General features: G+C 44.6%; 53 protein-coding genes (1 of these 53 running past the window's edge). 26 read left to right on the top strand and 27 right to left on the bottom strand.

Features of this window, described 5'->3' with window-relative positions; all coding sequences use genetic code 11:
- A protein-coding gene (locus Q0110_RS12615; RefSeq protein WP_297906789.1) for an anaerobic C4-dicarboxylate transporter crosses the window boundary here: on the bottom strand, window position 1 shows a 1-nt sliver of it. 1,310 nt of this gene lie to the left of the window's left edge; a 1-nt sliver of its 1,311-nt coding sequence is all that appears in the window; the start codon is cut by the window's left edge — 1 of its three bases falls inside, at window position 1; its stop codon lies off the left edge, out of view.
- Between the two features lie 87 nt (window positions 2-88).
- Between Q0110_RS12615 and galB the strand changes: the two genes are divergently transcribed.
- A complete protein-coding gene (gene galB, locus Q0110_RS12610; protein WP_297906786.1) occupies window positions 89-2,593 on the top strand; it encodes a beta-galactosidase GalB in 2,505 nt (834 codons plus the stop codon).
- A 116-nt stretch (window positions 2,594-2,709) separates the two neighbouring features.
- Here galB and Q0110_RS12605 read toward each other — a convergent pair whose 3' ends face one another.
- From Q0110_RS12605 to Q0110_RS12595, 3 genes are all read right to left on the bottom strand, one after another.
- The gene (locus Q0110_RS12605) at window positions 2,710-3,201 is read right to left on the bottom strand and encodes a PepSY-like domain-containing protein (RefSeq protein ID WP_297906783.1); all 492 of its coding nucleotides are present in this window, start codon (window positions 3,199-3,201) and stop codon (window positions 2,710-2,712) included.
- Window positions 3,202-3,333: 132 nt separating this feature from the next.
- A complete protein-coding gene (locus Q0110_RS12600; protein WP_297906780.1) occupies window positions 3,334-4,500 on the bottom strand; it encodes a hypothetical protein in 1,167 nt (388 codons plus the stop codon).
- Complete coding sequence (locus Q0110_RS12595; protein WP_297906778.1) at window positions 4,497-5,225, bottom strand: hypothetical protein; 729 nt, start codon at window positions 5,223-5,225, stop codon at window positions 4,497-4,499. The genes Q0110_RS12600 and Q0110_RS12595 overlap by 4 nt, the downstream gene beginning before the upstream one ends.
- A 278-nt stretch (window positions 5,226-5,503) precedes the next feature.
- Here Q0110_RS12595 and Q0110_RS12590 point away from each other — a divergent pair, with 278 nt between their 5' ends.
- The 8 genes from Q0110_RS12590 to Q0110_RS12555 all read left to right on the top strand — a co-directional run bounded on the left by Q0110_RS12590 (window position 5,504) and on the right by Q0110_RS12555 (window position 15,582).
- Entirely contained in the window at window positions 5,504-6,751 is a 1,248-nt protein-coding gene (locus Q0110_RS12590) for an efflux RND transporter periplasmic adaptor subunit (protein ID WP_297906775.1), read from the top strand.
- Between the two features lie 5 nt (window positions 6,752-6,756).
- A complete protein-coding gene (locus Q0110_RS12585) occupies window positions 6,757-8,028 on the top strand; it encodes an ABC transporter permease (RefSeq protein ID WP_297906770.1) in 1,272 nt (423 codons plus the stop codon).
- Window positions 8,029-8,083: 55 nt separating this feature from the next.
- Entirely contained in the window at window positions 8,084-9,352 is a 1,269-nt protein-coding gene (locus Q0110_RS12580; RefSeq protein ID WP_297906767.1) for an FtsX-like permease family protein, read from the top strand.
- A gap of 260 nt (window positions 9,353-9,612) precedes the next feature.
- Window positions 9,613-10,875, top strand: coding sequence for an ABC transporter permease (locus Q0110_RS12575; RefSeq protein WP_297906764.1), 1,263 nt, complete (start codon window positions 9,613-9,615; stop codon window positions 10,873-10,875).
- 4 nt (window positions 10,876-10,879) lie between these two features.
- Window positions 10,880-12,151 (top strand): FtsX-like permease family protein, encoded by a 1,272-nt coding sequence (locus Q0110_RS12570; RefSeq protein WP_297906761.1) that lies wholly within the window; start codon window positions 10,880-10,882, stop codon window positions 12,149-12,151.
- A 190-nt stretch (window positions 12,152-12,341) separates the two neighbouring features.
- Window positions 12,342-13,007 carry an ABC transporter ATP-binding protein gene (locus Q0110_RS12565; protein ID WP_297906758.1) on the top strand — a complete coding sequence of 222 codons (666 nt, stop codon included), beginning with the start codon at window positions 12,342-12,344 and terminating at the stop codon, window positions 13,005-13,007.
- Window positions 13,008-13,014: 7 nt separating this feature from the next.
- Window positions 13,015-14,292 (top strand): ABC transporter permease, encoded by a 1,278-nt coding sequence (locus Q0110_RS12560; protein WP_297906755.1) that lies wholly within the window; start codon window positions 13,015-13,017, stop codon window positions 14,290-14,292.
- Window positions 14,293-14,316: 24 nt separating this feature from the next.
- Window positions 14,317-15,582 carry an FtsX-like permease family protein gene (locus Q0110_RS12555; protein ID WP_297906752.1) on the top strand — a complete coding sequence of 422 codons (1,266 nt, stop codon included), beginning with the start codon at window positions 14,317-14,319 and terminating at the stop codon, window positions 15,580-15,582.
- A 97-nt stretch (window positions 15,583-15,679) separates the two neighbouring features.
- Here the strand turns inward: Q0110_RS12555 and Q0110_RS12550 are convergent, their stop codons facing one another.
- Both Q0110_RS12550 and Q0110_RS12545 read right to left on the bottom strand, forming a co-directional pair.
- The gene (locus Q0110_RS12550; protein WP_297906748.1) at window positions 15,680-16,237 is read right to left on the bottom strand and encodes a phosphatase PAP2 family protein; all 558 of its coding nucleotides are present in this window, start codon (window positions 16,235-16,237) and stop codon (window positions 15,680-15,682) included.
- Between the two features lie 6 nt (window positions 16,238-16,243).
- Complete coding sequence (locus tag Q0110_RS12545; RefSeq protein WP_297906745.1) at window positions 16,244-16,621, bottom strand: diacylglycerol kinase family protein; 378 nt, start codon at window positions 16,619-16,621, stop codon at window positions 16,244-16,246.
- A 170-nt stretch (window positions 16,622-16,791) separates the two neighbouring features.
- Between Q0110_RS12545 and Q0110_RS12540 the strand changes: the two genes are divergently transcribed.
- Genes Q0110_RS12540 through Q0110_RS12530 form a run of 3 tightly spaced genes read left to right on the top strand, consistent with a single transcriptional unit; the run spans window position 16,792 to window position 20,988 of the window.
- The gene (locus Q0110_RS12540; RefSeq protein WP_297906741.1) at window positions 16,792-18,279 is read left to right on the top strand and encodes a TolC family protein; all 1,488 of its coding nucleotides are present in this window, start codon (window positions 16,792-16,794) and stop codon (window positions 18,277-18,279) included.
- Between the two features lie 26 nt (window positions 18,280-18,305).
- On the top strand, window positions 18,306-19,676 hold the full coding sequence (locus Q0110_RS12535; protein ID WP_297906739.1) for a sigma-54 dependent transcriptional regulator: 1,371 nt from the start codon (window positions 18,306-18,308) through the stop codon (window positions 19,674-19,676).
- A gap of 10 nt (window positions 19,677-19,686) precedes the next feature.
- Entirely contained in the window at window positions 19,687-20,988 is a 1,302-nt protein-coding gene (locus Q0110_RS12530; protein ID WP_297906736.1) for an ATP-binding protein, read from the top strand.
- A 137-nt stretch (window positions 20,989-21,125) separates the two neighbouring features.
- On the opposite strand, the gene Q0110_RS12525 is transcribed toward Q0110_RS12530, so the two are convergent.
- Complete coding sequence (locus tag Q0110_RS12525) at window positions 21,126-22,223, bottom strand: aminoglycoside phosphotransferase family protein (protein ID WP_297906733.1); 1,098 nt, start codon at window positions 22,221-22,223, stop codon at window positions 21,126-21,128.
- Between the two features lie 90 nt (window positions 22,224-22,313).
- Window positions 22,314-22,568 carry a type B 50S ribosomal protein L31 gene (locus Q0110_RS12520; protein ID WP_007659112.1) on the bottom strand — a complete coding sequence of 85 codons (255 nt, stop codon included), beginning with the start codon at window positions 22,566-22,568 and terminating at the stop codon, window positions 22,314-22,316.
- A gap of 224 nt (window positions 22,569-22,792) precedes the next feature.
- On the opposite strand from Q0110_RS12520, the gene Q0110_RS12515 reads away from it, so the two are divergent.
- Together Q0110_RS12515 and Q0110_RS12510 are read left to right on the top strand one after the other, a co-directional pair.
- Entirely contained in the window at window positions 22,793-23,791 is a 999-nt protein-coding gene (locus Q0110_RS12515) for a class II fructose-bisphosphate aldolase (RefSeq protein ID WP_297906729.1), read from the top strand.
- A gap of 331 nt (window positions 23,792-24,122) precedes the next feature.
- On the top strand, window positions 24,123-24,746 hold the full coding sequence (locus Q0110_RS12510; protein ID WP_297906727.1) for a DUF4923 family protein: 624 nt from the start codon (window positions 24,123-24,125) through the stop codon (window positions 24,744-24,746).
- An 18-nt stretch (window positions 24,747-24,764) separates the two neighbouring features.
- On the opposite strand, the gene Q0110_RS12505 is transcribed toward Q0110_RS12510, so the two are convergent.
- Together Q0110_RS12505 and Q0110_RS12500 are read right to left on the bottom strand one after the other, a co-directional pair.
- A complete protein-coding gene (locus tag Q0110_RS12505) occupies window positions 24,765-26,906 on the bottom strand; it encodes an HRDC domain-containing protein (protein WP_297906724.1) in 2,142 nt (713 codons plus the stop codon).
- A gap of 152 nt (window positions 26,907-27,058) precedes the next feature.
- Window positions 27,059-29,026, bottom strand: a complete 1,968-nt coding sequence (locus Q0110_RS12500) for an alpha-L-arabinofuranosidase C-terminal domain-containing protein (protein ID WP_297906722.1) — start codon at window positions 29,024-29,026, stop codon at window positions 27,059-27,061.
- Window positions 29,027-29,115: 89 nt separating this feature from the next.
- Between Q0110_RS12500 and Q0110_RS12495 the strand changes: the two genes are divergently transcribed.
- The gene (locus tag Q0110_RS12495) at window positions 29,116-29,256 is read left to right on the top strand and encodes a hypothetical protein (protein ID WP_297906860.1); all 141 of its coding nucleotides are present in this window, start codon (window positions 29,116-29,118) and stop codon (window positions 29,254-29,256) included.
- A gap of 79 nt (window positions 29,257-29,335) precedes the next feature.
- Here Q0110_RS12495 and Q0110_RS12490 read toward each other — a convergent pair whose 3' ends face one another.
- Window positions 29,336-30,934, bottom strand: coding sequence for an aspartate:alanine exchanger family transporter (locus Q0110_RS12490; RefSeq protein ID WP_297906719.1), 1,599 nt, complete (start codon window positions 30,932-30,934; stop codon window positions 29,336-29,338).
- A 119-nt stretch (window positions 30,935-31,053) separates the two neighbouring features.
- Here Q0110_RS12490 and truA point away from each other — a divergent pair, with 119 nt between their 5' ends.
- From truA to Q0110_RS12475, 3 genes are all read left to right on the top strand, one after another.
- The gene (gene truA, locus Q0110_RS12485) at window positions 31,054-31,812 is read left to right on the top strand and encodes a tRNA pseudouridine(38-40) synthase TruA (protein WP_297906716.1); all 759 of its coding nucleotides are present in this window, start codon (window positions 31,054-31,056) and stop codon (window positions 31,810-31,812) included.
- A gap of 85 nt (window positions 31,813-31,897) precedes the next feature.
- Complete coding sequence (locus Q0110_RS12480) at window positions 31,898-32,794, top strand: DMT family transporter (RefSeq protein WP_297906713.1); 897 nt, start codon at window positions 31,898-31,900, stop codon at window positions 32,792-32,794.
- A gap of 11 nt (window positions 32,795-32,805) precedes the next feature.
- On the top strand, window positions 32,806-33,435 hold the full coding sequence (locus tag Q0110_RS12475) for a DUF3256 family protein (RefSeq protein ID WP_297906710.1): 630 nt from the start codon (window positions 32,806-32,808) through the stop codon (window positions 33,433-33,435).
- Window positions 33,436-33,589: 154 nt separating this feature from the next.
- On the opposite strand, the gene Q0110_RS12470 is transcribed toward Q0110_RS12475, so the two are convergent.
- From Q0110_RS12470 to Q0110_RS12450, 5 genes are all read right to left on the bottom strand, one after another.
- On the bottom strand, window positions 33,590-34,432 hold the full coding sequence (locus Q0110_RS12470) for a PepSY-like domain-containing protein (protein ID WP_297906707.1): 843 nt from the start codon (window positions 34,430-34,432) through the stop codon (window positions 33,590-33,592).
- Window positions 34,433-34,480: 48 nt separating this feature from the next.
- A complete protein-coding gene (locus Q0110_RS12465; RefSeq protein ID WP_297906704.1) occupies window positions 34,481-34,924 on the bottom strand; it encodes a PepSY-like domain-containing protein in 444 nt (147 codons plus the stop codon).
- A 67-nt stretch (window positions 34,925-34,991) separates the two neighbouring features.
- Window positions 34,992-36,263: a HAMP domain-containing sensor histidine kinase gene (locus Q0110_RS12460; protein WP_297906702.1), complete on the bottom strand. Its 1,272-nt coding sequence runs from the start codon at window positions 36,261-36,263 to the stop codon at window positions 34,992-34,994.
- 2 nt (window positions 36,264-36,265) lie between these two features.
- On the bottom strand, window positions 36,266-36,946 hold the full coding sequence (locus Q0110_RS12455) for a response regulator transcription factor (RefSeq protein ID WP_297906699.1): 681 nt from the start codon (window positions 36,944-36,946) through the stop codon (window positions 36,266-36,268).
- A 77-nt stretch (window positions 36,947-37,023) separates the two neighbouring features.
- Window positions 37,024-37,476, bottom strand: a complete 453-nt coding sequence (locus Q0110_RS12450; RefSeq protein ID WP_297906697.1) for a PepSY-like domain-containing protein — start codon at window positions 37,474-37,476, stop codon at window positions 37,024-37,026.
- Between the two features lie 69 nt (window positions 37,477-37,545).
- Here Q0110_RS12450 and Q0110_RS12445 point away from each other — a divergent pair, with 69 nt between their 5' ends.
- The 8 genes from Q0110_RS12445 (at window position 37,546) to Q0110_RS12410 (ending at window position 42,990) form a co-directional block, all read left to right on the top strand.
- Complete coding sequence (locus tag Q0110_RS12445) at window positions 37,546-38,091, top strand: RNA polymerase sigma factor (protein WP_297906694.1); 546 nt, start codon at window positions 37,546-37,548, stop codon at window positions 38,089-38,091.
- Window positions 38,088-38,639: a hypothetical protein gene (locus Q0110_RS12440; protein WP_297906691.1), complete on the top strand. Its 552-nt coding sequence runs from the start codon at window positions 38,088-38,090 to the stop codon at window positions 38,637-38,639. The genes Q0110_RS12445 and Q0110_RS12440 overlap by 4 nt, the downstream gene beginning before the upstream one ends.
- Before the next feature lie 12 nt (window positions 38,640-38,651).
- Complete coding sequence (locus Q0110_RS12435; protein ID WP_297906688.1) at window positions 38,652-39,116, top strand: hypothetical protein; 465 nt, start codon at window positions 38,652-38,654, stop codon at window positions 39,114-39,116.
- Between the two features lie 21 nt (window positions 39,117-39,137).
- Complete coding sequence (locus Q0110_RS12430) at window positions 39,138-40,043, top strand: outer membrane beta-barrel protein (protein ID WP_297906685.1); 906 nt, start codon at window positions 39,138-39,140, stop codon at window positions 40,041-40,043.
- A 221-nt stretch (window positions 40,044-40,264) separates the two neighbouring features.
- Window positions 40,265-40,735 (top strand): thioredoxin, encoded by a 471-nt coding sequence (gene trxA, locus Q0110_RS12425; protein ID WP_297906682.1) that lies wholly within the window; start codon window positions 40,265-40,267, stop codon window positions 40,733-40,735.
- A 173-nt stretch (window positions 40,736-40,908) separates the two neighbouring features.
- Complete coding sequence (locus Q0110_RS12420) at window positions 40,909-41,745, top strand: helix-turn-helix domain-containing protein (RefSeq protein ID WP_297906680.1); 837 nt, start codon at window positions 40,909-40,911, stop codon at window positions 41,743-41,745.
- Between the two features lie 94 nt (window positions 41,746-41,839).
- The gene (locus Q0110_RS12415; RefSeq protein ID WP_297906677.1) at window positions 41,840-42,421 is read left to right on the top strand and encodes a DUF417 family protein; all 582 of its coding nucleotides are present in this window, start codon (window positions 41,840-41,842) and stop codon (window positions 42,419-42,421) included.
- Window positions 42,422-42,597: 176 nt separating this feature from the next.
- Window positions 42,598-42,990, top strand: a complete 393-nt coding sequence (locus Q0110_RS12410; protein WP_297906674.1) for a YkvA family protein — start codon at window positions 42,598-42,600, stop codon at window positions 42,988-42,990.
- A gap of 7 nt (window positions 42,991-42,997) precedes the next feature.
- Here Q0110_RS12410 and bioD read toward each other — a convergent pair whose 3' ends face one another.
- The 11 genes from bioD to Q0110_RS12355 form a co-directional block, all read right to left on the bottom strand.
- Window positions 42,998-43,666, bottom strand: a complete 669-nt coding sequence (bioD, locus tag Q0110_RS12405; RefSeq protein WP_297906671.1) for a dethiobiotin synthase — start codon at window positions 43,664-43,666, stop codon at window positions 42,998-43,000.
- Between the two features lie 252 nt (window positions 43,667-43,918).
- Window positions 43,919-44,680: a malonyl-ACP O-methyltransferase BioC gene (gene bioC / locus Q0110_RS12400; RefSeq protein WP_366139671.1), complete on the bottom strand. Its 762-nt coding sequence runs from the start codon at window positions 44,678-44,680 to the stop codon at window positions 43,919-43,921.
- Complete coding sequence (locus tag Q0110_RS12395) at window positions 44,671-45,336, bottom strand: pimeloyl-ACP methyl esterase BioG family protein (protein ID WP_297906666.1); 666 nt, start codon at window positions 45,334-45,336, stop codon at window positions 44,671-44,673. The genes bioC and Q0110_RS12395 overlap by 10 nt, the downstream gene beginning before the upstream one ends.
- Window positions 45,337-45,433: 97 nt before the next feature.
- Window positions 45,434-46,597, bottom strand: a complete 1,164-nt coding sequence (locus tag Q0110_RS12390; protein WP_297906663.1) for an 8-amino-7-oxononanoate synthase — start codon at window positions 46,595-46,597, stop codon at window positions 45,434-45,436.
- 125 nt (window positions 46,598-46,722) lie between these two features.
- Window positions 46,723-48,003, bottom strand: a complete 1,281-nt coding sequence (gene bioA / locus Q0110_RS12385; RefSeq protein WP_297906660.1) for an adenosylmethionine--8-amino-7-oxononanoate transaminase — start codon at window positions 48,001-48,003, stop codon at window positions 46,723-46,725.
- Window positions 48,000-48,983, bottom strand: a complete 984-nt coding sequence (bioB, locus tag Q0110_RS12380) for a biotin synthase BioB (protein ID WP_297906657.1) — start codon at window positions 48,981-48,983, stop codon at window positions 48,000-48,002. The genes bioA and bioB overlap by 4 nt, the downstream gene beginning before the upstream one ends.
- A 19-nt stretch (window positions 48,984-49,002) precedes the next feature.
- On the bottom strand, window positions 49,003-49,518 hold the full coding sequence (locus Q0110_RS12375; protein ID WP_297906654.1) for a hypothetical protein: 516 nt from the start codon (window positions 49,516-49,518) through the stop codon (window positions 49,003-49,005).
- 17 nt (window positions 49,519-49,535) lie between these two features.
- Complete coding sequence (locus Q0110_RS12370) at window positions 49,536-51,191, bottom strand: peptide MFS transporter (protein ID WP_297906650.1); 1,656 nt, start codon at window positions 51,189-51,191, stop codon at window positions 49,536-49,538.
- A 26-nt stretch (window positions 51,192-51,217) separates the two neighbouring features.
- The gene (locus tag Q0110_RS12365) at window positions 51,218-52,285 is read right to left on the bottom strand and encodes a DUF4831 family protein (RefSeq protein ID WP_297906646.1); all 1,068 of its coding nucleotides are present in this window, start codon (window positions 52,283-52,285) and stop codon (window positions 51,218-51,220) included.
- Window positions 52,286-52,553: 268 nt separating this feature from the next.
- Window positions 52,554-54,200, bottom strand: coding sequence for a RagB/SusD family nutrient uptake outer membrane protein (locus Q0110_RS12360; RefSeq protein ID WP_297906643.1), 1,647 nt, complete (start codon window positions 54,198-54,200; stop codon window positions 52,554-52,556).
- 18 nt (window positions 54,201-54,218) lie between these two features.
- Window positions 54,219-57,620, bottom strand: coding sequence for a TonB-dependent receptor (locus Q0110_RS12355; protein WP_366139670.1), 3,402 nt, complete (start codon window positions 57,618-57,620; stop codon window positions 54,219-54,221).
- Window positions 57,621-57,671: the final 51 nt, after the last annotated feature.

Below are 57,671 nucleotides of genomic sequence, written 5' to 3'. Positions count from 1 at the left end.
TGCTGTGCAATTCTTTTGATTTAGTTTGTAATGGAGGCAAAAATACTTATTTTTGTTCCGCTATGAACAACAAAAACACAAAAAACGCATGAAAAGAACAAGTTTCGTTATTTTGATCGGTCTATTTTGCCTTTTCCCAGCGCTTTTTTCTCAAGTCCGCAGTGAGTTCTTGTTAGAAAAGAATTGGAAGTTCACCCGGGAAGACAGCCCGGAGTTTGTTAATCCTGCTTTTAATGATAGTAAATGGCAGTCCGTGACCGTTCCGCATGATTGGGCGATTTACGGCCCTTTCAGCTCGCAGAATGATAAGCAAGAGGTCGCTATCGTACAAGACGGGCAGACAGAGGCCATGGAGCATGCCGGACGAACCGGAGGCTTGCCTTTTGTGGGAGTCGGCTGGTATCGGACTGAGTTTGAGGTTCCCCAATTTACGGAAGGGAAACGTGCCACGATCCTGTTTGATGGTGCGATGAGCCATGCTAAAGTCTATGTAAATGGGCAGGAGGTTGGATATTGGCCGTATGGTTATAACTCTTTCTATTTTGATATTACGAAACAATTGATCCCGGGGAAAAAGAACACCTTGGCGGTTCGCCTTGAGAACTTGCCGGAATCTTCCCGTTGGTATCCGGGAGCGGGGTTATATAGAAATGTACATGTGATCGTGACGGAAAACGCTCATATCCCGGTTTGGGGAACTTATGTTACGACCCCGACCGCTACTAAGGAATTTGCGAAAGTCAATGTACAGACGAAATTTGTATTGCCGGAAGGTGCCGATGCCGGCAAATATAGCGTGAAAACCAGTGTATGGAACCCGAATCAACAGAAGTTGACGGAACAGATCATGCCTCTCTCTCAAATAAAATATAATGATAATAGTCTTTCTCAAGAGTTTATTATCCAGACCCCGGTTTTATGGTCACCGGATATGCCGGCTCTGTATTCGGTGGAGACTCGTTTGTATGAGGGCGATCAATTGAGGGATATCTATACGACCCCGTTTGGTATCCGTTCGATCGAGATCATTCCGGATAAAGGCTTTTTCTTGAATGGCGAGAAGACCATGTTCAGGGGTGTTTGTAATCACCATGACCTAGGGCCGTTAGGCGCAGCCGTGAACGATGCCGCTATCCGTCGTCAGATCCGTATCTTGAAGGATATGGGATGCAACGCTATCCGTACTTCCCATAATATGCCGGCTCCAGAGCTGATAAAGGCTTGCGACGAGATGGGTATGATGTTGATGGTTGAAAGCTTTGACGAATGGAGCAAGGCGAAGTGTGCGAACGGGTATAACTTAATCTTCGACGAGTGGGTGGAGAAAGACCTCGTGAATCTGGTACGTCATTACCGGAACAACCCGAGCGTCGTGATGTGGTGTATCGGTAACGAGGTTCCTAACCAATGGGATGAGAGTGGTTGTAAGATCTCTAAGTTCTTACAGGATATCTGTCATCGAGAAGATCCGACTCGTCCGGTGACACAGGGTATGGATGCTCCGGATGCCGTCGTAAATAATAATATGGCGGCTGTAATGGATGTGGCGGGTTTCAATTACCGTCCGTTCCGTTATCAGGTGAATTATAAGAAATTGCCTCAGTTGATAATCTTAGGAAGTGAGACTGCGTCTACGGTTAGCTCGCGAGGGGTATATAAATTTCCGGTAGAGCGAAAGGCTATGGCTGTTTACGAGGATCATCAGAGTTCCTCGTACGACGTGGAGCATTGTAGCTGGTCTAATTTGCCGGAAGATGACTTTATCCAGCATGAGGACCTTCCGTATTGCATCGGGGAGTTCGTATGGACGGGCTTTGATTATTTGGGTGAACCTACTCCTTATTATACGAATTGGCCGAGCCATAGCTCCTTGTTTGGTATTGTCGATTTGGCGGGTATCCCTAAAGACCGTTATTATTTGTACCGCAGCCATTGGAACAAGAGTGCCGAGACATTGCATATCTTGCCGCATTGGACTTGGCCGGGCCGTGAGGGTGAGGTGACACCCGTATTCGTTTATACCAATTATCCGACTGCGGAATTATTTATCAACGGAAAGAGCCAAGGAAAACGTACGAAAGACTTAAGTGTCGGTATCGACAGCAGTTATACCGAAGCTGCCCAAAAGAGTTTCGAGCGCCAGAAACGATATCGCTTGATGTGGATGGATACCAAATATGAGCCGGGAACTTTGAGAGTGGTAGCTTATGATAAGGACGGTAATGCCGTGGCAGAGAAAGAAGTGCATACAGCCGGAAAGCCGCATCATATCGAGTTATCAGCAGATCGCAGCCAATTGACGGCTGATGGAAAGGATCTTTCCTTCATCAATGTTAGGGTCGTAGATAAGAATGGTAATCTTTGTCCGGATGACACTCGCCAGATCCGGTTTAAAGTACGTGGAACCGGTACTTACCGTGCGGCAGCGAATGGAAATAGCGCCAGTCTGGAGCTTTTCCATCTTCCGGAGATGAAATTGTTTAGCGGGCAACTTACCGCTATCGTACAGACAACCGAGGAACCGGGGATGATTTATTTCGAAGCATCCGCACCGGGAGTAAAGGGTGCGACTCTTGAATTGATCAGTAAATAATCGGGATTATTTAGATAAAACAAACCGCGCGACTTACAACCGTATCCGGATTTAAGTCGTGCGTTTTTTTGTATGATATTTCGAATACATCGAAAGTAATCGTTTCGTACTGTCCGTTATGCGTCACCTTGAATAGATAGAAGGCTCTCATCGTCCACAACCTTGATCAGGTCACCGTCTTGCGAATAATATAAATCTACTTTACTATTGGATTGCTCTACCTCGATCTTATAGACTATTTCCATGTTTAGGCGATTGATGGCGTAAGTATCATCCACAATCCAGTTTGAGTAAAAGCCTTGTTTAAAGGCGGTAGATACAGCATCCGGCAGTTGGGCGAAAGAGATGTCTATCTTCTCCATCATCCATACACCTTGATCCGTGAACCAAGCGGTTGTCTCGAAACCTTCATTATTGAAATCTACCACATAATAGTTGCCTTCGATCTCAAAAACCGGGTTCTTGGCATTGGGATATTTCTCTTGAAAAGCGTTCTCTACCGGAGGAAGAGGGATAATACCTTGATGATCATCATCATTCTTGCTACATCCGGAGAAAAAGAGAGTCAGACTAGATATACATGTGAATAGAATTAGTCTTGTATCCATACATTTTGCGTTTATGAGTTTTGGGCATAAAACAACAGGCCTATCGGAAAAGTTTTGAGCGAAAACGAGTTAGGTGTTTTGAATCAAGAACAAGGATTTTGTTGCGATGAGATCCTTGTTCTTGTAGAATTGCTACGGATTTACGTTCAAATAATAGGTTGCTGTGCCTATTAAAGAATTTCCATTATACATTGAGCAGGTAATACGAAGAGAGCCTCCGGGATGTTGGGAGTTTAGGTAGACACTGACATCTAAACGATTACCGGAAGGATAAGTGTACCATCTGTCGCATTCTCCATAAAATTCAGCGTTCCAGCTATACGAGGTCGGGGTACCTGTCTTTGTGTAAGCAAATAAGGTCGTTGTGGCATTACCCCCTGGCGCATTGATGGAGGAACTTCCGCTACTATAATCCTCCCGGCTCTTCCCTATATAAACAGTCGGTATATCATTTTTTTTAATATACTTTAAGTTTGATGCATCATAGGGACAATGAGTTTTAGGATGCCTCATAAGAGCGTATTCCCCCCATTTGGAGATGAGTATATTAGGTGTAGATGTCGTTACGGCAGAATGATTATCATTAAGATATGATACTTTAGTGGCGGCACCTGTTGTTGATATATAACTACCATCTAACCAATATACATTTGTTGGGTTAGTGCTCCATCCCATCCAAACAGCGGCACCTCCTTCTGTTATATGCCAAGCATAGGCATGACAATTGTAAGTGGTTGTTGAACTGCTTATTAGAGTTGCTTGTGAATAGGTTGTTGTACAATATTGATCATGGCTCGCTTTTTGTGAAGCTGATAATTCCTCGCTTCTGTAGTAAGTGTCACTAACTAGTGTTCCGTTAGGAGTGTAAACTGTAGCGGCTGCTCCTTGAGTTTTTGTTTCAACATTGAGATTCGGTTCCCAAATTATGTTTAAATTCTCCATAGTGATCCATTCATTAGGGAATTTTTCGATTCGTTCTCCGGAAAGAAAGAAAAGTAATTGTCCGCAAGAAGCACAGGAATTCACCCCGTCCCAAACGAGAATGTGTTCTTTCCCATCTCCTTGAATAGTAAATACCCAAGGGTATGGATAGTCTGCTCCCTTAACATGGGAATGAGCGACAGAGTCTACTACATTCACCAACCATTGGGGATATGTTATCTTTCCGTCTTTAATGACAATTTCTGAACTGGATGTCAAGATTTCTTTATCACATCCTTGCATATTATCTATCTCATTGTCACATGCATTCAGCATGAATGCCAGCATGATTATTAAATAGTATAGTACTTTTTTCATGATCTCAATTTGTTAAAAGTTACAATGTATTGTTTTAATAACTCTTCGATTACATTACTGCCTGTTAACTTTTCATCAGTGATGAATTGTTTAAATTCAGGCGTAATGGCTTCGTAGTCTATCTTTTCTAGACATCGACCTAGAAGATAGACTACAGTTTTTAGACCATATTGGCCATAAATATCTGGATTGTTTTGTTTGTAAAGGAGTTTCTTTACAGTTTCGGATGAGATCTCTTGCTGTAAAATGTTATCTGTATTAGACAATATTGCCTCATTAGATAGAAGAGCTTCGATTACCATTTGCCGACTAACTTCGTTACCTATTTCTATGAAAGTCAAGACTCCTGATTTCAGTAATTCTTGTTTTTTCATCTTCTCAAACAGCAAAGAAGCATTCTCTTTCCTTTTGAATAACTCTTGTAACCCGTTAAAACGTGCGGAAACCTTGCTCATGCCTTCTTGTATTCCATTGTAAGCGAATATATCACCTAACAATGGGTAAGCGAGACAAAGTTCTATCAGCTCTTCTGTTGATACTGTTTTTAATATCTCTACTGGTATTTGGCAGGCTTCTAGCATATCTTCGTGTGTGGATAAAGCTTGCCATGCCTCCGTTCCTGGCTTGACGGGGTAATCCCAACTTTTTGTTGATTGTGCGTTCATATCTATCGATATAAACACGAGGAGGAAAATGCTCCAAATGAAAGTTGCTGTTTTTTTCATTTCTCTTTAGGATTTAAGGTAAATAATATAAGACTGGTATTTTTTGATTGAGAATTTTTTAAAAATAATCCTTTTTGTAAAGATAATCAACTATTTATGTGTTAATTATATCAAATATCTGTAGATTCCTATTGCTGATGTCCTTATTTTCGTACAAAAGCGGACACAGTGTTCGATATCGGACATCTCTTTTGTTTTATTTTATCAGAAAATCAATTACTTACGTTTTTGGCACGAGGTTTGCTCTTTAGAGGGTGGAAAATAAAAACAAACTAAATATGGATAGAGAGATATCAAAAGAGGTTCGGCAGAAGGAACAGCGTAAACAGTTTATAAAACTAGGGGCGGGGATCGGTATTGCCGTTGTCTTGATAGGTGGGGTGATCGGTTTTATGCAAACCAGCCTGCAACGGAAAGACTTGGTTTTTTCGACGGTAGATAAAGGAGTGATCGAGGTTTCCGTTAGTGCGTCCGGTAAAGTGGTTCCTGCTTTTGAGGAAATCATCAACTCACCGATCAATTCCCGTATCGTCGAGATTTATAAGAAGGGAGGCGATTCCGTGGATGTAGGTACCCCGATCTTGAAACTGGATTTGCTGAGCGCCGAGACGGATTATAAGAAACAATTGGACGAGGAGCAAATGAAGCGTCTCCAATTGGATCAACTTCGTATCCAGAATCGTAATAAACTCTCTGAGATGGAGATGCAATTGAAAGTTTCTCGCATGGAGCTGAGTCGTAAGGAAGTAGAGCTACGTAATGAGCGTTATTTGGATAGCCTAGGTGCCGGAACGACCGATAAGGTCCGTCAAGTGGAACTAGACTATAACGTCAGCCTCTTGAAATTGAAAGAGGATGAGCAAAAATATGAGAACGAGAAATCCTTGACGGATGCCGATTATAAAGTGAAAGAACTTGATCTGAACATCTTCCGTAAGAGCCTAGCCGAGACGAAGCGTACCTTGGAAGACGCCCAGATCCGCTCTCCCCGCAAGGCGATCCTGACCTATGTGAACAATGAGGTCGGTGCCCAAGTCTCTCAAGGTAGTCGTGTCGCTATCGTCTCCGATTTATCCCATTTTAAGATAGAGGGAGAGATCGCCGATACGTATGGCGACCGGATCGCCGCCGGTAGCAAGGCTGTCGTAAAGATCGGCAATGATAAACTGGATGGGGTAGTTAGCGATGTTACTCCTCTATCGAAGAATGGCGTAATCTCCTTCACGGTACAGTTGGAAGAGGATAATCATCACCGCTTGCGCTCCGGTTTGAAGACCGATGTCTATGTGATGAATGCCATCAAGGATGATGTGTTGCGTATTTCTAACGCCTCGTTCTACGTCGGGAAAGGAGAGTATGAGTTGTTTGTGGTCAATGGAGACCAATTGATCAAGCGGAAGGTACAGCTGGGAGACAGCAATTTTGAGTATGTAGAGGTAGTCAATGGTTTGGAACCTGGCGAAGAGGTGGTTGTTTCCGACATGACAAGCTTCAAGGAAAAGAATAAACTGAAATTAAAAGAGTAAAAGCCATGTATAAACAATACATCAAACAAGCGGTTCAAATGCTGCGTGAAAATACGCTCGTAAGCGTAATCTCTATTTCGGGAACAGCCCTTGCGATCGCCATGGTCTTGGTGATGGTGTTGGTGTTCCAGATTAAATCCGCCGGATATGCCCCTGAATCCAATCGGTCTAGGTTTATGTATGTCTGGGGTACGGAAGTCGGCCCAAAGAGTCCCAATGGCCCAGAGTATAACCGTGGAGGTATGTCCAGCGAGGTCGTGAAGGAATGTTTCTATTCTTTGCGGAAACCGGAGGCGGTATCCGGCTATTATTGTGAAAGCCATTCCTTGTCATTACCTAATAGACGACTCTTCAAAGAGTATGAGATTTGTTATACGGATGCGGGCCATTGGAAGATATTCGATCATCCTTTCGTGGAAGGGGCTCCTTTTAGTGAGGCGGATTTCCAATCGGGCATTCCGAAGATGGTAGTGTCGGAACAAGTGGCTACTGATTTGTTTGGAATGGAGCAGGCCGTCGGGCGGCAGGTCGTGATGGATTTTATCACTTTCACCGTTTGCGGGGTGGTTCGTGACGTGCCATCTTCATTAATGAGTTCTTACGCTCAAGTATGGATACCCTATAGCAGCAATGAGGCCTTGACCCGTGTAAATGGGGAGTATGGGGAGAATATGGTGGGTTATTTCAGCGTGGCTTTATTAGCCCGTTCCTCTTCCGATTTCGATGCCATACGCTCGGAGCTAGACCAACAGGTCCGTCGCTATAATGACAGCAAGACCGATTGTAACGTAAATTTCCCTTCCGGGCTGCTTTCCCAATTGGATACGGCCATGGGAAGCGGCGCTTTTCAAAAGGTAGACTGGCCGACCTTCTTGGCCGGATCGGGTGCTTTTCTCTTCTTCTTGCTTTTGGTTCCGGCGCTGAACTTAACGGGTGTGATCCAATCGTCTGTGCAGAAGCGGAGGGAAGAGATTGGTTTACGTAAGGCTTTCGGGGCTACTGGACAAAATCTTTTAATACAGATCTTATCGGAGAATTTCGTGTTGACCTTGATCGGCGGCGTGATCGGCATCGGCCTCTCGATGGTCCTGTTGGTGGTAGGGAAACCTTTCTTGTTGAGCGAGAACGTGAGTCTTACGGCACCCATGCTCATTAAACCAGGCTTGTTTTTATCGGCTCTTATCTTTACCTTCTTGCTGAATATATTAAGCGCCGGAGTACCGGCATGGCGTACGACACGGCAACCTATCGTAGATGCATTAAAGGGGAACGAGTGAATTCAATGAATAATGAACAATGAGTTGTCAATAGTCAACTATCAACTATCAAATTATGATTAAGCATATATTTAAAATAATATGGGCCCAGCGTAAGAGTAACGGCTGGATATTGGGCGAGTTGGTGATCGTGATGTGCGCCCTTTGGTTTATGATGGATAAGCTATGGGTGGATGTGCGTTGCTATAATGCCCCGATGGGATATGATATCTCGAATACATGGCGTTTCAAGCTTTCCACGCTCTCGTCGAATGCTCCGGGCTATGTGCCCGACTCGCTTTACGATTCGGACGCGACACAGGATTTATTGAAACTAATGGAACGTATCCGTCAAGAACAGGAGATTGAGGAGGTATGTGTTACGTATTGGTCCATGCCTTATTCAAACGGAAGTTCGTGGGGTACACTCCTTCCTTTGGAGGCTGATACCTCGAGAGCGGTAGGACAGAACTATCACAAGCTGAAAGTATCTCCTTCTTATTTCGATGTATTCCGTATGAAAGATAAGGAAGGCCGTGCCATCACTCCCTTGGTGGAGAACGCTTACCGTCCGCTTGTTATAACGGCAGAAGCAGAGGATTTCTTTTTCGGGGGGCAATCCGCTATAAGTCGGCAGATCTCGGAGAATGATGACCTTTCCGAGCCTTTCACGATCGCCGCTGTCCTTCCTACCTTCCGTAGCAATGACTTCGACCGCCCGGAGAACTGCGCTTTCACGATATTGAAAGGTGAATCCTTACAAGAGGTCGTAAAAAGTTTCGGAGTGGGAAACGCAGAATTATCGGTACGTACGAAACGCCCGATGAGCGAGGATGAGATGTACGCTTTCTTGGAGAAAACGGCAGACCGGATGACGGTAAATAATACCTTCGTCCACGGTGTCACCCTCCTTGCCGACCAGCGTGACGACCAACTCCGGTTTACCAAGAACGAGAACAGCAAGAAACTCTCCATGATGGCCTTCCTGCTTGTGAATGTATTCTTCGGGATCGTTGGTACGTTCTGGTTACGTACGGAACGGCGGCGTAGCGAGATAGGTCTTCGTTTGGCGATTGGTTCCAGCCGGGGTAAATTGGGTGAGTATATGTATCTGGAAGGTTTGAGCCTCCTTGCGATTACCCTACCGATCCTGCTGGTTTTTGTCTTCAATATGGCGTTCTTGGATAAACTGGATTCCTACCGCGAGCCATTCTCCATCCTACGCTTTTTGGTAACCATTGGCGCTTCTTATCTTCTGATGGCTGGAATGATCTGCATGGGAATTTGGTTTCCCGTACGTAAGGCGGTAAAGATGGCTCCGGCAGAGGCGTTACATTACGAGTAAATACACATCCACCCAGTTGTAGAGACGCAGCGTGCTGCGTCTCATCCCCTCAGAATGATAACATAAAATCTGAAACCGTACATAATCGCTGTCCGATAACGAATCAAGTGTTCGTTATCGGACAGCTTTTTTTATGAGGTATGTTAGGTATCAGTCGATTACCTTTTTGGCACGTTATTTGCCCCTGTGTAGACGCAAAATAGGATGATGGAAAACACCTCTGTTTTTAATCAAGTAGATAATTTATAATACAAAAGCTTATGATAAAGCAATACATTAAACAAGCGTTGAGGATGATCGGGGAGAATAAACTATTGAGCGTGATTTCTATACTCGGTACTTCCTTGGCTATTTGCATGATAATGGTGATCGTCATCCTGTATGTCGTGAATACGGCGAGTTTCAAGCCGGAGGTGAACCGTGATCGTACCTGTTATATAGCGACCGTCATGAGCAATGGCAAAGATGATAACCGGCGTATCTCCTACTCATCGTTAGGGTTGCCTTTGGTGAAAGAGTGTTGTTATCCGCTGAAAGGGGCAGAGGTGGTTACCGCCATCAATATGGATCGGTATAGGCCGTTGACCGCCTCGTCTATGGATGGGCTTCGGAACCGGACAAGTTACATATCTTATACAGATACAGCTTTCTGGAAGATTTTCAGGTTCGATTTCTTGCAGGGGAGTCCCTTTAGCTCGGCGGCTTTCGCGAGTGGTATCCGTGATGCCGTGATCAGCGAGAGCGTGGCATTGGCTCTTTTCGGCTCGGATCAGGTGGTAGGACGGGAGATGAAGCTTGATTTTATCGTTTATAATATATGCGGGGTTGTGAAAGACGTGTCTCGGTTCGCCTCGAAAGCGTGGGCAGAGGTCTGGATTCCTTATACGGTACGGGATGACGGGGGATATCAAGAAGGTATCAACGGTTCGTATACTTGTTGCGTTTTATTGAAGCCGGGTGTCACGAGAGAGGAATTGAGGATAGAGGCATTACGGAAAGTCGAGGAGTTCAACGCCAAGACGAGAGATGTCAAAGCCGATATCCTCCATCAGCCCACCACTCAGATAGAAGAGTGGATCGGCGGTGGTAGCGAGTTCGGGGCAAACCTTTTTTATCTTTATGTTCGTTACGGTATTATTCTTTTCATCCTTCTGCTGGTTCCGGCTTTGAACCTGTCTGGCATCACTTTGTCGAGAATGCGCCGCCGGATGGGTGAGCTTGGCGTACGTCGGGCTTTTGGAGCTACCCGAGGTACTATCCTGTGGCAAGTACTGTTCGAGAATATGGTCTTGACCCTGTTCGGTGGATTGTTGGGATTGGTTATGTCGTATGGTGCCATGCTGTTGTTAAGAGATTGGTTGCTGGTTACCTCGCTGGGAAAGGCGGGTTTTTCCATCGGAATGTTTAATGGCGTGGTCTTTATCGCGGCCTTCCTGTTTTGCCTTGTGCTGAACCTGTTTTCTGCCGGCTTTCCGGCTTGGCGAATGTCGAGATTGAATATTACGGACTCTATAAATGGTTGACGCTATGTATAAGATGATTTTAAAGCAACTTTGGAACGAGCGCAAGGGAAACTTGTTTATCTGGTTGGAAATGCTCGTGGTTTCTATTTTTCTCTGGTATGCGGCAGATGCCTTGTTCGTGATGTATAAGCTCTACTCGCAATCATTGGGTTTCAATATCGAGCATACCTATCACGTAAGTTTTGGTGTGATCCCGGAAGAGAGCCCCGATTATGACACGACATCTGTGCATAGCGAGCGAGGAGGCGGGGATTATTTGGCCTTGGTGGATCGCATTCGCCGGTATCCCTCCGTGGAGTCGGTATGTTTTACTACTGGCGTACATTTCCATTACCGGGGCTCTAACCAATATGCTACGTTCCGGAAAGACTCGTTGCTTCGTAATGGCTTTGTACGTTTTGTCTCGCCTACCTATTTCGAGGTGTTCGATGTGAAGACTGCGCAAGGTGGTTCCCCTTCGGAGTTGGTAACTGCCCTGCGTGACAATCAAGTAGTGGTGACAGGTACGGTTGCTGATGACTTCTTTGGCGATCCGGCTGCTGCTGTGCGCCAAGAGCTCTATATTACCGACCAGGGTTCCCGCGATAGTGTAGCCTACCGTATTGGCGGTGTCTGCGAGAAACAACGTTACTGCGAGTTCAGCGGCTATGATTACGCCTACTATAAGTTGGTGGACGAGAAAAATGTGGCCGAAGAAAGCGATTGGGTCGGAGAGGGTTTGAATACCTTTATCCGGGTAAAACCCGGTGTGGATGCCGCCGCTTTTACCGCCAATTTCCGGAAGGAGATGGAACCGCGATTGCGCATGGGTAATATCTATTTGAAAGATATTTTCCCGATGTCTCATTATCGGGATCAATTCCTTGAGCGTTGGATAGACCAAGTTCGCCTTTATGTGGCGGGTATCGCTTTTTTCCTGTTGAACGTCCTGCTCGGTGTGGTGGGAACCTTCTGGTACCGTACGCAACAAAGAAGCGCGGAGATCGGTCTCCGCATGGCGATGGGAGCGACCCGCAAAGGAACCTTCTGGCAACTAGTGAAGGAGGGGTTAGCCTTACTGACCATCGCTTTCATACCTTCCGCTATCATTTTCGCCAACATGTTATATATGGAGGTGACACAGGGTTCGATGATACCGCCCGATATTGTTTCGCGCCTATTGTTCGGTTTCGTGTTCTCTTATGCGGTGATGGCTGCGATGATAGTCTTCGGGATTTTGTTTCCGGCAAGGAAGGCCGCACGGATGGTACCGGTCGAGGCCCTGCGTTGCGAATGATCGAAAACAGTTGATACGGATGTTTCCGGGAATAAGAAATCAAGGAATGATTGTTCGGAAACGGACCTACTGTTCGATAATGGACAGTACTTCTTGATAAAAATACCATAGAATCAATGATATACGTTTTTGGCACGTTATTTGCGTTTATGGAGTAAAGTCAAACAATAATAATTAAAGTATAACAGTCATGATCAAACTAACAAATTTACAGAAAATTTACCGAACGAAAGAGATAGAGACAGTTGCGTTGGAAAACGTAAATTTAGAGGTACAGAAGGGTGAGTTCCTTAGTATCATGGGACCTTCCGGATGCGGAAAATCTACCTTGTTGAATATTATGGGATTATTGGACTTGCCAACTTCCGGTATGGTTGAGATCAATGGTGTAAATACGGTGGGTATGACCGATAAAGAGTTGGCCGCTTTCCGTAACAAGCAATTGGGGTTCGTCTTTCAGTCCTTCCACTTGATCAATTCCCTGAACGTATTGGATAATGTGGAACTTCCACTGCTTTATCGTAAGGTCTCTTCCTCGGAACGTCATAAGTTGGCCGAGGCCGTACTTGAGAAGGTAGGCTTGAGCCATCGTATGCGTCATTTCCCGACGCAGTTATCCGGTGGTCAATGCCAACGTGTAGCCATCGCCCGTGCGATCGTAGGTAATCCCGACATCATTCTCGCCGATGAGCCGACCGGTAATTTGGATTCTAAGATGGGTATTGAAGTCATGGACTTGCTTCATCAGTTGAATAAGGAAGACGGTCGTACCATCGTAATGGTAACCCACAATGAGGCGCAAGCCAAGCAAACCAGCCGTACCGTACGTTTCTTTGATGGTCGACAAGTACAATAAGTGAATTATGTACAAGATTTATCTAAAACAAGCATGGGCCTTATTAAAGGAAAACAAGCTCCTTTCCGGAGTCTCCATCTTTGGTACGGCTTTAGCGATTTGCATGATCATGGTGATCGTGATCGTATGGCAGGTACGTACGGCAAATTATTCGCCGGAGGATAACCGGGACCGGACACTCTATGTTATATCGGCAGGAGCGAACAGTATTGAGAATCCGGAGATAAATAATATCTCGAAGTTGGGTACCCGAGTAGCGAAGGAATGTGTTTACCCTTTACGGCAAGCCGAGGCGGTAGGGTTTGCGAATCACGGTTATCAAGCCTTGGTAGCTGTGACGGATCATACGGTAGAGTTCAAGGGAGACGTGAGCTATACCGATGCGGGGTTCTGGAGTGTGTTTAATTTCCGTTTTCTCGCGGGTAAACCTTATGGTGAGGAGGTGGTGGAGAGTGGCATCCGTGATGCTGTTGTCAGCGAGTCGGTAGCCCGGAAACTCTATGGTACGACCGATGTGGTGGGGCGGACTGTCGAGTTGAGTTACACCCTCTATACGATACGGGGTGTAGTGGAAGATGTGTCTATTCTCGCTGAGGATGCTTATGCGGATGTCTGGGTGCCTTACACTTCAAACGGTACGTTATGGGACAACGTTTGTGAGCGGCTGATCGGCAGTTACCAAGCTTACATCCTCGCCGCTTCAACGGATGATTTGCCTCGTTTGAAAGAGGAGTTGCAGACGAACGTGGAACGTATGAACGCCTCACAACGGGAGTATCGCTTGAACTTGGGAGGTGCGCCCGATACGATTATGGAGCGACTAACCCGGGAAGGTGTCATGAATGAGCCTGACGTGCGAACGGCTGTCTTACGTTATTTATTGATTATAGCAGTTGCCTTGTTGATCCCGGCGATCAATATGAGCGGTCTGGCTCTGAGCCGGATGCGTAGGCGGATTTCTGAGATCGGTGTCCGGCGTGCGTTCGGGGCGACCCGAAATGAGCTAATCGGGCAGATTCTTTACGAGAACCTGTTGCAAACGCTGTTAGGGGGCGTGTTGGGATTGGTTCTGTCATACCTCGTTATTGTTACTTTGCCCGGTTGGTTACTTCCGGTAGGTGAGGCCGGTGTTAGCCAAGTGTTCCTGAACGCGGATATGTTATTCAATCCCATGGTCTTTTTATTGGCCTTTGCCGCTTGTTTGTTGCTAAACCTGTTGAGCGTCGGTGTACCGGCTTGGAGGAGTACGAAGACCCCAATCGTGGATGCGTTGAATGAGTATTGATAAACCGATAAAATAGATACATATATGATACGACATTTATTGAGATTGATATGGAACCAGCGCAGGCAGAACGGTTGGTTATGGGCAGAGTTGTTGTTGGTATCTGTATTCCTTTGGTTCCTTGTGGATTATTTATACGTGATGGGACGTACCTACACCACTCCTTTAGGATTTGATATCGAGCATACGTACCAAATCGGTTTTGGGGATCTTTCTGATTCCAATCCAGACTTCCTTTCGAAGGAGGAGCGTGCTCCCGGAGATACTGATGGAGCCTTGCTTCTGGACTTGCTAGAACGTATCCGGGCTTACCCGGGCGTGGAGGAAGTTTGTTATAGTGACGCGGGAATACCTTATACACAAGGTACACGCTTCATTAATTTCCAGGTCGATTCGTTGGAGCGTAATTGCCGTTGGATGAAAGTATCGCCCGATTATTTCACCGTATTTAGGGTACGAGACCGGGAGGGGCGTACCGAACCGTTGGTGGAAGCACTTCGTAAGCCGCAAGGCGCAGTCTTCAGCGAAGGGTTTGGGCAAGATGATCCGGACTTTAATCTTTCGCTTGGACAAGAGATCGTACGCATGTTTGTGAATGACCATTTCAAGCTAAATGGTATTTGCCAACCGGTGCGTCGGAGCGAGTATGAGCGGGCAGAGCCGGTCGCATTCTTGCCGATCACGGCTTCTACCGTGGCAGATGGTTATTATGATGGTGAGATGAATAGCCTAGAGGTCTGCTTCCGGGTACGTCCAGAGGTAGATGACACTGGTTTTGCGGCCCGTTTCCGCAAAGATATGGCAAAACAGGCCCGAATCGGGAATATATATATGCTGGATGTGACCCCGATGTCAGATTTGCGGACACAATATATCCGTTCGACCGGCGTGGAGAACGAGGTAAAGACCCGTGTGGCGGTAGCCTGTTTCCTGCTGGTGAATATATTCCTTGGTATTATCGGTACCTTCTGGTTCCGTACGGAGTATCGTAAAGGCGAGATGGGGCTGCGGATGGCATTAGGCTCTACACGTCGCCAGTTGAATTCCATTATGATGGGAGAAGGTATCTTGCTGCTGATCTTGGCGTTCGTCCCCTCATTGGTTATTAGCTTTAACATCGCCACTATGGATCTGGTAGATTCCTATCTACTCCCGTTCACGTGGCTGCGTTTCGCAATTTGTGAAGGGATAACATTTACTTTGATCGTCTGTATGATTATCTGCGGTGTATGGTATCCGGCCCGTACAACGGCTCGGTTAGAGCCGGCGGAGGCGCTGCATTATGAATAGAGTAACTTTACAAGTTTCACACATACACACAATTAGAAGCCCGGTCTTGTAGCGATACACGGCTGGGCTGTTTATTTCCAGTGAGAGCGTTTTCCCGTTAAAAGGTCATAGAGGCATAAACCCCGTAATGCCCGTCTCCCGCTACCGGGCTGATTGATAGGTTATGCTTCTTAGCGAACGGGCGGGTAAAGATATAAGCGCTTCCTGCGCCGATAACAGCTCCTGCCGCCACGTCCCACCAATCATGCTTCTTTCCGTATACACGGCTCCACCCGACATACGTCGATATCGCATAGGCGGGAATACCCCATTTCCATCCGTAATGCCGCTGGATAAAAGCGGCCCCGGCAAAAGACACGGAAGTATGCATAGACGGGAAGGAATGATTGTCGCTATAATCCGGACGTTCTTTTTTGACCAAGTATTTCAAGGCATACGTAACCCCCAGTGTCGTAACCCCGGTAAAGACACCTTGCTTCAATCCCTGCCAGTCTTGCGTGGCTAATATCGTAGCCAACCCCGCTACCGGGGTGATAAATACCAATACGTCGCCCGAGGTACGTACAGCCTTGCGGCTTCCGGTCACTTCCAGTTCCTGTGCGTTCACGGATAGGCAAAGCAGGAGTGCCGTTAATATGAAAAGGATATGTCTCATGTAAGTTTAAAATATAGTTGCTATTTTAGGTATAAAGATAATCGATCCGGTTATAGCGGCTGCTATCGCTATCAATAACACGGCTCCTGCCGCTAAATCTTTCGTTCGCTTGATTGCCTCGTTGTATTCTGGCGAGACCAGATCGGCTAAAGCCTCTATTGAGGAATTTACGGCTTCTGCCGCGAAGACCGCCCCGATAACGATGACTACGGCTACCCATTCCATACGGGATAAACCAAGCAAGGCCCCGGCTATAAGCACACAAGCCGCCGCAAAGCAATGTATCCAAGCGTTATGCTCTTTCGTTATCAATAGCCTGATTCCATTGAAAGCGAATTTAAAGCTCTTGATCCTTTTCCGGAATGTAAACCCTTCGTTCTTCATTTATAATTTTACGATATGTATTATTGAGTCGGGCAAAGATAACCATTCTTTTCAAAAGCGAACACACTGTCCATTATCGAACACCTTAAATATTCCTATTTGTCGGATTATCAATAATATATGTTTTTGGCATACCTTTTGCCTTAAGCTGAATAAAAAATTATACAGAAATGAGAAGGATCTATATAGCGATATGTTGTCTGTGGGCGGGAATTTCAGGAGTATATGCCCAGGATAATACGAATAGAGTTCGAGTAACCTTGCGGCAAGCGATTCAGATCGCCCAGCTTCAATCCGTGGATGCGGCCGTTGCGTTAAATGAGTTGCGAACGGCCTATTGGGAGTTTCGCACGCACCGGGCGGATCAGTTGCCGGAAGTGGTATTTACAGGGACGTTACCTTCCTATAGCAAGCAGTATTCGAAATACCAGCAATCGGATGGTTCTTATACCTATGTGCAAAATAATGCGTTAGGATTGAATGGAGAGATCTCTATCGCCCAGAATATAGCTTTGACCGGAGGTAAGATTGCGTTGAATACCTCGTTGGATTTTACCCGGCAGTTAGGTAGTGGAGCTTTCAACGAATTTATGAGTGTGCCTGTTAGCCTGACGTTGACGCAACCGATTTTCGGCGTGAACGACCAAAAGTGGAAACGCCGTATCGAACCTGTCCGTTACCAAGAGGCTAAAGCTACTTATATGGAGAACGTGGAGAATGTAACGATCGCTACCATCACGAATTATTTCAATTTGTTGCTAGCGGAAGATAATCTGGACATTTGTAATCAGAACTTGGTGAATGCTAATAAACTTTACGATATCGCGATAGCAAAGCGTAAGATCGGGCATATCTCGGAAAGTGAGTTGATGCGCCTGAAACAGTCGGCCTTGCAAGCGAAAGGTAAGTTGACCGAGGCCCAGTCTAATTACAATGCGATGATGTTTAAGCTTCGTTCCTTTTTAGGGATGAGTGAGCAAGACGTGATCGAGCCTGTCCTTCCCGAACCGATAGAAGGTGTTCGCATGGATTATCAGGCTGTATTGGAAAAAGCTCAGGAGAATAACTCGTTCTCAAAGAATATCATGCGCCGCCAACTTGAGGCTGATTACGATGTGGCTACCGCTAAGGGAAATCGCCGGAGCATTAGTCTGTTTGCCTCCGTGGGGTATACCGGAAAGGACAAATCAATGAGAGGGGCTTACAACCCTTTGAAGGATAACCAGATCGTAGAGGTAGGACTCTCGATCCCTATCTTAGACTGGGGAAAACGGAAAGGAAAGGTGAAAGTAGCCGAATCGAATCGGGATGTCGTGCTTTCCAAGATTCGCCAGGAGCAAATGGATTTTAACCAAGATATCTTCCTGTTGGTGGAGAATTTCAATAATCAAGCCGCTCAATTAGAAATAGCCGCCGAGGTGGATACTTTGGCTGAAAAACGCTACAAGACCTCGATCGAGACTTTCATGATCGGAAAGATCGATATCCTAGACTTGAACGATGCCCAGAGTTCGAAGGATGACGCGAAGCAAAAGCATATCCAAGAATTGTATTATTACTGGCGTTATTTTTATAACATCCGTAGTATAACATTGTATGATTTTCTGAATAATCGTACATTAGATGCCGATTTTATAAAGTTGGTAGTTGACAAATGACAACAGCCGGCTAAAAAAGATAGAGTATGATATTGATAATAGATGATGACGCAGTTGTTCGTTCCTCGCTTACATTCCTGCTAAAACGTGCGGGGTTTCAGCCGGAGGCGGTTTCGGGGCCCAAAGAGGCTTTGGAGGTAGTCCGTACCGAGGCGCCGAAGCTGATCTTGATGGATATGAACTTCACGTTGACCACCACGGGGGAAGAGGGAATCCGCTTATTGAAACAAGTGAAGATCTTTCGCCCCGATATTCCGGTAATCCTGATGACCGCTTGGGGATCGATCTCATTGGCTGTCCAGGGAATGCAAGCCGGGGCTTTCGATTTTATTACGAAACCTTGGAATAATTTGGTGCTGTTAAAATCGATCCAGACCGCTTTGGAATTAAGCGAGCAGAGGAAAGAGACGAATGTTCCCTTGAATCGTTCGGAGGCTGACCGTAAGTTTCATTTTGATAAGATTATAGGGCAGAGTACCGCTTTGATGGATGTGCTGGGTACGGTTTCGCGTATCGCCCCGACGAACGCCTCTGTCTTGATTACCGGCGAAAGCGGTACAGGAAAAGAGTTAATAGCGGAGGCTATCCATGCGAACAGCCCTCGGTCGAAAGAGGCTTTCGTGAAGGTGAACTTGGGTGGACTTTCCCAGAGCCTTTTTGAGAGTGAGATGTTCGGGCATAAGAAAGGAGCTTTTACGGATGCGTATATAGATCGGGTGGGACGTTTCGAGATGGCGAACAAAGGAACTATATTTCTGGATGAGATTGGCGATTTGGAATTGTCTTGCCAAGTGAAATTGCTTCGTGTATTGCAGGATCAAACATTTGAGGTGTTGGGGGATAGCCGTCCTCGTAAGGTGGATATACGGGTCGTAAGCGCCACGAACCGGGATTTGCGGTCGATGGTGGCAGACCGTACGTTTCGCGAAGATCTCTTTTACCGGATCAACCTGATCACGGTGCATTTACCCGCCTTGCGCGAGCGAAGAGAGGATATTCCATTATTGGCACGGTATTTCGCCGATAAGCAATCGGAGGCCAATGGATTACCGAGGATTGAGTTCTCGTCGGATGCCCAGGCTTATTTGAGTCGCCTTCCCTTCTCCGGTAATATCCGCGAGTTGAAGAACTTGGTGGAGCGGACGGTACTCGTATCAGGCAAGACTTTTTTGGAAGCCTCAGATTTCGAGTCTCAGTTTATAGATACATCCGGTTCTAAGTCTGCGATTCTGCCATCTATGGATGGGTTGACTTTGGATGAGCTGGAGAAGCAAACTATTCTACGCTCTTTGGAGGTACATGGAGGTAATTTATCGCATGTTGCGGCGGCATTGGGGATCAGTCGTGCCGCTTTATACCGGAGGTTAGAGAAATACGGGATCCCGGTGGATAAATAAAAGAGGCAGGATGAGATTGAAAGGGTGGTTCTGGATCTTGACGGCGTTGCTGCTGACTATATTGGCGGTGGTGACTTATTATGTCTTTTATACCGCTTCGGTCCGGATGTTTTTCGCGGTAGAAATGTTGGTCTTGATTACGGTCATCTATTTATTGGTCTTTTATCGCCGTATTGTAAAGCCGTTGCATATTATAGGCAATGGCATGGAGCTGTTGAAGGAGCAGGATTTTAGTTCCCGTTTGGGAAAGGTTGGCCAGACGGAGGCAGACCGCGTGGTTGATGTCTTTAATAAAATGATGGAGCAGTTGAAAAATGAACGTTTGCATCTCCGGGAGCAAAACCACTTCTTAGACCTGCTGGTCAACGCTTCTCCGATGGGAGTGATCATCTTGAACTTGGATGAGGAGATTCTATCCATGAACCCGGCCGCATGTAAATTATTTGGCGCACGGAGTTCGGAAGAGATGGTGGGAAAACGTTTTCTCCAATTAGATTCGCCACTGGCGGAAGAACTGGTACGAGTCCCTATGTATCAAGCCCAGACCGTCCGGCTGAACGACGCTAATATTTATAAATGCACGCATTCCTCCTTCGTGGACCGGGGTTTTCACCATCAGTTTTATTTGATAGAGACATTGACCCAAGAAGTATTCAAGGCTGAGAAGAAAGCCTATGAGCAAGTGATACGTATGATCTCTCATGAGGTGAATAATACGACCGCAGGCATCACCTCTACCCTGGATACGCTGGAATCCACTTTCAGCGGGATGAAGGATATGGAGGATGTCTGCGAGGTTTTGCGAGTCTCCATCGAACGTTGCTATAGCATGAGTCATTTTATTACCAATTTTGCGGACGTGGTTCGTATACCCGAGCCCCAAAGCCGCCCGCAGGAATTGAGCCAAGTGGTTTTCTCTTGCAAACGTTTTATGGAGACGATTTGCCAGAACCGGAATATAAAGATTGTCATGGATCTGAGTGAGGAGTCACCAGTCGTGAACTTGGATAATTCCTTGTTCGAGCAAGTCTTGGTTAATATTATCAAGAACGCCGCCGAATCCATCGGGCAGGATGGAACGATTTATATCCGTACGACTGTGCATCCTACTTGCCTGGAGATCGCCGATACAGGTAAAGGTATCGATAAGGAAACGGAGGCGAAGTTATTCAGTCCCTTCTTCTCTACGAAACCGAACGGACAGGGGATCGGCCTGATCTTTATCCGCGAGGTGCTATTGAAACATAACTGCAGGTTCTCTCTTCGCTCTTACTCGGATGGGTTGACGAGGTTTAAGATTTGGTTTACTTGAAATAATCCCCAGGTCTTGAGTTTTTTACGTGTTAGCTTAGGTTGTATCTTTACGGCTGTAGGACGTTTAGGGTTAGTTGTATACGATTCGGGCGGGATGAATCACCCCGCCCGCTTTATTTTCTTTTGTATGATAGTTTATAACCATTGATTCATGAATCGATCCATTTCTTCCGCATGGGCCTCCAGGCTTTGAAGTAACTTGAATTGGGCTTTTGTACGGATTAAGTTATGTTTCGGGCTATGTATCTTGTAATAGGTATCGCCGTTGATGTAATCTGTTAAAAAGCGAACGGTCTGCATATAGGTCAATAAACGACCTCCGTAGGGCAATAGCTTGATTTCCGTAGGAGTTAAGAAAGCCTTTGCCTTTTCCATGTACCCGCGGGTGTAGGCTTTGAATATCTCCATGTTTACGTTTACGTTATCCAGGTTCTCATCGTCCTCGGCTCCTGTATTGGCCCCTGTGCGGATAAAGTCGCCGATGTCGGAAAGAACGAAGCCCGGCATTACGGTATCTAGGTCGATCACGCAAAGCACCTTGTCGCTCTCGGCATCGAACATCATGTTATTTACTTTCGTATCGCAATGGTTCGTGCGTTTCTTCAATTTTCCTTCGCGGTATAGGCGTTCTTGGATACACATCGCTTCCGCACGCTTCTCGATTTCCTCTACCAGGTCTTTCACCTCGTCCAGCCGGCCAACCGGATTGGCGGCTACAGCCTCACGGAATTGTCGCAGACGGAACTCCATGTTATGGAAGTTCGGGATCGTCTCGCCTAATGTCCCCTCGGGTATGTCTGACAACATGGTTTGGAAATCGCCGAACGCTTTGCCGGCCTCGTAGGAAAGATCGGGGGTTACCTCTTCGTAACTTTTGCTGCGGGGGATGAACAGGCATACCCGCCAGTAGCTGTCTCCGTCGAAAAAATATTTTTTCCCGTCTTTGGTAGGCAAGAAGGTTAATACCTTACGGTCGATATCTGTTTCCCCTTTTTCTTCCAGTTTCTTGCGGATATGGGAGGTGACTATATGGATGTTGTTTTGCAACATCTCGACGTTGGTGAAGATCAAATGATTGATACGTTGTAGCACGTATTTGATCTCCCCTTTCTCGTTTGTCACTTTCAGTGTATCATTAATGTGTCCGTTTCCAAAAGGTTCAGCGGAAACTACTTTCTCGTCCAACTGGAATTGGTCCAAGATGTTTAGTAATTGTTCTTTCGTTTTTGCCATGATATTTTATTGTGTTAACTCCGGCAAAGATACAAAAAAAGGCTACGATATAAATCGCAGCCTTTTTTATTTCTTAAAAGAAAAGAAATCTTATTTCTTGTTACGGTTACCATAACGGCTCATGAACTTATCAACACGTCCGGCTGTATCGACCAACTTAGACTTACCGGTGTAGAACGGGTGAGAAGTATTGGAGATCTCGACCTTTACCAACGGATAAGTAACGCCGTCAATCTCGATCGTCTCTTTAGCGTTAATCGTGGAACGAGTGATGAATACATCTTCGTTAGACATGTCCTTAAATACTACAGGACGATAATTTTCAGGATGAATACCTTTTTTCATTGCTTTATTATCTATTTTTAATTTATACTCTGTATATATTTGGTAACCGGTATTTTGGCTTGCAAAGGTAAGGCTTTGCCACAAACAAACAAAGAAAATCGTATTATTTTTTTTGAGGGTATTGATTTTGTGTTATTTTATATGCTTTGAAGCATCATTTATCATGAATCTTGATTATCTTTGTACAAGTTTTTAATCATTAACGTAATAACATAATAACAACTATGGTAAATTACAAAGATTTGGGTTTGGTGAACACAAGAGAAATGTTCGCTAAGGCTATTAAGGGCGGATATGCTATCCCTGCTTTCAACTTCAATAACATGGAACAAATGCAGGCTATCATTAAGGCTGCTGTAGAGACAAATTCTCCGGTTATTTTGCAGGTTTCTAAGGGCGCTCGCCAGTACGCAAACGCTACTTTGCTTCGTTACATGGCACAAGGTGCTGTTGAATATGCTAAGGAATTAGGTTGCCCGAATCCTCAGATCGTTCTTCACTTAGACCATGGTGATACGTTTGAGACTTGCAAGAGCTGTATAGACTCTGGCTTCTCCTCTGTAATGATCGACGGTTCTCACCTTCCTTACGAAGAGAACGTTGCTTTGACAAAGAAGGTTGTAGACTACGCTCATCAATTCGATGTAACTGTAGAAGGCGAACTTGGTGTATTGGCAGGTGTTGAGGATGAGGTTTCTTCAGACCATCATACTTATACAGATCCCGAGGAAGTGATTGATTTCGCTAATCGTACAGGTTGCGATTCTTTGGCTATCTCAATCGGTACTTCTCACGGTGCTTATAAATTTACTCCGGAGCAATGCCATATCGATCCGGCTACTGGCCGTATGGTACCTCCTCCATTGGCATTCAATGTATTGGACGCTGTTATGGAGAAACTTCCGGGATTCCCGATCGTTCTTCACGGTTCTTCTTCTGTTCCTCAGGAAGAGGTTGAAACTATCAACAAATATGGCGGTGCTTTGAAGGCTGCTATCGGTATTCCTGAAGAGGAGTTGCGTAAGGCTGCTAAGTCTGCTGTTTGCAAGATCAACATTGACTCAGATTCTCGTTTGGCGATGACGGCTGCTATCCGCAAGACTTTCGCCGAGAAACCGGCTGAATTCGATCCTCGTAAATATCTGGGCCCGGCTCGTGATAACATGGAGAAACTTTATAAGCACAAGATCATCAACGTTCTTGGGTCTAACGATAAACTATAATTAGGTGTTTCCTGATATAAGAAAGGAAGCCATGCCGGAGACGGTGTGGCTTTTCTTTTAATACAGCCTTAAGGCGGCAGGGAGCGTTGTCGTATCGGGATTATGGAGCACGGAATTTATTCGTTTGGGGGCGTTTCCGTCTATATGTTGTCGAGGGCATTGGAATTACTTTTAAGATGGAAGGCGGGCCTTTAGCCTGTCCTTTGTAATACCGGATAGCTATGTCGCGGTTTGCCTTCTCGCGATATGTCCGTATAAAGTTATTTAAAACGATGTATAAATAATATTTCGTATCTTTGATAAATTTTCTAATTGAGTAAAACACAAAAAGATGAAAAAGTTATTATGTATCTGGATGGCCTTATTAGGCTTTTTGTTGATTCCCGGAAACATGAAGGGACAGTCCTTAAAAGATATCTTAAATTCATCAGCCGTAAAGAATGCCGTGACCTCTGTTACCGGAGGAAAAGCCGTGACTTTCGATAATTTACAAGGAACTTGGACTTATGTAAACCCGGCCTTGCAGTTGGGAGGGGATAATGCCTTGAAGAATGTGGCGGGAAGCTTGGCAGCGACGGAAGCGGAGAAGAAAATGAAAGAATATTGTGCGAAGATTGGTATCGTGGAAGGCGCATTTAATTATGTCTTTAACTCGGATAGCACGTTTACGAGCGCATTGAAGAAGGGAAGCCTCAAAGGAACTTACTCCGTAAATCCGGAGGATAAAACCGTGACATTACGGTATACGCTGGGCAATAAGAAACTGACGATTTCTACGCTTACCGCCCATATCGTCCTTTCCGGCGATGAGCTGACACTGCTTTTTACCGCCGATAAGTTGCTGAAGTTCCTGAGTACGGTTTCTTCTATATCCAGCAATGCTACCTTGAAAGCTGTCAATAAGTTGGCGAGTGAGTACGATAGCATGATGCTGGGCTTTGATTTGAAGAAATAATCAAATAAAAGTAGTTCCCTACTCACCTTCTCCTGCGGAAGATGAGTAGGAAGATACGATGTCTAATATTATTTTCCCGTAGTTCTCCATGATTTTCTTGCCGATTCCGGGTATCCTCAGCAGTTCTTTCGGGTTTGCGGGCAAAGTGTTGCAGATACCGATTAAAGCTTTCTGTTGTAAGATCGTGTAAGGGGGTAATCCTTTTTCTACGGCAAGCTCATATCTCCACTCTTTCAAACGGGTATATAGCTTGGGATGTAAGACATCCGTGGAAACGGAGATCTTTTCCGTCTCCGCAGGTTTCCGGGTGGATTTCCGCTTGTTGGCGGTAACCGTCTCCTCAATGCTCGCCTTAGCCTTGGCAGATAGGTAATCGGTGAGGCGAAAACCATCCTGACTGGCTTTTAATGTGGCGACCTTCACCGTAAGTTCATCACTGAAAGCTTTTAACGCAGATATGAACGCTTTTCGAGCCTCTTTATTATCGATCTCCACATCGGAGGCTTCTATCAAGGGATGACAGTAGGTTTCGATCTTTTCAAGAAAATAAGCACAGCCTTTTCGGATACGGTCTTGTATATGTTCGTCCGCATCATAGCGACTTGTGCTGGAGACCATACGGGTGAGTTGCTGGCAAAAACGATCGCCCACTTCTACTATATCCGAGCGGAAATAATCCCGTATCCGGGGATAGTGGTTGCTCAACTCCGGATATAGTTTTTGCAGGTGAGTGTATACGATGTAGGATGTATATTGTAGCTTTTGTTGTACGGACCTGAAATCGAATAGTTCGGTGACTAGTTTCAAGTAGTACTGTCGCTGGGCTTGTCGGAGTTGGTCTTCGCACGGTTGGCGTTCCGAGAGGGAAGAGGTATAATTTAAAATCTTCTCATCGCTAATCAAGGCATTTCTGGTGATTGGGCTGCTAAGTACCATTCCTTCCAAAGTTTTGCAACGGCTCAAGGCTACGTAGACTTGTCCGTGCGAGAAAGCGGCAGAGGCATCAATGATGGCATGCTCGAAAGTCAAGCCTTGGCTTTTGTGGATCGTGATTGCCCAAGCGGTTTTCAGAGGGTATTGGCTGAAAGAGCCGGCGATTGTTTCCGTGATTTCCTTCGTGTTCTCATCGATCGTATATTTTACGTTAGTCCATGTCTCCCGGTCTACGGTGATATCATTACCGTCGTTGTCGGATACGATGATCTTGTCCGAGCTGATGAAGATGATTCGGCCGATCTTCCCGTTATAGTACCGTCTCTCGCCGGAAGAGTCGTTTTTTACGAACATGACTTGAGCGTCTAGTTTTAATTCCAACACTTCGTCGGTCGGATAGGAGTAAGCGGGGAAGTCATCCTTGATTTCTGCACGGAACGTATAAGTGGGGCCGGGGAGCTCCTGCAACTTCCGGTTATTGATTTGCTGGGCTTGGTAATTATGGGTCGTTAGCGTGATATAACCCGCTTTATCGTCTGGATTGAAATTAGGAATATAGCGTTGGTTCAAGATGCGTAACGTATTCTCATCGAAACGGCCTTCCCGGATGTTATTCAATAAGCGGATGAATGTATCATCCGCTTGACGATATACTTGAGTCAACTCAATGCAAAGGTAATCACTCTCCGAAAGTGCCTTGCTGTCGAAAAAGAAAGGAGAGGCATAATGTTGTTTCAACAAGCTCCATTCCTCATCTTTCGCTACGGGAGCTAATTGTTGTAAATCACCGATCAGTAAGAGCTGTACACCACCAAAAGGTTTATCCCTGTCTCGATAACGGCGTAGCATATCACTGATAGCGTCTAGTAAATCGGCACGTACCATACTGACTTCTTCAATCACGAGCAAGTCCATACTACGGATGATATTAATCTTGTCTCGACTGAATTTATGGGTGTAGGATTTATTCTGTCCCGAAGCCATTTCGCTACCCGGTATATACGGTCCGAAGGGTAGTTGGAAAAAGGAGTGAATCGTTACACCTCCCGCATTGATCGCCGCTACTCCGGTAGGCGCTACCACGATCATCCGTTTGGGGGAGGTTTCTTTGAGTTTCTTCAAGAATGTGGTCTTTCCTGTTCCCGCTTTTCCGGTAAGGAATATACTGGTTCCGGTATTCTCCAGATAGTCGAAGGCTAGGTTTAATTGTGTATTCGTTTGCGTCATATTTAAGTCGTTTAGATGAATTTACAAATGTACGTATAATCTTTCAAACGCTCTTTCCGAACAGAGACCTTTTCTCTCTCGCTTCTCTGGTAGTGGCATAGGTACCCGGTAAATGCGTTACTCACGCATTTACTGGGTTGCCTGTAGATCAACTATAAAGATACCCTGTAAACCGAAAAGCTTAATGGCTGTATGGAGACCTCGGTGACGGGAGCTTCCAATTCTACCGCGGATTCGACCGGAATGACCTCTTCAGGTTTGCTCAATGTATTCTTCGCTTCCAGGTTGTCTGCATGTAAGATCGTCAACTTCCCTTTATGTTTGCCGGATGAGATTCCATTCAGGTTTAGTTTGATCTTTTTATTCTGGATGCTGGTGTTGACGATTTTGATGATGATCTCGTTCGTATTCCTGTCGAGAGCGGCAGTGGCGAATAGTTCATTTTGCCCACTGACAGCCTCTTTGTTCATTGTCAAAGGTAATACGTTTGTTCCGGCGTTGTGTCCGTATAACTGTTGTACGTAATAATTAGGGGTCTTAACGCAGTTTAGGTTGTTGAACCAGATTAAGTCTGGACGCCATTGCCAAGCATCAGCATTTGCGAATAGAGGGGCGTATGTGCATAATTCTACTATGTCGGCATTACGTTCCAGACCGGTCATGAATGCCGCCTCGCATAGGGCGGTAAGGAAACTATTCTCCCGGTTATTCGAGTGGCATGCGTATTCTCCGGCAAACACTTTGGGCCCCTGCCGGTCGTACGAGTCATATCGTTTGGCGCTATTTAAGAACCATTCAGGCGAGCGATAAAAGTGTTCATCCACGAGATCTACTTTTAAACGTTTCATCTCCGGCCATAAATACTCGAAATCTTTTCCTTCTGAATTAGAGCCGGAACTGCCTACAATTTTGATTTCCGGATATTTAGCTCGGATAGCTTTCACGAACAATTCGAGGCGTTCGGGGTATAAAGGCCCCCATTGTTCATTGCCGATAGCAATGAATTTCAGGTTGAATGGTGCCGGATGTCCCATGTCTGCACGCACTTTACCCCATTGGGAGGTAACCGGGCCATTGGCGAATTCGATCAAATCTAAGGCATCGTCTATATAAGGTTGTAATTTGTCTATTGGTACGTGTTGGTCCATGCCCTCATTTTCGAACTGGCATGACAACCCGCAATTCAATACAGGCAGAGGTTCAGCCCCGATATCCTCGCTTAATTGGAAATATTCAAAGAATCCCAACCCGTAAGATTGATAATAGTCGGGGAATTTTTTGTGAGGAAATGTATAATTCCATCGGTTGATATTGATAGGTCGGTTCTCTACGGGACCTACTGTGTTTTTCCACTGGTAACGGGTGGCAATGGTCGTACCCTCAACGATACATCCACCCGGAAAACGAAATATTCCCGGTTTTAGATCTTTCAAAGCTTGTGCTAGGTCACGGCGTAAGCCATTCGGACGATTGTTGAATGTCTTTTCCGGGAAGAGAGAGATGTGCTCCAGATCCACGGTTCCTGCTGTTTCCATCGTGATGCGTAGGCGTGATTTTGCCTCTGTTTCTTTGGGAGACAGGATGACAGAGTACCTTTTCCAGTCTTTGCCTTTTACCTCTAGATGTTGCGTCTCGTAGATATCATTTTCTTTGTTTACCAATTCTATACGTAGCATGATCGAGCCATTGGTCACGGTGCGGGCGTATAAAGAGAAGTTATATTTTTCGTCTGCTTTGATCCCAATGCCCTTGAAACCTTCGTTCTCCAGACCGGTTCCGGTGATTTGCCCGGCATAAGTTAGGCGTGCGTAGTGCGGGTTTTTGTCAAAACAAGGATTCTTTTCAGATATACTTACGTTACCGAATGGCTCCCAGCCTCCCCATGGATTCTCGAACTCAAAAGAGCGGTTCTTGATCAGTTCTGCGTACAATCCCCCGTCGGCCCCGAAATTGATATCCTCGAAAAAGATACCATACATGGTTGGCTGGATAGGTGAACCTACTTTCTGCACATCAATGTTGAACTCATGGACAGGCATGATGTCTTGTGCGGTCGCATAGCTTATGCCTATACTTAGGAGGAATAAAGCGGCGATTTTTTTCATGTTCTTTCTTTTCATATTATGTTTTCCGGTAAATAAAGATTTAATGGTTGCAAAAATACACTTATTAATGATATTTCCAGTAAGTAAGAGACTCATATAAGAAGATGAAGTATGTTACCGCTGGTGATGCGGGTGTTGAGGTTTCGCCTACGGCAGAAGAAGTAGAAGGCTTTAACACATATATCGAGAATTACAAAGCTGGGTTACCAATAGAGGAAGCTGCCATACGATTTAAATACAATTGACGTTGTGACCCTTACCATCCCTATAGCAAAACTTTGTTACAGGGATGGCAGAGTTTTACGATCTCTTTATAAAGAGGAGCTAAACGATCAAGTTCGCTATTACTTGTATAAACAAGATCAAGAATACCATCGCTATCGGGTAAACGGTAGCGTAAGCTACACTTGGGGCCGGGCTGTCTGTCATGGAATCTGCGGCGGCAAGCCCCGGTGTACTGGTCATACCGCCGGCGATTGTCCCGATTAAATCAAGAATGTTGATCTTAAAGAAATAATAACCAGCTAATACGGCTATAATCATGGGAGCCATTGTTATGGCGATACCAACTCCGAATAGGGTCAAGCCACTCGATTGGAAAGTGGAAACCAAGTTTACTCCGGCAGATGTTCCTACCTCGGAAAGGAATAACAATAATCCCAATTGGCGAAGCAAGTTATTGGCAGAACCAGACATAGACCAGATGATCGGGCCTGTCTTTCCGATGGCGCTTAATACTAGGGCAACCATAAGGATACCGCCGGTCAGTCCCGGAGAGAATGAGAAGGAATCTGAAAGGGATATGTTTAGTTTCCCGAATATGACACCTAGTACGATTCCCATTGCGATAGGGAAAAAGTCTGTATCCGAAAGACGCTTCTCATCATTTCCGATGAATTGAGCAAGCTCGTTTACGCTTTCTTTCTCGCCAGCAACCATCAATTTATCTCCAAACTTCAACACTAAATTCGGTTCAGGCGAAAGATCGATACCGCTTCGGCGTACACGAGTCACCGTACAGCCGAAAGTACCTTGCAGATTTAAATGACCGAGCGATTTATTGATAATTCCCTTATTGGTCAGTAGCAGGGACTGCAAAGTCTGCCCGCCGCTTAGCGGCAAATCACCTTTAATACGTTCTCCCAATAATAACATCAGTTGCTCCAAGGCTTTTTCATTACCTACGGCTTTCAATAAATCTCCTTCATGAAGTACGGTATGGGGAGTTGGCATGGATATGACATTGTCATGCTTTATACGGGAAACTACCGCTCCTGTCATGGCCCGAACCTGTAATTGGGCCAAATTCTTGCCACAAATGTTTTTGTTCGTTACTTTAAATGCGGCGGTATGTAAAGCCGGATATTGGCTTTTTCGTTGGATCTCCAGCGCTTTCGCCTCGGCGGTCAGGTCCTTATGAAGCATTTTGGGTAAGAGTTTTACGAAAAGGATCACGCCGATCACGCCAAACGGATAAGCGATACCGTAGGCGATAGAAGCGGCGGGTGATTGTGTGGAGTCGATCGCTACCGCCAGACCGGGTGTACTTGTCAATGCTCCGGCGATTAGACCGACGATGCTGGGTGTGTCGATATCTAAGATATATTTGAATAAAATTCCGGTAAGGCATGCCGAACCGACAATTAATAACGTCAGGATAATAAGAGTTTTACCTTTGGAGCGGAAAGAATCAAAAAATCCGGGACCCGCTTGGATACCAATGGTAAAGATGAATAACACCAACCCTATATTCCCCAATTCCTTGGGGATGATAACCCCGAAATGACCGAATAGCAAGGCGATGAAAATAACTGCCGATACGTCTAGCGAAAGACCTTTGATCTGTATCCGGCCTAGCATGAATCCAAGCGCTATGATCAGAAACAGGGCGAAATAAGAAGACTGAAGTAATGTTTCAAACATGTCAGATAGTTTTGAAGTGAAGCTATTAAAAACACAAAATTAAACTTTTTTATCCATTCAAGCAATGGCTTAGCCAGATTTCTGTACCTTTGTGCCACATTTTAGAAAAGAGTATAAACGTGAGACGATATTTTATATATCTGGGATATAACGGGAGAAATTTCCGGGGGTGGCAAATCCAGCCGAATGGCATGACGGTTCAGCAATCCATAGAGGAGGCCTTAGCCATTTTAATGCGTAAACCCGTGCCTATCGTGGGAGCCGGCCGTACCGATACCGGTGTACATGCCCGCTTGATGATCGCCCATTTTGATTGGGAGGAACCGATTGAGGATTTGGTTTTCCTTGCGGAAAAACTAAACAGGCTTCTACCGAAAGATATCGCCATTTATAAGATTGTGCCTGTCATACCAGAAGCGCATGCCCGTTTTGACGCTACTTCACGCACCTATAAGTATTATATTACGACGAAGAAAGACCCGTTCAATTACGAGCTGGTTTATAAGCATCCAGGTCGTTTAGATTTTGAGGCGATGAACGAGGCATGTAAGGTTTTATTCGATTATATTGATTTTACGAGTTTCAGCAAATTGCATACAGACGTAAAAACGAATAATTGCCATATCCAGCATGCGGGCTGGACGCAAGAAGGAGATGTCTGGGTCTTTACAATCCGTGCCGACCGTTTCCTTCGCAATATGGTGCGTGCGATCGTGGGTACTTTGCTAGAGGTAGGAAGAGGACGCTTGACGATAGACGGCTTCCGAGGCGTAATCGAGGCGAAGGATCGTTGCAAGGCCGGAACCTCCGTGCCGGGACACGCACTATTCCTAGTGGATGTCACGTATCCGGAGAAACTCTTTCTGGTTGACAGTTGACAAGTAACAGTTGATAGTTGACAGTTACACCAAACGCTATCCCCTCGCATAATTTATAATTCTCAATTCTTAATTTTCAATTACCATGTGGTTAGCTCTAGCTTTCCTCTCTGCCTTCTTGTTAGGTTGTTACGAGGTTAATAAAAAAATGTCTTTAAACGGGAATGCCGTTATCCCCGTATTATTCTTTAATACACTCATAAGTAGTTTGATTTTCGTCCCGTTCATTTTGCTCTCTTTCTATACGGATTGGCTGGACGAAACGATGGTGTATGTGCCCCGGGCCTCTTTGGAGGATCATGTGAAGGTGTTGATAAAAGCGGTGATCGTCTTATCCTCATGGATATCGGGATATTTTGCCTTGAAACATTTACCGCTGACGATAACCGGGCCGATCAAAGCCAGCCAACCCGTACTTACGCTACTGGGTGCGATGCTTCTGTTCGGAGAGCGGCTGAATCTATATCAATGGGTCGGAGTCTTGCTTTCCATCGCCTCCTTTTATCTCCTTTCCTCTTCGGGAAAGAAAGAAGGGATTCATTTTGCCCACAATAAATGGATCTTCTTCACGATCCTGTCTATCTTGACCGGAGCGATGAGCGGATTGTATGATAAGCATTTGATGCGTAGTATGGATGTGATGACGGTACAAGTCTGGTTCAATGTCTATCAATGCCTTATCATGTTGTTCATCCTGTTATTTCTATGGTATCCGAACCGGAAAAGAAGTACGCCTTTCCAATGGCGCTGGAATATCATCTTTATCTCGGTCTTCCTATGCGTGGCAGATTGGGTATACTTTTATGTCTTGACATTCCCGGATTCCATGATCTCTATCGTATCGATGGTACGCCGAAGCAATGTATTGGTGACATTCTTGGCGGGAGCCATCTTCTTCCATGAAAAAAACTTAAAGAACAAGGCGATCGACTTATTCCTTGTGTTGTTAGGAATGATATTCCTATATTTGGGGACAAAATAGAACATTAGATAATGAGACGAATTATAGTTACATTGCTGATTTGCGTTTATGCGCTGGGTATGAACGCACAGGATATGGCAGGCGTATTCACGGCGATGCCGGATCAATACATCCCTCAGTTGGAGCATGCTTGGCGAAAAGATTTGGTAGATCTTTATAACTCTGGAAAAGAAGCCCGGTTAAAAAATACGATGAACGGCTTCTCTATCTTACAGAAGCTGACGAATGATTACCTTTTGCTACAAACCACTGAGCGTAGCACGGTAGAAATGAAACTGCTTCCTTTAGTGAACAATACTTATGTGGTTTGCATGATCTCTACGGTAAACGGGCCGGCTCCGGATAGCCGTGTCGAGTTTTTTACGACCAACTGGGAACCTTTGGCGGCATCGGATTTGTTCACTCAACCCACTTCTGATTGGTATATTAAGCCCGGAATAGATAAAGAAGACGAGGCTTATCAAGAAGTAGTTTCATATTTGGATATGGATTTAGTTCAATATCGATTAAGCCCGGATAATCAGACATTGACCGCTATTTATACGACACCACAATATCTGAACCAAGAAACTCGCAAGAAAATAGCACCGTACTTGAGCGAGCCAAGAGTCTATACTTGGGAGAAATATCATTTTCAGTAATTCTTTTTCTTGATCCATCCGTACCGACATAGCCGGTGAGGTTCTACTGCAACCCGGGTTGCAGTACTACTGTAATGCTGTTGCAGTATTACTGCAATCTAGGTGCAGTAACACTGCAACAGCCGTTGCGGTACAAATGCGATAAGGAGTTTTTTTAATGAGCGGGAGAAGTCAAGATTCCCTCTTCGTTAAAAAGAATCGTTATATCACGGTCTCCTTGTTCCAGCTCGAACTCATAAGAAAGTCCTTCCACTTTTTGAATGACATGAATATCGTCAATTCGATAAGAAGCATAAATGGAGGCCTTGAATGCGCTCATTACGACATCGGGTACTTGGGAGAAACGTATTTCCCACTCCGTGTATAACCATTTATTTTGGGTATCCAGCCAAACCTCCTTATGGATATTCTCATGGAGGATATCAACCTCGGTTCCTCTGGCTTCCGTGTCGATCTCGAAGATTGTCGCTCCCGGATACATCTCTTGGATGAGTTCTTTAATAGCGCTGGGGGTGACGGATGGCCGGTGCTCGTTATGGTCGTTACCATCGGTCACTTCCTTGATGAGGATACCACCTTCTGTATAGTGTAAATCAGCGTCTTTCTCGCCGCTTTCCACGTCAAGCACATAGACTGTTCCGGCATCCGGACGTTCCAGCATATCTACATCGTCTACTTTCCATGTTGCGTATATACTTGCCTCGAAACTATTTTTTATGGTTTGGGGCAATGCGTTGTAAGGCAGGTCGGTCTCTGTCAGCATCCAGTTCCCTTGTGGGTCGAACCAAGCTTCAGCCTCATAGGAACCGGTGTAGAACTCAGCCTTCACATAACCTGCCTCATTCTCCCAATTGACACGTTGGGCATCAGGATATTTTGTGTCGAAGGCTTTCGTTACGATACTTTCGGGTGTGAATTGATTGTCATCATCATCACAAGACATGAATACGGATGAGCTACACACCAAGATTGCCATTATGAATACTTTTGTTTTCATACGATTAATTTTAAAGATAAATAATTTAGTACTTATTTAGGGTGTTTATTAATAGTCTATATCAATCAAGTTTCCTTTTAGGTCGAATTTCACCTCAAGGCCGTTGTCTAGTTTTATCTCATAGTCCCGGATATCTTTATCCATTACAACAACCCTATTCGAAGGATAGTTCTTCTTGATATGATTTTGGATTACCTCCGGAATGATCGCCTGTGGAATGGGGTGGCTATGCCGTTTGATCTCTTTCCATTCTCCTTTACGGTTGAACTCCACATTGGTTCCGTCTGTGAGGATCACGTCATAGCTACTGATCCATATCAGATTTTTCTCTATTTGGATATGTGAGACAGGGATATCCTTGAAATAATCCGATATGAACTGGCGGCTGGATGCCGGTAACATGTTGGTGTCGTTCGTGATCTTATCGTTACCGCCACAAGCCATAATAAATAATAACGGTAATATTATCGTTAAATGGTTGATCTTTTTCATACGCCTTGTGTTTAATTATACCACAAAGAAAAGGATACATTTTGGAAAATTTTGGGAATTTCGGCTGTTAGTAAAATAATAATACAAATGTATGTGTCCCGTTAGCGTATTGGTAATCTATCCGGATCGAGTATAGATCGACTATTGATTTGACAATGGCCAGTCCAAGACCCGTAGATTCATTCTGTTTACTTTGGCTGGCGAAACGGGCAAATAATAATTCCTTATCAAGAGGTTGGTGTATTCCCGTGTTAGCGATCGTAAGCTTACGGCGAGAGATCGTGATCTCGATATCTCCTTTCTCGTAATTATGGACGTAGGCGTTTTTTATGAGATTGGTGATCAGCGTAACGGCCAATGACTCGTTCATGGTACAAACCAAGCTCTCTTTTTCGGAGACCCGTAAATGGATCGCTTTTCTTTCATATATGTCGTTGATTTCTTCTAATATCCTATGGATAAGATAATTCAAACAGATATCCCGGGCTTCCGGAAATTGTTTGTTATCTATCCTGGATAGCAATAGAAGGGATTTGTTCAGCCGGATGATACCGTTTAGCGCTTGATGCAGGCCGGCAATCTCCTTAAGTTGGTCTTCCGTGCAATCCGGATGCTCGCTTAATAATTCCAATTTGTTCATGCATACGGCTAATGGAGTCTGTAGCTCATGGGCTGCATTCTCCACGAAGTGCCTTTGCTTGTTGTATAGCTTCTCACTTTGGTTGGCACTTTCTCGAACGGTCTCGTTTAGTATTTTAAACTCCTCGATGGGTGTAGGATTACTTAATGGGGGATTGTATTTGCCTACTTGAAAACTTTTAAGCCAGTTTAACAGCTTATACAAGGGCTTAAAGCTTTTTTTGAATCCTTGGTGGATCACAAGTAAGATGCAACTTATCAATACAATATATAAAATCGCCATACTCCAGATGATCGTCTCGATCATATCTTCTTGTTCTAGGGTGGATAGTTCTAGCGTCAATTCATAGAACTTACGATCTTTAGTCATGAAATAAGTACGCAAGGCGCGAACTGGCTCATGCTCTTTCTCTATCTCAATATATACCGTAGTGTCATAGAACTCGTCTTTGTTTAGTTTGGCCTCGCTTTCCGGAACCTCACGTATGTAGTATCGGGTCATGATATCCACGTGGTCTTTCAGCAGTGTACTGTCTGCTAAAGCGGAACGAATGATAATTTCCTTGTAGTTCTCAAGGCTGTCATTCGTCTCATCTTCTACCTCATGTAGAATCATAAGGCAGAAAATACATCCCCAAATGGCGAAAATAACCAATATCGGGATAAATAAGTTGCGGAGGGTGTAATGGATTAGTTTCATGATTATTCCTCGTCGGTCATTTTATATCCGAAGCCATAGATCGCTTTTATCTCGGGGATGGCTCCGGCACTTTTTAGTTTCTTGCGCAGGTTCTTTACTTGGCTATAAATGAAGTCGAAACTATCGGCTTGATCAATATAATCTCCCCATACGGATTCGGCTAAAGTCGCTTTGCTGATCAAGCGATTGGGGTTGGATACGAAGTAATAGAGCAAGTCAAACTCCTTACGGTTCAATAAAATCTCTTTCCCGTTTATATAAACAGAGTGTTTGTCCGGATATATCGTTAGGTTTGACAAAGATAGTTGTAACTCTCCGTCTTGCTGTTTGCGACGGATAACGCTCTTGATGCGGGCGTTCAGTTCTGCCAGATGGAATGGCTTGGTCAGATAATCGTCTGCCCCGAGATCTAGCCCGGCGACTTTATCCTCAATGGAATCTTTTGCGGAGATAATGATTATACTGTCTTTCTTACGTAAAGCCTTTAATTCTTTCAATAAGGTGAGGCCACTACCTCCCGGAAGCATAATGTCTAATATGATGCAATCATAGTCATAACCACCTATTTTAAGAGATGCTTCCCGGAAGGAGGAAGCGCTCTCTACCACATATCGCTCTTTATCGAGAGAACGGACGATCACTTCTCTCAATGCATCTTCGTCTTCAACTACCAGAATTTTCATAAGCTAGTTTGTTAATGACACAAAACTACTGAAATATTCTGGTAAAAATCTGGAAAAGGTAAAGATTTGGTATTGTTCTATTTCAATAATTGGGCTTCCGAGTTAAACGTGAGGTTCACCTCGTTATTCTCGTGTTCTAACTTGAATACGTAAAATGTTCCCGAGGGCTTATCTATTTGTATCACTTCGACTATCCTGTATTCATGGTAGGCAGAATTGGCTAGGTTATCTATGATATTAACAGGAACATCCTCTGCGTGAATATCGAATTTTGTGCTTAGCCATTCATCCTTTTTACCGAGTAGAACTTCTTTCTTGACACCTTTATCTTTGATATTCACTTCTGTGCCGGCATTATCTTTATCATAACCGGTAACGGTTGCTTCCGGATATTTTGCCAAGATTGCCTTTTGGATTGATTGGGGTACTGGTTTATCTTCAGGATATTGTTTCTTTTGTTGGCAACCAACGATCATGAATAAGCAGCAAGTCATGAATAAAATTGCTGTAAATGATGCTTTTACTCTCATAACGTTTAAGTTTTTTATTACAAACAAGCAGGTGGTAAGCAAAGTTTTTCCCAAATAAGTTAATTATTCATGATATGTTTTTCTTCCTTTGTCGTCTTGATTATAGAAATGGAACTTGAGACGTTTAAAATAACCGTGCTACTTCTCCGGCAGAAGATGTTGAATTTCTCCCGGAGACTGGTTGAAGACACAGCCGATGCGGAGGATGTGGTGCAAGAGGCGTTCATAAGGCTTTGGTATATCCGGGAAAAACTGGATACCTACCATAGCGTGGAGGCACTGGCTATGCAGGTTACGAAAAATCTCTCATTGGATAAAATAAAATCGCGAAAGCCACAGGGATCGGATTTGGAGAGCGTCACATTGGTATCGGAAGCGGTTAGCCCGGACGAACAATTGGAGCAGAGGGATGCCGCCGAGTGCATACGGCGCTTGATCGCCCAGTTACCTACTTTGCAGCAAACCATTATCCGGATGAAAGATGTAGAGGGTTATGAGCTAGCCGAGATCGCAGAGATTACGGCTACACCGGTCGAGAACGTCCGGGTAAATCTCTCAAGGGCTCGGAAGAGGATACGAGAACAGTTTTTACAATTAAATAAGCAAAAGAAATGAACATAGACGAATTATTGAACCGATATTTTGAAGGGGAGACTTCTTCGGAGGAAGAGCGTGAACTTCGAATCTTCTTTACTTCCGGGAATGTTCCGGACAGGTTGGCGGTTTATACGCCTATGTTTGCTTATTGGGAGGAAGAGAGCCGAAAGGTACGACAGCCGGATGAGGCGCTGATTCCGATTGATGAGGATATCCTTTCTATGTTGGATGCGGAAAAGGAAGAGGAGGAGAAGGAGAAGACGTTTACTTTACGCTCCGTGTTGTATCTGGTATCCGGTATCGCCGCTAGTTTCTTGTTGTTTTTGGGGCTTAACCATTTGTTGAATCCGGTTGACCCTTGTTTTTGCTCTGATAATTATGTCGTTATAAACGGTCGTTGTTATACGGATATTCATAAGGTTCGCTCCATGGCGATGGAAGCTTTGCAGGAGGTGGCCACACCTGTGGACGAGTACTTCCCGGAAGTAGATCCTGATGAGGCCGACCGTGTGATTATAGATAACCAATTGAACGAGTTTCGTTCTTTATTTGATGATAATGAATAAAATACTGTAAATATGAGACGATTCAAATACATGTTATTGTTGCTGGTGGCGATATCTTGCCTAATGCCTTGTGGCGTCTCGGCAACCGAGACACAGAAAGACTTGAAGATTCAGGAAGTCTTTCGGCGATATGGTAAAAAACGTAATGTCACGATGGTGGAATTGTCTAACGAGATGCTGGAGACGTATGGCATGACTCGTTATAAGAGTATTACGATCAAGGATGATCCGGAAGCCCTGCGGTTTACCCGCCAATGTTTGGAAGTTGACCAGAAAGGGGCCCGGAAGATCAAGGAGGTAACGGACGATGGAGGAGTCGTTTCTGCGTATTACCAGTTGAAGGGTATGGAAGCTGACATCAACCGTTTTGTCCTTTTTAAGGTCAACAAGAAAGGGGTAATAACCTTGGTGTATATCGAGGGTGATCTGGATAGCGATGATTTGATCACGCTATTATTTACAAAGAAAGATTTATAAACAAACAAAACAGATAGGAAGATGAGAAGAATACTTTTAGTCTTAATGGTTTGCTTCCCGGTAATCGGGTTGATGGCTGCCGAGGTTGAGCCTTTGGCTGGGGATACGGTTATCACCCTTGATAGAAAGCGTATTGAGGTAAAAGACAACGGCGATCGCATGAAAGTCCGAGTGTATGAGGTAGACGAGGACGGAGACTCTGTGGATGACGAGTTGATCTTTGAGGGGCATTACCGTAACGGACAAAGCTATGAACGCCGTAAACACGTGAAGTCTATTAATATTCCCGTGCCTACTTGGGATAAGGATTTTAATCCTCATTGGGCGGGATTTGGAATGGGCTTCGCCAATTTTGCGGATGGGAGTTTGCATGTGAATGATGTAAGCGGAGTCTCCCTTCGCAGTGGAAACTCGCTGGAATATAACTTGAACGTATTGGAAAAGGCTTTTCCGTTCTCTCGGTATCGTTGGGCAGTGGTGATCGGTGCCGGTATGCGTTGGAGCCGTTACCGTATAGATACGAATGAGTATTTCAGGGAGATCGACGGTGTCACGGCTTTGCGTCCGGCCCCTGAGGGTGTTACGTTGAAAGCAAGTAAGTTGAATATTACGAGCCTGACCATTCCCTTGTTATTGGAATGGCAACCTAAAAAGCGTTCGAATGAGTTCTTCTTGTCTGCGGGCGTGGTTGGCGTGATCAAGACTTGCTCCTCCTCTAAGATCGTATATACTGACGCTTCTGATAAAAAGCATAAGGAGAAAATGGATTCAGGTATGAATATCCGTCCGGTAACCATGGATTTCTTATTCCAAGCCGGTTGGGATTGGATCGGTCTTTACGCCAAGTATTCACCGATTGGCCTCTTTGAAAATGGAAAAGGCCCGAAGGTACATCCGGTTTCTATCGGTTTGCAATTGCATTTGTAACCTTGTCGGGGCTTTGCGGGAAAAGAATATATGATATGCCGAATCTTGCCAGCCAAGGTTCGGCATTTATATTGAAGAAACTTATTTTATGTTTTTTTGAAAGCTATCGGGAAATATCGCTAACTTATCCGGTAATATGGCTATTCTTAAATCGTGGAAATAAGATGAACTTTGCGATATAAATAAAAGACAAAGTAATAACGATGAAAAGAAAGTTCAAGATGGATTTTATAAAGGCCGGTATCGTAGTATTTGCGAGCCTTTTGGTAGGAACGGCAGACGCAAGTAATGGGAATGGGAGTAATAACAATAATACGGAAAATAAAATGATGGTAATAGAATTGACACAAGAAGATTTCATAAAAAAAGTATATGATTTTGAGACGAATCCGAACGCATGGAACTTTGAGGGTGATAAACCTGCGGTTATTGATTTCTATGCGACTTGGTGCGGGCCTTGCAAGATGATGTCTCCTATCTTGGATGAGATCAGTAAAGAGTACGAGGGTAAAATCAATGTATATAAGGTGAATGTCGATAAGGAGGCAGATTTGGCAAACGTTTTCGGTATTCGCAGTATTCCTTCTTTATTGTTTGTTCCGATGAGAAAGGAACCGAGTTTGGTTCAAGGGGCTATGCCGAAGAATGAGTTGAAGAAGCTGGTAGATAACATTTTATTAGAGAGAAAATAATCCATATATCGTACGGTTTGTAGAGATGCGGTGTGGCTGTGTCTCTCACCGGCGGTATTGTTTATGAGGTTTGCGGGTACGGTCGCTCTGGAAGTTTACTGGGAATAAAGTGAACTTCCTCTTTTGTTAGTATAATATTGTTATCTTTATCCATTTAAAATCCGGTAAAATCTATGGAATATATATTTAGTACCCGCCTAAGAGGTAATATCGCATTGACCGATTCGTATCATACGAACCTCGCTTTGCGGAAAGATAATACGCTTTACAAATTTATTTGGGTACAAGACGGTTCGTTACGGCTGGAGATCGATCATATACCGGTAACTTTAGTGAAAGGCGAGATTATCCCCTTAACTCCTTTGCATCACGTCGAGTTCAAGGCGATCAACGGCGAGTATCTGACGCTTTTGTTCAACAGCAACTTCTATTGTATTTTCGGACATGACAATGAGGTATCGTGTAACGGTTTTCTTTTTAACGGTACAGCCAATGTAATGCGATTGGAATTAAGTGAGTCTCAAGTCCTATCTCTGCGCGATATTACCGATAACTTGGCAGGTGAGTACAACATAAAAGACAATTTGCGAGAGGAAATGCTTCGTATCTTATTGAAGCGTTTCATCATTTTATGTACTCGTATCGCACGTGAGAAGTTCTCGGTAAGTCCTGGACGGGAAAATACGTTCGATATGGTCCGACAGTTTTATATATTGGTTGATAATCATTTTAAGGAAAAGAAGATGGTTCAGGATTATGCGGATATGCTGTACCGATCCCCCAAGACCTTATCGAATCTTTTTATGATTTACGGATTGCCTTCACCGTTACGGATTATCCATGAGCGGATTGAGGCTGAGGCCAAACGATTGCTATTATATAGCCAGAAAAGTGCGAAGGAAATTGCGGAGATCTTGGGGTTTGAGGATCAAGCGACATTCAGCCGCTTTTTCAAGAAAATGACGGGAGAGAGCGTATCTGAGTATCGAAAAAGAGAGAAACAGGAATAATTGCCAACTCATCCGGTGAAATCGCCATTTGCGGTATAAGTGTATCAACCGATCTTTGCGGTATAAGTTCAATACTATAAAACAAAATAATAAGATGGAAAAGTTGAAAGACCTGTTTTACTCTTTTTTGCAAGTGGCGGCCTCTACCCGGAAGCTCGGTATTAATTTGATCCGTGTGGCGATCTTAATCGTATTCGTATGGATCGGTGGCTTAAAGTTTTGGAATTATGAAGCGGAAGGTATCGTACCCTTTGTGGCGAACAGCCCTTTTATGAGTTTCTTCTATACGAAAAGTGCTCCCGAGTACAAGATGTATAAGTTAAAAGAAGGAGAGTTCGACCCGGCGAAACATGAGTGGCATCAGGAGAATAACACATATGGTTTCTCTTGCGGCTTGGGTATCTTGATCATGGTGATCGGTATCTTGACCTTCCTCGGTATTTTCTCGCCGGAGATCGGTTTGATAGGGGCGGGATTGGCTATAATCATGACGTTCGGGACGTTGTCTTTCTTGGTCACGACACCGGAGGTCTGGGTGCCTGACCTCGGTAGCGGTGAGTTTGGTTTCCCGTTATTGTCGGGAGCCGGACGGTTGGTGATAAAAGATACGGTGATATTGGCCGGGGCGATCGTGATTCTGTCGGATTCGGCCCAACGGATATTAAAGAAGAGATAAATACCCTGCTTTTAGATTAAATGAACCGGACGTAGATAGGCTCTGCGTCCGGTTGCTTGTTTTGTACAAGCATCGAATATGAGGGGGAATGGCGTTTGTGATATTTCCTCGTTCAGTGTGTGATTTTTCTACACTACTTGTTATCTTTGTGAAAGATGATTTAATAAGATTCGTTTATGGATACAAGAAAAATTGAGGATATTCCTTTCGAGGAAGTACATGAGATACAGAAATATGGCTCTTATTTCTCGGAGAATAGTTTTTGGAAAAAGGTAGAGCGGGTAGCGAAGAAGGTAGGGGGGACGGTGTTGCGTCCTGTCTTCACGCTATATTATATGTTGCAAGATGAAAAGGTGCCTCTTCAACATAAGGCCTATATAATCGGGGCTTTAGGATACTTCATATTGCCTTTTGACTTAATCCCGGAGAGTGTGCTCCCTATTATCGGCTTCACGGACGATGTGGCGGTGATGACTTTTGTATTGAAAATGGTGAAGGATAGTATTACGCCAGAGATCCGTAGGAAAACGGATCAGAAAATATTGGAACTATTCCCTGATCCGGTTTGATCTGGTGTTATAGCAATGGACGAATATCGGGAAGCTCCTCGCTTCCTTTTTTCATTTCCGGGAGAAGAATTAAGGGGATCTCCGGAAATTTGGCTTTTAGATAATCCAAGGTATTTGCCTCGATCAGCGGGTCGAGGCTTGGATATTGATTATAGACGATGGCTTTTACCTTGATGCCGTATCGTTCGCAGGCGTACAGGCTAAGTAAAGTATGATTGATGCTTCCCAACTTGCCGGAAGTAACCAGTATCAGGGGATACGATTGTTCCTTTATATAATCGATCGTGAGGGATTCCATGTCGTTCGGAACCATCAGTCCTCCAGCTCCTTCCAGTAATACATACTCATAGATTTCTTGCAATCGCCGGGTGGCTTGGGTGATTGTGCCTAAATCAATACTTCGCCCATCTTTCGCCGCAGCCATATGGGGAGAGCAAGGATAAGTGAAGATATAAGGGCAAGTCAGCCCTTGCGTATCCTCGTTGGTAAAGGGTATCCCTTGGATTTGGCGATGTACCTCAATATCTTCCGATACGTTCTCGCATCCGGTTTGTATCATCTTCTGGGTGATCACTTTCTTTCCTGCTTTCGCCAAGGTCTTGGCGATCATTCCGGTGGCTATGGTCTTTCCGACGTTCGTGTCTATACCGGAGATAAATAATACGTTTCCTTTCATTCTATAGTTGTTTTATGTGTTATTGAAGACATTTATGTGCTTCATTTATTTCTCTAGTAAGTTTATCCTTTTCATCCGATAACTTTCCCCCTTTCTATCTGTTCCATAGGCTGTCTATTATCCGTCGCATGATCGTCCACCATCCGTTGGATGATCTTGTGACGGATAGTGGATAGTCAAGGTCTGTAGATGAATAGCCTAAGGTTACGAGAAGATCAGGCTAACCCTATTAGAAGAAAAGGCTATTGCAACCTACTTCTTGACCGCTAAGATATAGAGTGGACGGTAGGTCAGTACGACATTGCCATCTGCGGAGGAAAATCTCTCTTGATAATCCCGGCAGAAACGTTCCTGTTTTCCCCGTGTCCAGATACAAGAGGTGTTGGCTGTGACCCCTGTGTACTTTAGATGTTTCAGCACCTCCAACGGATGCCGAAAGGTAAGGGGAATATTTCCTTCCTCCTCATGAACGATGTGGAAATCGGTGGATAACCACTCCCTTAATTGTCCGACGGTAGGATAGGAGAGCCCTTCTCCGGTTAGTTCCTTGATCTCATGGAGGTTGTCCGGCATGAAGGTGTTGAATGCCAGCATGCCTTGAGGCGATAGAATGGACGATAACTTATGAAGGAAACTCGAGAGGTCTTTCATCCATTGTAAGGTAGAAGCAGAGGCTATCAAATCGAACGTGCCGGGGAAAGCCAGTCGCTCGGCATCACCGACCAAGAATAGAGGAGAACGGGAAGAGAATAGCTCTTCGATGGTGCTCTGCCAAGTCTCACAAAGATCATTGAGTACCCATTCCTCAATCTGGCATTCTTGTTTTAATAAACGGGTGAACCCACCGCTTCCGCAACCGATTTCCAGTACTCTGTGGAAATGAGAGGAGGTATATGCGGTCAATAGTTGTATTAGATGGGCGCATATCCGCTTCTGGGCTTCCGCATGATCATCGTATGTCTTCACCGCTTGACTGAAACGCTTGCGGATACGTTCTTGCTTGATTACTTCCATAATTCGTTCCATGATTGATAGTGGTAAAAAGGAAGATGAGGCGCCTTGATCTCTTGGATGGGACAACGGCCTTGCCAATAGTTCCGAAGATGGGTTATCGGAAAAATCTTATCTTCGGTAGACAGGATGGCTCGATCCCAGAAAGTGGATATCTGCGGATCAGACAGCCCGATCTTTTCCGGGAGGATGTGATTGTATAGAAATTCCAGTTCCTCCTTGATCTCCTCCAACGGGCGCAAAGGGAGTTCCGAATATCGATTGAGAGTTTCCTTATCTCTGCACATCCTACGGTTAAAACGACGCATACCTTCCTCGCTAATATGACTAAGGGTTCCCTCAAAGATCGTGGTTGGGATACCTAGCGTATCGTGAATGGGAAAAGGAGTACCGTTTATGGCGGTTGCCGTGGTAAAGGATCGTTTATCTGCCCAAAGATGAGTGGCAACCCATACGCCTAAAGACCAAGCGATAAGATGGACCTCTTTATAGGAGTCGAATGTCTCTTCGAACGTAAGCTTCCTGTAGTCGTAGGCAATCCATAGGTCTGTCTGCTCCGGTACTTTCAGGTGGTGGAAAAGTTCCGGAGAGGTGGACCAGCCGGCTAGACAGAGGATCAGACTAGGGGATTGCTTATTTATTATCTTATCTATATACATACTATCGATTTAATTTATATACATATTATCTATCCGGAGTTGTAGAGACGGGGCGTGCCCCGTCTCATCCCCTCAAAATAGTAATTTAAGAATACTATCAGTCGGTGGGAGACGGGGCACGCCCCGTCTCTACAATCAGTTGATGAATATTTTTTATTGTTAGGTTTGCCGTAAGGGAGAAACGAATACGGGAGGTACCTTTGGGCACTGTCGGTGGGCGAACTGGGAGACAGTAGAAGCCTTTCCGTTGCAACTCTTCTGCCTTCCGTACGCAATCCTCACTCTCTCCCACGATGAAAGGGATGATATGGCTTTGGCTGATTTCACCACCTTTGCCTGTCAAAGCCTCTGCTAGCAATTGGCTATACACTAGAAGATTTTCCCGTTCCTTCACAAGTGACGGGAGTTTTTCCCAGATGAAAGAAGTCCATGCGATCTGGAATGGTGGTAGGGCTGTACTGAATATGAGCGGTCGCATCGTATTGACCAGATATTCCCGTATTGTAGAGGAACAAACCAGATAGGCCCCCATAGACGCTAACGCCTTGCCGAAAGTACCGACCAATAGATCAATATCATGGATACAGCTTTGCTCCTCGGCGATACCTAACCCGATCTTTCCGCGGACTCCGATGGCGTGGGCCTCATCTACGTATAATAGGATATTGGGATATCGCCTCTTGAGGGTTACTAGTCGGTTTAAGTCCGCTACATCCCCGTCCATGCTGAAAATACTTTCGGTCAAGATGATGATTGTCTCGTATTGGTTGATATTCTTCTGTATGAGGCGTTCCAGTTGATCATAGTCGTTGTGGCGGTAGCGGAGGAAAGGGGAACCACTCAATAAGATACCATCGATGATACTGGCATGTACTAGTTTATCGGCGAGTAATAAGGTCTGCTTATCAGCCAAAGCCGGAAGGATTCCGGTATTGGCATGATAGCCGCTATTAAAAACCAATGCGGCTTCCCGGTCGAAGGAGCAGGCGATCTGTTTCTCCAGTTTCGTGTATATGGAGAAATTGCCCGTCAGCAGACGGGATGAGGAGGAAGAGTAGGGGTAGAAGCGACCTTGTGTGGATGCTTGAAACTCCTCTTGTAAATCCTGCCGGCTGGCCAGTCCCAGATAATCGTTGGAAGAGAGATTCAGCATACGCTTTCCCTCTTTCAATACCCATATCCCTTGATGCTCTACTTCCGGTAAATACCTGAGATTCCCGGAGGCTCGTAATGCCGTAAGTTGTTCGTTATATGATTTCATCTATTTATGTATTATCCGGTTGTAGAGACGGGGCGTGCCCCGTCTCATCCCATCCAAATGATAACTTAGGATACACATTAGTCTGTAGTGAGACGGGGCACGCCCCGTCTCTACAACTAGATATGTTAATTATGCGTTAATACTCTCAATAAGCCGGAGGTTAGTTTGGATAGTTCATTCGTGGAGATTACGAAAGGGGGCATGAGGTAAACCAGCCGTCCGAATGGACGTACCCATATCCCTTCCTCTACGAATCGGCGTTGCAATATCGCCATATCCACCGGATGCTTCATCTCGATAACCCCGATCGCTCCCAGTACCCGTACCTCCGCTACTTCAGGCAGCTTGATGGCTGGTGCTAATTCTGTCCGTAATTGCTCCTCTATACGCTTCACTTTCTCTTGCCAATGGCTGGCAATTAATAATGAGATTGAGGCTGAAGCGATAGCGCATGCCAAGGGATTTCCCATAAACGTAGGTCCATGCATAAAGCATCCGGCCTCGCCGGAGCAGATCGTGTCGGCTATCAGCTTTGTCGTAATCGTGGCAGAAAGCGTAAGATAACCTCCCGTCAATGCCTTCCCGATACACATGATATCGGGCTCAACCCCCGCATGTTCCCATGCGAACAACTTTCCGGTACGCCCAAAGCCTGTCGCTATCTCGTCGAATATCAATAAGACGTTATACCGTTCACAAAGTTCCCGGGCACGAACGAGGAAAGTGGGGGAGTAGAAATACATGCCTCCGGCCCCTTGTACGACCGGTTCTAAGATCAAGGCGGCGATCTCGTCCGCATGCCGCTCTAATAAATCCTGTAAGGGAGTTATGGCCTCCTCTTTCCATTCCTCGCCGAATCGGACCGAAGGTTGAGGTATGAAGTATTGGATGGGTAAGCTTCCCGAGAAGAGCCCATGCATACCCGTCACCGGATCGCATACCGACATGGCGTGCCATGTGTCCCCGTGATAGCCACTACGGATCGTGGCGAAAGTATGTTTTTTCGGTACACCTTTGGACTGCCAGTATTGGATCGCCATCTTTAAGGCTACTTCCACGGCGACCGAGCCACTATCCGCTAGGAATATCTTTTCCATAGAAGGAGGAAGCAGCGGCAGTAATTTAGCGGCTAATTCAACAGCAGGCTCGTGCGTAAATCCCCCGAACATGATATGGCTCATTTTATCTAGTTGGGTTTTAGCCGCTGCGTTAAGTATTGGATGATTGTATCCGTGAACCGCAGCCCACCAAGAGGACATTCCGTCTATTAGTTCCTTGCCGTCCGCAAGGGTTATCGTTACGCCTTCTGCCTTGACTACGGGATAGACAGGAAGCGGGTTGATGGTCGAGGTGTAGGGATGCCATAGATGATCCCGGTCGTATTGTAAAAGTTCGGTTGTTGTCATTTTTCCCAATCGGTATTTTCGGTAAGTGAATAGCCTTCGGAGGTAAATAAGACTTTGTCTTCTTCTACCTTGCTTCCGATGGTCGTTAATAAATCTCCGATGATAGCGGAGTTAATCCCGATATACAGGGATTTTCGTTGCGTGGCCTCGCTTAGTTGCGCCCGTCCACCGGAGAAACGGAGGAAGGCTTTCGGATTGATCAAGCGGAAAAGAGCGATCGTTGTCAGCCATTCTTCTTCTTGTAAGATCAATGTATTCTCCATTGGGGTTCCCGGTATCGGCTGCAATAAATTGAGTGGAATGGATAAGATACCTTCTTTTCGTAAGAAACAAGCCATCTCGATTCGTTCCTCCATCGTCTCGCCCATGCCGATAATACCACCGCAGCAGATACGGAAACCAATTTCCCTGGCGGTATGGATGGTTTCCATCTTCTGCTCGATCGTATGTGTAGAACAGAGCTGACGGAAATAGGAAGGGGCAGTCTCAATATTACAGTGATAATTCTCCACTCCGCTATCGTAAAGCGATTGGAGTTGGGAACGGGTAAGTAGTCCCATGGAAGCGCAACATTTGATATCGCTTTGCCGCTTGATTTGCCGGATCGTATTGGTGATTTGTTCCATTTCTTTATCCGATACTCGCTTACCGCTAGTCACCAAAGCAAAACGCTGGATGCCCTGTTTTCGGTTGTATACCGCATGACGGACACATTCCTTGGCCGGAAGCAAAGGGTATAAGTTTACGAGAGTTTTGTAATGTCCCGATTGTGCGCACCATTTACAATCCTCGCTGCAATTGCCGCTTTTGGCGTTGATGATGGAGCAAGTATCGAACTTATTCCCCATAAAATGGCGGGTGATTTGGTGGGCGGCTTCGTAAAGCGCCTCTTTATCCGGGTGATTCGCTAGGCTTAAAGCCTGTTCCTCATTAATCTCCCCACCCTCTAGGATGTACTGCTTCGCTTCTTCTATTGTCATTTTCTTTAATTTGATAATTTCACGTATATATACCTAGTTGTAGAGACGGGGCGTGCCCCGTCTCATCCCCTCTAAATGGTAACTTAAGATACACATTAGTCTGTAGTGAGACGGGGCACGCCCCGTCTCTACAACTGGGATGGGAATAAGAAAGGCGGGAAGTATTCGAAAGAATACTTCCCGCCTTTGCTATATTATATAATGTATAGTGAGCTACACGATGAGCCGGATGAGCGATCTCATTCGAAGCCAATACCGGGAATAATGCCACAAACAGTCCGTACGATGTCGCAAGGCTCCATTTATCCTCCCCGGTATTCTCCTTTTCTTCCTTATCCACTTTGAAAAATCCGTCCATGAACGTACCGATAGCGGTATGTAAAGACTGATTTTTTTTCTCGAAGCGATCGGCTACTGAAAAGGACAATTGTCCGATCGTAACAGCCCTCTGTACACTGATGAAAGCCGCATACGCCTTCCGGCTCCATCTTCTGAAACGGAGTGCCTGTGAACGATATGTATACGACTTCCTCATCCTCTAATTTTCAATTGTCAAGCCACTTTATCCAGTTTCTTCATAATGGAGAACATGAACAACGCAGACAGTAAGCAAAGAACGATCAATACGCTCCATACCATCCACAATTCCATGCCTCCCCACAAATAACCGATGATAGCGACCAGATAGTTACCGATAGCCGTAGCTACGAACCAACCTCCCATCATCATACCTTTGTATTTAGGAGGAGCCACTTTGGATACGAAAGAGATACCCATCGGAGAAAGCAATAATTCAGCGAAGGTCAATACCAGATAAGTCGAGATCAACCAATTCGGAGAAACCAATACCTGCAATTTGCTATCTGCTGCCAAAGCATCCGGTGTAGGCAAACCCATGGAACCGATCGCCAAAATCAAGAAACCGCAAGCGGCGATCATCATACCCAATCCGATCTTGCGAGGTGCGGACGGTTCTTTCTTCTTATTAGCCAGATAACCAAAGATCGCCAATGATACCGGAGTCAATACAACCACGAAGAACGGGTTAAATTGCTGGAAGGTCTGTGGAAGAATCGTTAGAGTTTCTGGCATAGCCATATACTTGATGCCTAGAACGGCTAACGCAGCTACAGTCACGATACCTGCGATAGTCTTACCTTTACTCGTTGTGGATTGTGCGATCGCAAATCCTCCATACACAGCGATTGCTAATAACGTTAGGTTGATCACGTCGAAACCGATACGATCCAAGCCTGTTACTTGATTTGCCGTATAGTCGCGAGCAAAGAACGTCATTGTCAGACCATTTTGATGGAAGGCCATCCAGAAGAACAATACAACGGCGAATACCAGCAGCAAAGCGATGATACGTTGCTTGGTCTCGGCAGGTGATAGTTCCTCTTGCGGAACGTGGGAGGCTTGTGCCTGTTTGGTGTTGACATCCGCATGCTTAAAGGTAGAGCGGAATCCCATATAGATAGCCATCGATATAATCAATGAGATACAAGCTACACCAAATCCGTAATTGTATGCCTCAGATAATTTCTCGATATAAGTAGAGCAGAATGTGGCTGTATCGCCGGTGAAACCTTGTGCGCTTTGTAGAGCGGCGAGCGCCTCTTTATTCTCTGCGGAGATTGTTCCGTTCAAGAATTGGTGTGCGAGTGCCGGGATTTGCGATTCGTAGAAAAGGTTGTATTTACCCAGCATCCAGTCTGTCATTTTAGTAGCAGCCGTAGGTGCGTACATAGCGCCGATATTGATCGCCATATAGAACAAACTAAAGGCTTGGTCACGCTTACTTCTGTATTCCGGGGCATCGTAAAGATTACCTACCATCACCTGTAAGTTTCCTTTGAATAATCCGGTACCGCAAGCGATCAGTGCGAGCGAGCCGAACATCAAAATTTTCCCGGAAGCAGCATCAGTCGGTATCGCTAACAATAGATAACCGATAAACATGATGATAATACCCGACGTAACCATCTTTCCATAACCGAACTTATCGGCCATCATACCGCCAATCAATGGCATAAAATACACGAACGCTAGGAAACTAGCGAAAATCGTTGATGTCTCGGCGGCCGTATAGCCGAATTTAGCTTGCAAGAATAGTGTGAAAATCGCAAGCATAGTGTAGTAGCCGAAGCGTTCGCCCGTGTTTGCGAGTGCGAGGGCATAGAGACCTTTAGGTTGTCCTTGTAACATGTGTTTTAGATAATATTAGTTTATACTTATTGAATAATTTGCTTTATGGCACCGGTTTCCGGATAGAAAAGAACCTTGACAGGAGCTTTCTTGTCTTCAAACATAACAGGGGCCAGTCCTTCCTGCGTTCCGAATTGAGTGATTTGAGCTTCTCCTTTGTAGAGTGTTTTTTTGTTCATTATTATTTCAATACTAGCTTTTCCCGGAACATTGTAAACGATCCCTTTCAATGATTTCTCTTTTTTCTCGGCTTCTTTGGCGTCAAGGAGCGGGGCTTTTTCTATTGCTTTCAAATTCATATAGATAGGAGTACCGCTTAAATCATCTGCGTCTACGATACCTAGTTGCTTGGAGAAACGGAACAATACTTCTTTATCTAGGTCATCGTGCGGGATGATACTTACTTCATAATGGTCGGTTTCCTTTGTCAAGATTCCGGTGAATAGATTTGTCAGCGCTTTCTCTTGCTCTTCCAATTGTTGGATCACTAGTTTCATGGCCTCACCATCGGGCGGTAAATTATCTGCTTCTCCGGTCAAGATGTTTAAACGGCTTTCCCGGATACGGTAGATTTGCTTGGCGGCTACTTCCGCTTGTTTTGCTGTAGAGCCGGCCATTAATAATTCTTCCGAGAATACAGATGCGTCTGTTACTTTTTGTTGGGCTTTTTTACCCTTTTCCACGGCATCGAGTTCGGGATCGGCAGGTGTATATTCTGCATTTATCGAGCATAATAGTCCATCCTCGGTAAGATAGGCGTAAGGGGCAACTGTACCTTGCTTGAATTCCACGATATATGTGTTATCTGCATCGGGTAATCCCCGGTTGATTAAATTGATTTTCCCAAGATCGAAATAGACTTTGTCTTCCGTGACAGCGTCTTTCACGCCTAGATATTTCTCTGCGTATTGGTAGTAAGGTCCGGCTTTGCAAGTCACTTTCGTTACCTCGGCATCTACGACCAGTGAGGTTTTGGGCAACGAGTAGGTGATTCCGAAATTATTTGCTTTCACAGCATTCTTTTTTATCACCTTGGTTTGCGCCATAAGCTGCATACCAAGGAGCAAACTTACTATTATGATTAAATTCTTCATATCCCGTTTATTTAATTCTGCGTATTACTGCGCAAAACTAGGAAATATTTTGCGTAAAACCAACCCGGAATGTTTTCTTTATCTGTATTATCTTGATTATAATCTTAAAAAAGCGATTAGTATTTAGGAGAAAGCATGAGGTCTTGGTGGTAAGGCTTTTTCTCTGACATAAAATAGCCTAGATTCTGTGAGGTAAGAGAACCTAGGCTATTCGGAATAATACTTTAGTGCTTAAATTTATCTCACCGTAGATGGTGGTAGTTTCGCTTTAATAATTGTCGTTCTGTGTTAACGCTCCTCCTACGTAATCGATCTCATTTTGCGGGATCGGATAGGGGTAGGTTTTGTCTGTGACGTATGTACCGGCTCCAGAATATTTTCCCTCGGCGGTTTTGCCGAATGCCTGCATGGTGGAAACAAATGTTCCCCAACGGAGTAGGTCATAAAGCCGCAAACCTTCACCTCCCAACTCGACACGGCGTTCATGACGGACCGCTTTTCGTAAATCATCCGATATTTTAACTTTATATTTTGCATTGAATATCTCTTCGGTCACTTTTTTGTCTTCAGTGACATTGAACTTACGATATTTTGCGTAACTATCGGTTGGAGATGTCGTAACGAAAGCACGATAACGAACCTCATTGATGAGATCCACCGCTTTTTGTTTATCATCGTTGGTCTCAATCAAGCATTCGGCATACATTAACAAGACATCTGCATAACGAATGTGATAGAATGTCCAGTCAGTATTTAGCAAATCCCCGAGTGGTCGTCTGGACCAGTCCGGATATTGCTTACGGCTGTGTTGTAGCGTATAATTGTCATATCCGGAGTAGTCGTGAACCTCCTCTGTCCCATCGTCTTTAGTAAATATATCTCCGGTCGACAAAACCGTGTGTACTAAACGGGGGTCACCTATTTCATATTCATTCACTAAATCGTTCGTGGGGCATTCTCCACCCCATCCTCCGGCGATGCCACGTCCGACATTCATCTGTGGGCAAGTGCTTCCACTTGTATAGTTTGGGATATAAGAACGTAAAGTGATAAAAACAGATTCTTTAGACATATACCCTTCGGATACGCTGTTAAATAGTTTTTCGTAATCGTCCACTAAATCGTAACAACCAGATTCTACAACCGCTTTTAAGTCAGATTTTGCAGCTTCATAGTTCCCGTAAAAGAGTAATACTCTGGCACGGAATGCCATAGCTGCTTCTTTGGTGATACGTCCAAGTTCCGAGGTCGGTAAATCTTTTGCGCTAGGCAAGTTTGGTTCAGAGATAGCAATATTTAAATCCTCAAGTATAAAGTTCATGACATCTTCCTTGTTCGCTTTCGTTATACTTCCTTTATCAACAGCATTTAACGGTCTATCAATGATCGGGATATTCGTGAAGATCGCCGCTAAATCATAGTAATAAAACGCACGCATAAAATGTACTTCTGCTATCCAGCGTTGTTTCTCTTCCGTACTGACTAACGCCCCTCCGTCATCGATTAATTCGGTCTCAGGAGTGATAAGTGACAAAAATACGTTGCAGGCAGAGATGGCCGTTTTGTAACGATGGTCCCAAAGTTTAGTCAGTAAACCACTGGTGGCGGTAGGATTACCTCTTGTCACTTCTGTTATGGTAACACGATCTCCTGCGTCAGAACCTCCTTTGGCGAAGTCATCCGTCAATTGATCGCCAAGGTCAAATTTCATCCATTGATATTCTTCGCTAGTTAGTATAGGTTGATAGCAATTTACCAGAAGTTTGTACCCTGCATTTTTAGTACTTAAGTAGGTCTCTTCATCCAAAGTCCCTAATGTCGGGCGATCAAGGAAATCACTATTACAGCTAATCGTTAGGATGCTGATGCATATTAACGATACGAATAGTTTTCCAAAATTTAATATTGATTTCATAATATGTCCGTTTTTAGATTATAATTTCATACTAAGGCCGACCATGAAAGTTCTCGGCTGTGGATAAAATCCCATATCACATCCTTTGTATTGAGGAGAGTTATTTATTTCTCCAATTTCAGGGTCGAGTCCAGAATATCCCGTGATCGTGAATAAGTTTTGTGCTGCCACAAATACACGGAGATTATTGATCGTAATCTTTTTGGTCAAGGAAGATGGGATCGTATAACCGATTTGAAAGTTTTTTAATCGGATATAAGAGCCATTTTCTACATACCAGTCAGACATTTCCAAATTCATGCGACTATCTGAGTCTATCGCAAAATTCTCATTTGTACTACCCGGGCCATTCCAATAAGTGGTCAATATATCTTTGGGAGCATTATACCAGCCTGTTCCCGAGTAGATATCATATTTCAAAATATTCAAGATATCATTGCCAACAGAACCTTGGAAGAATGCGGTAACATCGAATCCTTTATATTCAGCACCAAGGGTAAGTCCGAATGTGAAATCCGGATGAGGATTTCCTGTCATTGTACGGTCTTCATCATCTAGTTTCCCGTCTTTATTCAGATCTAGAAATTTCAAATCTCCGGGTTTTGCGTTAGGCATAACTACCTGTCCGTTATTCTTGTAATTGTCAATTTCCTCTTGTGTTTGGAAAACTCCATCTGTCTTATAGCCGTAGAAGTAACCGATGGGTTTACCTGGTTCGATCATTGTATAAGAGTAATAGCCCAGATGAATACCTTTACCCGGTATATTAGCTCCGCTACCTAAACTTTTTACTTCATTTTTATAAGTAGATATATTTCCATTGATATGATATTGGAACTCTTTTCCGATTTTACCATCATATCCAAGCGTGATTTCAAATCCTTTATTACTTACACTACCTGCATTCATCCACGGAGTGTTGGGGAATCCTAGTGAACTTGGAACGGGAACCTGTACCAGCATATCGCTAGTCTTGCGGTCGAAGTAGTCGAATGTTGCTCTTAAAGAACCTTTGAAAAAAGCTAAATCTAGTCCAAAATCTAGTTGACGGGTTGTTTCCCATCTTAGATCAGGATTTCCTACTTGGGTACGTCCGGCATATAAAGTTGATTGGTATGGATTACCGAAGAGGTAGTAACTACCATTTCCGAACGTATTCATATAAGCTCCAGATGAAATGGTTTGATTTCCGATCTCACCCCAAGCAGCTCTCAATTTACCTTGTGACAACCAATCCATATTTTTCATAAAGTTCTCTTCCGAGAAATTCCAACCAGCGGATACAGAAGGAAAACATCCCCATTTATTACCGTCTGCAAACATAGATGAGCCATCCCAGCGGATATTTGCCGTGATCATATAACGATTGTCGAAGGAATAGAAAATACGACCAAAGTATGAGTTGAGAGATGTCGTGGAGATGTAGCCGGTAGCATTCGGGTTTTGTGTACCTGCGTTAATAATCTGCTGACTTACATCATTATTAACTTGACCTTCCTTATATGCGTATATCTCCTCATAACGATTTTTTTCTGCGGAGGTTCCAGCCATAGCGGTTACAGTATGTTTGTCGAATTTTTGATTGTAAGTCAGATAGTTGTCGAATACCCAATAATCTGTATTGGCAACACTTCTGCTGGCTGCCGCATAAGTGGAATATTCATCTCCGTCAAGATAATAAGACGGACGGAAAGAATCGCTTTGATTTCGAATTAAGTCAATGGCAATACTAGATTTGAATGTCAAAAACGGGAATAACTTGAATTCTCCAGATACATTACTTTTGGTTGCGATACCATGCCACTGGTTTAATGCCTGTCTATCTACTTGTGCGACAGTGTTCGGTTTGTTGGAATAGATAATTCCTGTATAGCGAGACCAAGGATTGGTCGGTTCGTAACCACTCATGATCCGGTCTTTCATAAAGTCAGGAATATCAACCAAATTATCTCGGTAAACAGGCGTGATCGGATCTGCCGCAAGTGTACTGAAAACGGTTGCGGTATAAGAGTTATTCTCGTCTAAATTTCGTCTGGATTCATAAATTACGTTTACATTTGCTGAGAGGTTTAACCATTTTGTAACCTCGGAGTCTAGATTCAATCGACCGGATAACCGCTCATAGTCTGAACCTTTTAGTATACCTTGTTGATCCATATATCCGAAACTAGCTCGGTATCTTAATTTATTCATACCGCCAGAAAATGCTAAGTTATAATTTTGATTCAAAGCTTCCGCTGGTTTACGTGTTGTTTCTTTCCACCAATTCGTTCCTTCCCGTCCTCCATTTTTCTCAAGGAATGAGAGGATTTGTTCTCTTTTCTCTTGGGTAGAGAAGTCATCGATCAAAGCTTTACCAGAAGCAGCATAAGCTCGGTTTTTGTATTCCATGAATCCTTCGGCATCTAACATGTCATATGTTTTAGGGATATCTTGGAAACCAATACTCATATCAAACTCGATATTACTTCTGTAACTTTCGCCAGATGCCCCTCGTTTCGTGGAAATAAGGATCACACCGTTTGCGGCACGGGCTCCGTAGATAGCTTGTGCGGAAGCATCTTTCAATACTTCCATACTTTCGATATCACGGGCGTTTAACCAACCAATATCAGTTTGTGGAAGTCCGTCTACTACATACAAAGGATTGTTGTTATTAATGGTTCCTACACCACGGATACGTACGTTGCCCATGGATCCGGGGCTACCGGAACTTGCGGTAATAGTAACACCGGCTGCTTTACCTTGCAAGGCATCTGCTGCGCTACGAAGAGGAAGGTTTGCGATTTCGTCTCCTTTTACTTGGGAGACAGCTCCGGTCAGGTCTCTTTTCTTGAAGGAACCGTAACCTACGACTACTACTTCATCTAGCTTCTGAGTATCTTCTGCTAAAGTGACGTTAAGATTACTTTGGTTACCTATGTTGATACTCTGTTGGAGATAGCCGATGTATGAGAATTCAATAGTTGCGTTTGCGGGAACATTTTCCAAGATATAGTTTCCATCCATATCAGTCATTGATCCTATCGTTGTGTCTTTTACCACAACATTTACTCCGATCAGAGGTTCACCGTTTTGTCCTACCACTTGTCCGGTTAAACGTTTACCATTTTGGTTGGTGGATGGTAACTCTTTGTTTTTCATGGTCTTGTTGGTAAGTACCACGTGATTTTTGACAATTTTATATGTGATATCCGTACCTTTAAAAACGTTATTCAATACTTGTTCTATGGATTCTCCATGGATATTGACATCAACTCGTTTATTCAGATTGATTTGATTATCATTATAGAAGAATTTATATTCACTTTGGTCTTCAATAGCCTTAAAAACCTCAGTGATAGTACCTTTTGTGATATCCAAGGAAATGATTTGCGCCGATGCCGCTTCTGTATACGGCTGGAAAAAGGTCAAGCACAAACCTAAGAATAATGATTTTTTCAGGGTGCTGTAATTAGTTCTACCAGAACT

Origin of the sequence: uncultured Parabacteroides sp. (assembly GCF_947855115.1) — a bacterium.
Classification (GTDB): domain Bacteria; phylum Bacteroidota; class Bacteroidia; order Bacteroidales; family Tannerellaceae; genus Parabacteroides.
The sequence above is the reverse complement of the archived record's forward strand: the minus strand, read 5'-3'. Positions and strand labels throughout refer to the sequence as shown.

Excerpts from the sequence above, each read along its gene's own strand:
- galB (WP_297906786.1), top strand. The coding sequence starts at position 89 with ATGAAAAGAACAAGTTTCGTTATTTTGATCGGTCTATTTTGCCTTTTC.
- Q0110_RS12605 (WP_297906783.1), bottom strand. The coding sequence starts at position 3,201 with ATGGATACAAGACTAATTCTATTCACATGTATATCTAGTCTGACTCTC.
- Q0110_RS12600 (WP_297906780.1), bottom strand. The coding sequence starts at position 4,500 with ATGAAAAAAGTACTATACTATTTAATAATCATGCTGGCATTCATGCTG.
- Q0110_RS12595 (WP_297906778.1), bottom strand. The coding sequence starts at position 5,225 with ATGAAAAAAACAGCAACTTTCATTTGGAGCATTTTCCTCCTCGTGTTT.
- Q0110_RS12590 (WP_297906775.1), top strand. The coding sequence starts at position 5,504 with ATGGATAGAGAGATATCAAAAGAGGTTCGGCAGAAGGAACAGCGTAAA.
- Q0110_RS12585 (WP_297906770.1), top strand. The coding sequence starts at position 6,757 with ATGTATAAACAATACATCAAACAAGCGGTTCAAATGCTGCGTGAAAAT.
- Q0110_RS12580 (WP_297906767.1), top strand. The coding sequence starts at position 8,084 with ATGATTAAGCATATATTTAAAATAATATGGGCCCAGCGTAAGAGTAAC.
- Q0110_RS12575 (WP_297906764.1), top strand. The coding sequence starts at position 9,613 with ATGATAAAGCAATACATTAAACAAGCGTTGAGGATGATCGGGGAGAAT.
- Q0110_RS12570 (WP_297906761.1), top strand. The coding sequence starts at position 10,880 with ATGTATAAGATGATTTTAAAGCAACTTTGGAACGAGCGCAAGGGAAAC.
- Q0110_RS12565 (WP_297906758.1), top strand. The coding sequence starts at position 12,342 with ATGATCAAACTAACAAATTTACAGAAAATTTACCGAACGAAAGAGATA.
- Q0110_RS12560 (WP_297906755.1), top strand. The coding sequence starts at position 13,015 with ATGTACAAGATTTATCTAAAACAAGCATGGGCCTTATTAAAGGAAAAC.
- Q0110_RS12555 (WP_297906752.1), top strand. The coding sequence starts at position 14,317 with ATGATACGACATTTATTGAGATTGATATGGAACCAGCGCAGGCAGAAC.
- Q0110_RS12550 (WP_297906748.1), bottom strand. The coding sequence starts at position 16,237 with ATGAGACATATCCTTTTCATATTAACGGCACTCCTGCTTTGCCTATCC.
- Q0110_RS12545 (WP_297906745.1), bottom strand. The coding sequence starts at position 16,621 with ATGAAGAACGAAGGGTTTACATTCCGGAAAAGGATCAAGAGCTTTAAA.
- Q0110_RS12540 (WP_297906741.1), top strand. The coding sequence starts at position 16,792 with ATGAGAAGGATCTATATAGCGATATGTTGTCTGTGGGCGGGAATTTCA.
- Q0110_RS12535 (WP_297906739.1), top strand. The coding sequence starts at position 18,306 with ATGATATTGATAATAGATGATGACGCAGTTGTTCGTTCCTCGCTTACA.
- Q0110_RS12530 (WP_297906736.1), top strand. The coding sequence starts at position 19,687 with ATGAGATTGAAAGGGTGGTTCTGGATCTTGACGGCGTTGCTGCTGACT.
- Q0110_RS12525 (WP_297906733.1), bottom strand. The coding sequence starts at position 22,223 with ATGGCAAAAACGAAAGAACAATTACTAAACATCTTGGACCAATTCCAG.
- Q0110_RS12520 (WP_007659112.1), bottom strand. The coding sequence starts at position 22,568 with ATGAAAAAAGGTATTCATCCTGAAAATTATCGTCCTGTAGTATTTAAG.
- Q0110_RS12515 (WP_297906729.1), top strand. The coding sequence starts at position 22,793 with ATGGTAAATTACAAAGATTTGGGTTTGGTGAACACAAGAGAAATGTTC.
- Q0110_RS12510 (WP_297906727.1), top strand. The coding sequence starts at position 24,123 with ATGAAAAAGTTATTATGTATCTGGATGGCCTTATTAGGCTTTTTGTTG.
- Q0110_RS12505 (WP_297906724.1), bottom strand. The coding sequence starts at position 26,906 with ATGACGCAAACGAATACACAATTAAACCTAGCCTTCGACTATCTGGAG.
- Q0110_RS12500 (WP_297906722.1), bottom strand. The coding sequence starts at position 29,026 with ATGAAAAGAAAGAACATGAAAAAAATCGCCGCTTTATTCCTCCTAAGT.
- Q0110_RS12495 (WP_297906860.1), top strand. The coding sequence starts at position 29,116 with ATGAAGTATGTTACCGCTGGTGATGCGGGTGTTGAGGTTTCGCCTACG.
- Q0110_RS12490 (WP_297906719.1), bottom strand. The coding sequence starts at position 30,934 with ATGTTTGAAACATTACTTCAGTCTTCTTATTTCGCCCTGTTTCTGATC.
- Q0110_RS12480 (WP_297906713.1), top strand. The coding sequence starts at position 31,898 with ATGTGGTTAGCTCTAGCTTTCCTCTCTGCCTTCTTGTTAGGTTGTTAC.
- Q0110_RS12475 (WP_297906710.1), top strand. The coding sequence starts at position 32,806 with ATGAGACGAATTATAGTTACATTGCTGATTTGCGTTTATGCGCTGGGT.
- Q0110_RS12470 (WP_297906707.1), bottom strand. The coding sequence starts at position 34,432 with ATGAAAACAAAAGTATTCATAATGGCAATCTTGGTGTGTAGCTCATCC.
- Q0110_RS12465 (WP_297906704.1), bottom strand. The coding sequence starts at position 34,924 with ATGAAAAAGATCAACCATTTAACGATAATATTACCGTTATTATTTATT.
- Q0110_RS12460 (WP_297906702.1), bottom strand. The coding sequence starts at position 36,263 with ATGAAACTAATCCATTACACCCTCCGCAACTTATTTATCCCGATATTG.
- Q0110_RS12455 (WP_297906699.1), bottom strand. The coding sequence starts at position 36,946 with ATGAAAATTCTGGTAGTTGAAGACGAAGATGCATTGAGAGAAGTGATC.
- Q0110_RS12450 (WP_297906697.1), bottom strand. The coding sequence starts at position 37,476 with ATGAGAGTAAAAGCATCATTTACAGCAATTTTATTCATGACTTGCTGC.
- Q0110_RS12445 (WP_297906694.1), top strand. The coding sequence starts at position 37,546 with ATGATATGTTTTTCTTCCTTTGTCGTCTTGATTATAGAAATGGAACTT.
- Q0110_RS12440 (WP_297906691.1), top strand. The coding sequence starts at position 38,088 with ATGAACATAGACGAATTATTGAACCGATATTTTGAAGGGGAGACTTCT.
- Q0110_RS12435 (WP_297906688.1), top strand. The coding sequence starts at position 38,652 with ATGAGACGATTCAAATACATGTTATTGTTGCTGGTGGCGATATCTTGC.
- Q0110_RS12430 (WP_297906685.1), top strand. The coding sequence starts at position 39,138 with ATGAGAAGAATACTTTTAGTCTTAATGGTTTGCTTCCCGGTAATCGGG.
- trxA (WP_297906682.1), top strand. The coding sequence starts at position 40,265 with ATGGATTTTATAAAGGCCGGTATCGTAGTATTTGCGAGCCTTTTGGTA.
- Q0110_RS12420 (WP_297906680.1), top strand. The coding sequence starts at position 40,909 with ATGGAATATATATTTAGTACCCGCCTAAGAGGTAATATCGCATTGACC.
- Q0110_RS12415 (WP_297906677.1), top strand. The coding sequence starts at position 41,840 with ATGGAAAAGTTGAAAGACCTGTTTTACTCTTTTTTGCAAGTGGCGGCC.
- Q0110_RS12410 (WP_297906674.1), top strand. The coding sequence starts at position 42,598 with ATGGATACAAGAAAAATTGAGGATATTCCTTTCGAGGAAGTACATGAG.
- bioD (WP_297906671.1), bottom strand. The coding sequence starts at position 43,666 with ATGAAAGGAAACGTATTATTTATCTCCGGTATAGACACGAACGTCGGA.
- bioC (WP_366139671.1), bottom strand. The coding sequence starts at position 44,680 with ATGGAAGTAATCAAGCAAGAACGTATCCGCAAGCGTTTCAGTCAAGCG.
- Q0110_RS12395 (WP_297906666.1), bottom strand. The coding sequence starts at position 45,336 with ATGTATATAGATAAGATAATAAATAAGCAATCCCCTAGTCTGATCCTC.
- Q0110_RS12390 (WP_297906663.1), bottom strand. The coding sequence starts at position 46,597 with ATGAAATCATATAACGAACAACTTACGGCATTACGAGCCTCCGGGAAT.
- bioA (WP_297906660.1), bottom strand. The coding sequence starts at position 48,003 with ATGACAACAACCGAACTTTTACAATACGACCGGGATCATCTATGGCAT.
- bioB (WP_297906657.1), bottom strand. The coding sequence starts at position 48,983 with ATGACAATAGAAGAAGCGAAGCAGTACATCCTAGAGGGTGGGGAGATT.
- Q0110_RS12375 (WP_297906654.1), bottom strand. The coding sequence starts at position 49,518 with ATGAGGAAGTCGTATACATATCGTTCACAGGCACTCCGTTTCAGAAGA.
- Q0110_RS12370 (WP_297906650.1), bottom strand. The coding sequence starts at position 51,191 with ATGTTACAAGGACAACCTAAAGGTCTCTATGCCCTCGCACTCGCAAAC.
- Q0110_RS12365 (WP_297906646.1), bottom strand. The coding sequence starts at position 52,285 with ATGAAGAATTTAATCATAATAGTAAGTTTGCTCCTTGGTATGCAGCTT.
- Q0110_RS12360 (WP_297906643.1), bottom strand. The coding sequence starts at position 54,200 with ATGAAATCAATATTAAATTTTGGAAAACTATTCGTATCGTTAATATGC.